We start from the raw sequence: 57,671 nt of genomic DNA on the forward strand, positions 1-57,671 counted from the left end.
ATCAATTTTAATATTAATATTTGTAATTAATATGTAAGTTTCAATAATTTAGCATTATATATCAGATAATTCCATTGTTACTCTCCTTGACATATCATCATAAGTATCAATTATTTGCTCCTCATTTATATTATACTTATCAAATATAACACTTATAGTAGTTCCTTGATTTATCTTACTAATTGCTTTTATTTCTCCATTTAACGCATCTACCATTTGTTTTACTATATTTAATCCTAGTCCTGTTCCTTCTTCATGTACTAAATTGTTATTGTCAAATCTTTCAAAACGATTAAATAGCTTGTCTAACTTTTCTTCTGGGATTCCAATTCCAGTATCAGTTACTTTAATAATTACTTTCTCCTCTTTATCCTTGATGTTTACAAATATATTCCCATTATTGCGATTATATTTTATTGCATTTGATAAAATATTAAGTACAATTCTTTCAATAAAATCTATATCAGCTAAAATATATATTTCTTCCTCCTCAGTATCAAAGATAACTTTAATATTCTTATTTTTAGCAAAATTTAAAACAGACATAGTTAAATCTTCTACTAAAGCTACTATATTTATTACTTTTAAATCTAAATTTATTGTATTAGTTTCAAATTGGGTTGAATCTATAAAGTTGTTAATCATTCTAATTAATTTATCACAATTTCTTTTTATTATCATATTATATTCATGTGACTTTTCATAGTTATATTGTGTTTTATCCAAATCTAGTAATTGAACAGTTGAATAAATCACATTGACAGGTGTTTTAAATTCATGCGATAGATTTGATAACATTTCATTTCTACCTAATTCTATTAAACTTTTTTGTTCAAGCATATTTTTTAATTTTTCTATTTGAACTTCTGTATTTAAATCCTGAATTATTATCATATTTAATAAGGAATCTTCTTCATTACCTTGAAGATTAATTTCTTCACCTAAGAACTCTTTATCTTCAAATTTTAATCTTATATCATTTTTAGAAAAATTATTATCATTTTTTTTATTACTTCTACTAATTATTAAATCTTCATAATTAAATCCAATTATATTATTTTCATTTTTCACATTTAGATAAGATTTCATTTTTTTATTAATAAAGATTATTTCATTTTTTTTACATAATATTATCCCTACAGGAATTAACATTAATGACTCGTAAGCCCATGTTTTATATTTTACTATTTCTTCGTTTTTATTTTTCTCATTAACTAAGTTATAATATAAATTTTCATTAGGTTCTTTTATCATATCTCTCATTAAGAGTTTCATAATAGTATAACTATATATTATATTTAAAATTATTATAATAAAAAATAATATATTCTTTATTTGCATCTGATTAAAAATTTCGGATGTAGCAAATATTAGTATTTTTCCTAATCTATTAATTATTATTATTTTTAAATCATCTATAGTATTTACATTTAAATATTTATTCATATTTTTTATATGAAACAAATTTATGCAGTGTATTATTATGCAAAATATAAATACAAATAGTTCTACATTTTTTATTAATCTTTCTAAAACATTTATATTAATGCAATATACTGCTACAGTGTATAAAGCAATTGTACTTACTATCAAAATGTTTACTATTTTCTTAATATTATAATTTGTTTTATATTTATGTATAACTAAATAGAATATAAAAATTTCACTCAATAAAATTATTAAAGCTAAAGATTTTACTCTATAATCAAAGCTATTCTTATGATATATGCTATATATGACATACAATATATTAAGCACCCCTATATATGCTATTGATATAGAAATATCTTTATATCCCCTGTCTTCTCTTATATCTAAACATATTTTACTTATTATATAACTAAATATACATACACTACTTGAAAATGTAATTGCTATATAATATGGAATTAAAATATTAAACTGGTTTATAATAATACAGATTAGTATACATGATAATAAATATATTTTAAAAAACTTTTTCATAACTTTATTAGTTCTTATTAGTTTTCATTCCTTTCTTTATAGATATTATTTATCCAACAAATTAAAACAATCAAATAATTTAAATTATATATACATATTAATTGTTTATTATTCTATTATAAAAAAGTTATATCTACGAGCATTTATGATAGCTTGCTATGTAAAAAAGCTAAACTAATAATTAGTTTAGCTTGTATTCATTAAAATTAGCTAAGGAAGTGGCCTTACTGTTATCTACCCGAAAGGATTTGTTTTATACTCTTGAATGAGCTTAAATTTTAACGTTCATGGAAAGCTCCTTTGAAGAGTTTCACGTGTTAGTTTGAGATATTACCACTACCACTTCCTTAATATAATTGTATTTATATACATATAATTTTGTTCATAATTTTTGATAAATAATAATATTTTATTTTATTTTTAGTAGTTATATTTTATTTATCTCTATCATACATTATTAATTACTATAATTTTATTGTGAATGTTTATTTTCTTCTGATTCTTTATTTTGTATACATTTTTCTGGATTAATGTAAATGACTTCCCATTGATTATCTTTATTTTTCTTGTAATCAGCTATTTTTTTATCTACTCCATTAGTTAATTCATAAAAAAGTACATAATATTCATTATCATCTTTGTCTTTATAGTATGCTCTTTTTGTATATCCATCTTCATTCACAATTACATCTCCATCAATCAATGAACACCAATTTCCATATTCTATTTCTACAAAAGTTTTAGCATCATATGCCCATCCATGATATGGTGCACATAAATAATTTTCACTACTATAATCCATTTTTACTATTTTATAACCATCATTTTCTTTATCTAGGTATATATATCCATAGTAATATGCAAATAAACCTTTGTCCTCTTTGGATCCTTCAATAACTTCTAACTCTACAAAGTATTTTAATAAATTTGGGTTGTCTTCATCTGCCGGAACATTATTCACTTTAATAAGATTAATATGAAGTATATTTTTAAAAGAATCTAAAAAGTCATTGTATGGTAATTCTTTTTGATAAGATTTTGATAAAAAATTATACGCTACTGGATACGGTCCCTTCACTTCTCCTAATGATCCACACCCTGTTTCATTGTCTTCTGTTGGATTTGCAGCTTCTCTAAGTACATTAAAGTAGTTTACCACCGTATCCTTTCCTGATCTAAATGGCTTTGATGGTAAATCCATTTTATATGGATTCTTATTATAAAATTCATTCAAAATATTAAGATTATCATCGTTTAATATTGCCATATCAGACGGTCTAAAAAATCTTTCTAAATCGTAATTTTCTTCTCTACTATCAACAACCTCTAAATCTTCTCCTACAACAGATTCATCAACTAAATTTCCACCTAATATATATTTATTTTCTTTCTCTATTGCATCTATTCTTAGTGTTGTCATCATTATCATTATTAAACATAATAGTAAATATTTTAGATTTTTCATTTTAATCTCCTTTCTAAAAATAAATAAGGTCTTATTTATATCTTTTACATTTTTTTCTAAAATACACTAAAAATGTTTTTAATTTATATAAAAAGTTAAAATTTATATTTCCATTTATTTTTCTAATGACTTTTATATTTCAATAATCTACAATAATTACTGTAACATAAGATAAAATCAAAAGGGGATGATTTCATTGGAAAGAATTGATGAAAGGGATACTATGTTCGCAAGAGCTCATTATAAGAAAAATAGTATAGTTTATAAAGACTACTATGCTAAAAATCCAGAAAAAAAGGATATTGATGATAGTTTTAGAACTAGACCAGAGCTATTAGAAGAAGGTACAACTACATACAATAAACTCAATTCACCAATTGCAGGAAGTGCCTTTGCTTTTTTAAGAGATATTAAAGATCTATGCGAAGGAGATGTATCTCCTATAAAAATAGATGGAGATAGTAAAACATTTACGAAAAAGATAAAAGGAATTGCTTCTTTATACGGTGCTTGTATGGTTGGAATAACCAAGTTAGAAAAAAAACATATTTATACACATAGAGGTAGATCTGAAGAAGACTATGGACAAGAAGTTAATCTTGACCACAAATTTGCCATAGCATTTGCTTGTGAAATGGATTTAGACATGGTTAATAGAGCTCCTATGATTTCTGAAGTTATTGCAACATCTAAAAGTTATGTTGATGTTGCTGTTATAGGTATGATAATTTCATATTATATTAGAAGTTTAGGGTATGAAGCTAGAAATCATGTTGACGCAAACTATCTTGTTATGCCTGCTCTTATATCAGAGGATGCAGGACTAGGTCAGATAGGCAGAAATGCTATTCTTACAAATAAAAATTATGGTTCAAGGTTTAAATTAGGAGTAGTAACTACTAATTTAAACCTTGATATTGATGACAAAATAGATTTTGGATTAGAAGACTTTTGTAAGGTATGTAAAAAATGCGCCCTTACATGTCCTACCCAATCTTTATCTAGAGAAAACAAAATTAATAAAGATAATAATTATAATTGGACTGTAGACGTAGAAACTTGTTATGAAAAGTGGAGATACTTAGGCACTGACTGTGGTATGTGCATATCAGTATGTCCTTTTAGCCAAAACCTTGAAAGTGTTAAAAAATATAGTTCATTTAAAAAAAATGGAGCTGCCATACAAGAAGTCTTAGATGAATATAAAAGAAAATTTGGAGCTAGAGTATTCGCTCCAGGAAATCCTACTTGGCTAAGATAAAAATTTAATTTCATTTGTATTGTTTAAAATTTACTATCCCCTCTATATAACTAGAGGGGATAATTTTTATTTATTTTTCTAACTTTGGAAACTTACCCTCTTCATTGTAACATGAATTACTTTAAACACAATTACACCAACTATTAAGTTAATACCTATAGCTGGAAGTACAACTGCTGCAAATAACATATTTAAATTCATATTTCCAGGAAGACCTACTAATATCTGAGCTGATGTTAAAAATATGAATCCACTTATTGCAGTTCCTAAAGACATTAATACATTGGAAACTATAAAATCTTGATTTTTATCAGCTAATTTTTTCATAAAAGGAACCTTATACATAGCCATCATAACTAGAAAACTTATATTTGTAGTAAGAAACTTATCTATAACATTAGGTACTTGACCTCCAGGAAATGAAGTTGTCATTCCAGAAAATATACCAGCGATTATACCACATATTAAACAAGCTTTATAATCATCTTTATTTATAATCATTATTGTAAATAACATTATTAAAGTCATATCAGGCTTTACACCAAATATAGCAGGTTCTATCTGGTGTAAAACTAAACCAATTCCTAAAAGTACAGCATTTAAAACTAATTTTCTTGTATTCATTTTCATAATAATATCCTCCAAAATATTTTTTAATTATATTTAAATAAATTAATTCCTCTTTTAACCTCTTAAGAGTTTTAGTTCATACCAAGATTTTCACCTACCTTTATTTTTTGACAATAAAAAAACTCCGCCCTAAATAAATAGGACGAAGTTATACTCCGCGTTGCCACCTAATTTGTGTATTATAAATACACCTCTCAATATTGGTACCATCATACCTCATTTGCTATAACGTGCAAACCACGGTAAAGTCTACTTTCACAAAGATTTCGATTTACTCCTCAAAGGCCCATTCATCAAATTTCTTCTTGTCAAGATTCCACCACCCTCAACTCTCTATTTTGAACCTAAATTTGACTACTCTCCCTTATCAAAGGATTTAATTTATTATTAATAATATAGTATGTAATTTATTTAATTTTGTCAACTAATTTTATAATCTTTTTATTTATTAAATTATTTTAAATGGATTTAAATTTATTTCACTGCTTATAGTTTCAATACTTTCAATAGTATCTAAAAATCTTTTCATTGCATCCTTAAATATATCTTCTGTATCAAAATGACCACAGTCCACTATGCACATACCCATGTCCAAAGCATCTTGCGCTTCATGATATTTAACATCTCCTGTAATTATTACATCACAATTTTTAGATTTTGCTAGTCCTACCATATCAGAACCTGCTCCAGTTACAACTGCTACCTTTTTTATTTTTGTATTTAGTTCTCCAACAACTCTTATATAATCCATACTTAATTTTAATTTGATTTTTTCGCATAAACCTTGTAAGTTTATTTCATTATTAAGAGTAGAATATCTTCCAAGACCTACAGCTTTCCCTTTGTTTTCTAATTTATAAACATCATATGCTACCTCCTCATAAGGATGAGCATTAATCATTTTTGATATGGTCTTTTGTAATATACTACCTGGAACTATAGTTTCAATTTTAACTTCTTTTACTTCTTCTATTTTACCTTTTTCACCTATGAAGGGTTTCGAATTATCTTCTGGCCTAAACGTTCCTATTCCAGAACAATTAAAAGTGCAACTGCTATAATTACCTATATATCCTGCCCCACTTTCTCCTAAAGCTTTTCTAACTATTATTTCATGAGTCATAGGTGTATAAACTGCAAGTTTGTATAAAGTTTCACTAGCAGTTACGTCAAGTATTTTGCTATTTTCAAACCCCATAACTTTCATAAAATAATCATTAAGACCATCAAAGGCTATATCAAAATTTGTATGCATGGAATATAGCGCTATATCATTTTTTATTAACTTATGTATAAGTCTTCCCTTCAAATCTTTTGTGTTAATTTTGTTCATTTTTCTAAAAATAAAAGGGTGATGTGTAACTATTAAATCCACATTTTTTTCTATAGCTTCTTCGATAACCTTTTCATTTGCCTCAAGTGAAACTAAGACTTCTTTTATTTCACTATCAAAATCCCCTACTAATAATCCTACGTTATCCCAGTCATAAGCTAAATTAAGAGGATATTTATTTTCAATTTTTTTAATTAAATCATCTAACTTCATTTTTTCAACCCCTTGTTAAATTAATTCTTTTAATTTTTCTATTCTTTCTTTGGCTAAATTTCTTTTAAATATAACTGCCTCAGTATCTTTATCACCTAATTTATTTATGATATTATTGTATTTTTTTATTTTATTATCAATAAATTCTGTTAATAATTTATCTTTTTTTTCTATTAATTTTTTTCCTACTTCATAATATATATTATCTTCAACTATTGTATTTTTGCCAGTATATTTTGCTATTATTATTTCATAAAGTCTAAAATCTTCTCTCTCTAAACATTCATCTAAAATTTCATATCCATTGTTTAATAAGTATTGTCTTAATTCTTCTTGAGCTTGCATAGGTTGTAAAATTAACTTTTCTACGCTATGAGCTACTTCTTTATTAGCTTCAAGCAGTTCACCTATTAATATCCCTCCCATACCTGCAATTATTACTTCGTCTACTTCATCTTTTTTTAATACTTCTATTCCAGAACCGAGTCTTAAGTCTACCTTATTTTCTAATTTATTTCTTTTCACTTCACTTCTTGCATTTTCTAAAGGTCCTTTATTAATATCAGCTAAGATAGCAAAATCTATTTTATTTTCATTTAAAAGATATATAGGAATATATCCATGGTCTGTTCCTATATCAGCTAATTTTTTCTTTTCACTTACTAAAGATGCTATTTTTAATAATCTATTCGTTAATTTCACTTTATTTCTTCCTCTCATATTCACTTTTTATATTGTCTTATTATATGTATTAACAACTTTTTAAAATTTTATTTCCGCATAATTAAAAATTCGCCAAAGTTGGCGAATTTTTAATTTATCTATATTAATCTAAATAGTCTCTAAGTTTTTTTGATCTACTTGGATGTCTTAATTTTCTTAAAGCTTTTGCTTCTATCTGTCTTATTCTTTCACGTGTAACATCAAACTCTTTGCCAACTTCTTCAAGAGTTCTTGCTCTTCCATCTTCAAGACCAAATCTTAATTTTAATACTTTTTGTTCTCTTTCATTTAATGAACCTAGAACATCTTCTATTTGATCTTTAAGTAGAGAATATGCTGCTGCTTCTGCCGGAGCTAAAGCATCTTCATCTGGTATAAAGTCTCCTAAATGAGAATCTTCCTCTTCACCTATTGGAGTTTCTAAAGATACTGGGTCTTGAGCTATTTTCATTATTTCTCTAACTTTTTCCTCAGACATCTCCATTTCTTTAGCTATTTCTTCTGGTTTAGGATCTCTTCCTAATTCTTGTAATAATTGTCTTGAAACTCTTATTAATTTATTGATTGTTTCTACCATATGAACTGGTATTCTTATAGTTCTTGCTTGGTCTGCTATGGCACGAGTAATTGCTTGTCTAATCCACCATGTTGCGTAAGTCGAGAATTTAAATCCTCTAACATAGTCAAACTTTTCAACAGCTTTTATTAGCCCAAGGTTTCCTTCTTGTATTAAGTCTAGGAATAACATACCTCTACCAACATATCTTTTTGCTATACTTACAACTAATCTTAAGTTGGCTTCAACTAATCTTTGTTTAGCTATTTCGTCTCCTTCTAGCATTCTTTTTGCTAGTTCAACTTCTTCATGAGGTTTAAGCAAAGGAATTTTACCTATTTCCTTTAAATACATTCTTACTGGATCATCTATACTTATCCCCTTTGGAAGAGATAAATCTAGTTTATCCATTTCGATGTCATCTTCTTTTTTGATTTTTTCATCAACATCATCATCTATGTTTTCCATATCTAAAGTTAAGTCGTCATCATCTGCTGAAAAATCAATTGTAACTTTTTCTGTTTTAGCCTCTAATATCTCAATCCCTAAATTACCTAAAGTTTCATAAAGATTTTCAACTTTATCTTTATCTAATTCTGTATCTGAAAAGGCTCCCATTATTTCATCTAATGTAAGAGATCCTTGTTTTTTACCTTTTTCAATAAGACTTTTCGCTGCTACTCTATTCGCTTCTTTGTTATTTGCCACACTCAAACCTCCTTTCGTGAATTATAAGCTTTTTAAGCTCTTTTGTATATCTAATATTTTTAAAGTTATATTCATAATTTCTAATTCTACCTCTTTCATGGTGTCTTTATCTATTCTATTGTCACTTAAGCTTAATTCTAAATTTTTCTGCTTTTGAAGTAATTCATCAATTTCTTTGTGACGCTTATTTTTTTTCACATTTTTAATTATTTCATCAACATTTTTAGAATTGTAAGTGCTTATGCTATTTAATGATATATTATCCAAATCCTTCAAATATTCTTCAGATATGTTTAAACTTTTGATTTTGTCAATAGTTATTTTGTCCAATTCTTTATTTTTAATTATTAGATTAAAAATTTCTTTGCTGTCATTAATTAAGAAATCATTCTCACTAATTTTTAACAATGCAATAAGACGAAGTTCTTTATTTTCCATTAATAGTTTAATAAAGGTTTCTTCTACAAATTTTTCACCGTTTTCGATATTTTTAATCTTTTCTATTGGTTTTTGTTCAGTTTTTTCAAAATTTTTATAATTTTTTTTACTTTTATTAAAGTTTTTTCCAAAAACTTCTTCTTTCATTGCATCCAAACTAATATTAAATTCTTTACTTACATACTTAATGTAATAATCTTTTTCAACTGGAGATGATAAAGTTTTAATTATTAATGCTGCTTCTTTTGCAAATTTTATCAAATGTTCATCCTTATTAAAATCAAATTTTCTTTTTAAGATGTTAATTTGAAATACAATATGAGAAACTGAATTTTCTATAGCTTTCAAGAAACCTTCTTTTTTGTACTTTTTGACAAAGTCATCCGGATCTTTGCAGTCTTTTAAATTTAAGATTTTAACATTAATATTTTGTCCTCTTAATATTTCTATAGCTCTAAGTGTTGCTTTAACTCCTGCATCATCTGAATCATAGGATATTATAGCAGTAGATGCATATCTCTTGATTAGTTTGCCTTGTTCATTTGTTAAGGCTGTTCCGAGTGTTGCTACTACATTTTCTATTCCATGTTCATATAATGATATTAAGTCCATATATCCTTCTACTAATATTAAGGTATCATTACTTATACTTTTTTTTGCATAGTTTAGTCCATATAAGTTAAATCTTTTATTAAATAGTAAAGAGTCAGGTGAATTAAGATATTTGGGCAATGAGTTATCAAGAACTCTTCCTCCAAAACCTATAACATTCCCCCTATAATCAAAAATTGGAAACATTACTCTATTTCTAAATCTGTCGTAATATTTATTACCATTTTCTTTATGCGTAACTAGTCCACTTTTAACTAAATCTTTTTTTTCATAACCTATTGATAATAAATAATCCATCAGACTATTCCATGAGTCTAGAGAATATCCTAGTCCAAACTTTTTTATTATTTTATCACTAAGTCCTCTTCTTCTAAGATAATCATACCCTGGATTTTTAGAGTTAATCAAATTTGCAAAATAGAATCTAGCAGCTTTTAGATGAATATCTTGCATAAGTTTAATGCTTTCCATCTTTGCCTTATCTGCTTCACTTAAATTTGTTTTAAATTCTATTCCATTTTTTTCTGCTAATAATTTCACAGCTTCTATAAAATCCAAATTTTCTATTTTCATAATAAAATTTATTACATCTCCACCTTCACCACATCCAAAACATTTATAAATTTGTTTTTTTTGATTTACATGAAAGGATCCTGTTTTTTCATTATGAAATGGACATAGACCACTATAATTACTTCCTGAATTTTTTAAGTTTATGTACTGAGATATTACATTTACAATATCACATCTGTTTTTAACTTCATCTATTAAATCTCTCATATTATTCATATTTTCACCCTCTGGTGTATTATTCGTAACATTTCTATTTTACATTAAATTTTTCATTTGTCAAATACTATTATACATAATTCGACTTTTTTTGTTAATACCCTTCTTTTTTTTATTACTTTTTATAACTTTTTTCAAGAATAAATATTTTTATTTTCACACCTTAATTTCTTTCATTTGTCGAATTTCACTATAAAATATGTTTTTTTCAAATATTTCAATTCCTATTTTATAATATTTAATTTATTTGAAATAAATTTATACTATTTCTCCTTGACAATCTTAATTATTTTAATACGCGATATTTATAGTATTAAAATAAATCTAAAAATTATGTGATTTTATTAAAAATAAAAGCATTTGATTTGTAATCAAATGCTTTTATTTTTAATATTCAGTTCTAAAATGCATAATTTTCGAATTCCTCAAAGTTGTTTAATATTTTTCCTTCTTCATTAATAAATATATGTGTAGAATTAAAATTCATTTCTTTATTTACAGCACACTTTATTACCTTCATATTTCCTTTTAAATAATCTTTAAAATCTTTATATAAATCATCATCAATATAACAAACATATACATTTTTAAATTTTTCAAACTTTTCTAATATATACTTATAATTTCTATATTCAAATGCTGTAAGTATGATATTCCCATCATAAGACAAGGCCTTTGGTATATCCATTAACCCCGTAGTTACTATATTAACCTCTACTCCTTTTTTTAAAGCAAAATTTACTATTTTATCTAAATCTTCATAGAAAAACGGATCTCCACCTGTAAAAAATACTTTTTTTATACCTACGTTAAACAATGAGTCTATTATACCTAGCCAGCTACTACAAATCAGCTCTTTTCCTATATTATTATATGGTGTACATAAACATAAAGATTTTAAATATTTTCCACAATTTGTACATCCTCCACTACAAATATTATTCAACTTAATATGAGCTGTTAAAGTATCTCTCTCATTTAAATTATTATTTAAATATAAATACATATAACCTCCTATTTAATCACATGTCTATTTTATTCTCCTGAAAGTACAATTTGTGGTCTAACTAAGTAGTTATCTTTTTGCTCTAAAATTTGAGAATTTATAATATACTCTGGCCCATCACTTGTATTAAATGAAAAATAATTTTCACCTATATTAACTTCATCCATTATATAAGTTGGTGCATATCTAATAATTATTCTAGTTATATATGATGGAGGACAGTGCAGGGTATCCTTAAATCCGCTCTCATAAATTTTAGGTAATGCTACAGAACCTTCACATACTTCATCTATATTAATAGATTTTAATACTTTATTTTTTTCATATATTTCTTTACATTTATCTTTATTAATTTTTTGTCTTTCTACAATTTGAAAATTAGCTAGATGTATGTGCAAACACACATCATCATCACACAGATTTATAAATTCCCATAAAAAAGTTGAACCAACTTTCATAATAATATCTGGAGGATTTAGATATGTCTCATTATTTATAAAATATCCATCTTTACATTCTCCCTTTTTTCGTTCATAAAGAAAAGTAGAAAGTTTATTGGTGTTAATTTTCATAGGAGGATATTTTATAAAATTTCTAGGTAAATGATACTCTATCTTTTTACTAATTTTTTTAACTGTAAATTCCATAATATCCTGACACTCGTCTGAAGAAAATAGATTTTTCATTATAATCTTATCATTTTCTTTATATTTAGAAAAATCTATAAGTAAGTCAATTCTTTCTCCTGGATATAGTACAAAATATAACAATTCTTGAGGTTTATCAATATATCCACCATCACTACCTATTTGAATCATATTACTGTTATCAGACAAAGCTATCTTATACGGTCTACTGTTAGAACTATTAAGTATATTAAATCTATACAATTGATTTTTTACATTTAAATTAGGCCATACTTTGCCATTAACTAAAATAGTATCACCATAAAACTTATTTATCCAGTAAGGATGATTTGAATTAGTTTTTTCATTATCATAAAAAAGAGATCCATCTTCATAAAAGGACTTATCCTGAATGGTTAAAGGAATATGATACTCATCCTTTGGTAAATTATACTTTTCGTCTTTTATAAAATATAAGCCACATAGCCCTGAGTAGACTGAATACCTAGATACCCCTGGACTTTGTTCATAGTACCAAAGCATAGCACTTCTTTGCTCATTTGTATATTTATAATAATTAGTAGAATAAGTTGGCCCCTTAAGACCTGTTGCTGTATACCAAGCTTTAGGGTGACCATCGTAAATTGGAGGTACACATATTCCATGAATATGCATAACTAAAGTAGGAGGCCACTGACCTTCTTTAGAATCACCATCTATATCATTAGACACTATATTATTAGGATTAGGCCAAGTAAGTGTCTTGTCAATTTTAAACATGTATTCTCCTAATATTTTATTATTCCATTGTATGTTTGTATTAACATTTTCATCCACTTCAAACGTAGGTCCTGGAGAATGTTTTACATATTTAATACCTTTATTGTTTTCATCTTTACATAGTCCCCCAAACCCCCATACCTTCGTTTTATTAAAACCTTCCGGTAATATTTGTTGATAAAATTCACAGGCATCTATGCTATAATGATGATTTATTTTATCTTCTCTTTTATAAAAAGATGGTACAAAAACAGGTAGTTTATCTAATTTATTTTTAAATTTAGGAATAAATGATGGATTTAATTTTTTCATAAATATACTAACTTTCACCTACCTTTTAATGTTCTATATAAAAGTATTATTCTAATTAAATATATGTTTTTTATTTTTTTTAATTCCTCATATAGACATAAGAAAAACTCTCATGAGAGTGTTTATTTACTATCATGAGAGTGCCTATTAGTTACTGTATAAATTAAATTTCAAAAATTTTCAAGTACTTAAGTGACTCTATATTATTTACATTTACAACATTTATTCTTATTAAGGCAATTATTGTTACAAGTTTTTTTCTTATTACAAATGTCATTTACAAAAGTAGCATTAAATTTAATTGTATTTTTCTTATCTAAGCAACAACACTCTCTTTCACAGCAACAATTACCCTTAAGATCGCATATACATTCAAAACAGTGTCCACATTCACATTCAAAAACAAATCTACAGCCTCTCTTGCTTTTTTGGAAATGAATCATATTACAAAAGCATCCACATTTGCAACATCGTCTACATTTACAACAACGTCTACATTTACATGATTTTTCACATATATGATCACAATGATGGTTTTCATGATGACATTTTTTTTCACAGCAGCAATGTTTTTTATAACTTTTATCTTTACAATAACATTTACGCTTGTCCTTATACATATATTTCACCCCTCATTAAGGATATTTTTTAGCTATCCTTGATATACTATATGTTAAATTTAAAAAATTTGTTACTATATGTAATATAATTAATTATTTTTATATTTAAAGTCAAAAAAAGGAGCTAAATGCTCCTTTTCAATATTTTTATTTTATTTTGTTGATAATTTTCTCTATTTAATTTTTCTTCTCTGTATTTAATTAATTCATTTATTTTTGTGATATAAGCAATATTTTCACTTAATCTAATAAGACTTGTAAGGTAATATAAGTCAGTACTTCTTGGTACCTTTTTTCTTATAACTAAGTCAATGGCAGTTTTAGCGCTTTCAAAACATCTAAGATGAGTATGACCATCCTTAAATATTTTTTTAGTATTATAAGCAATATAGCCATTTTTCACTTGGAAAATGATAAACTCTTTTTTTTCATAAACTTTATTATACATTTAACCAAATCCTTTTAGTCATTGTAATTCAATCTCATTAAATTTTATTTACTAATTAATTCTGATACAGTAACAAATTTGTATCCTTTTTTCATCATCTCAGGTATTATTGTATCTAATGCTTTTACAGTGTTTTCTGTTGCATAATCATGAAGCAAAATTATGTCTCCATTTTGAGCTTTATTTATTATAATATCAGAAATTTGTGATGAAGGTGGATTTTTCCAATCTTTAGCATCTATAGTAGTCCAAAGTATTATTTTATACCCACATTCTTTTGCAATTTCCCCCAGCTTATCCTTACTATAACTTCCATATGGAGGCCTAAATAAAGTTGGTTTTTTTCCTGTTAGTTTAACTAACGTATCTTCACATTCTTTTATTTCTTTCTTTATATCTTCACTACTTAAGTTGCTAATGTCAGGATGAGTAAATGTATGATTACCTATTTCATGTCCTTCTTTAGCTGCTCTTATTAATGGTTCGCTATACCAATTAGCATGCTTTCCTACCACAAAGAAAGTTCCTTTAACATTATATTTATTTAGCACATCTAAAACTTCATGGGTTTCTTTTGGATGCGGCCCATCATCAAAGGTTAATGCTATTATTTTTTCTTCTCGTGAACCATTTTTAAAAAATATATCGTTATTTTGTACTAATGAAGATACCTCATAATAATTAGGAATTATAATAAACAAGGTTATCATAAATAATAAAATGCTTTTAACTTTAGATGTCATTATAGTCTTACTTCCTTCCTTGTATTAACCAAAAAAGTTTTCTGTGTAGTAAGTTTTATATTTCCCTCCAAATACAACTCCTACACCGATATATTTATAATTCCCCAAAATATTTTTTCTATGACCCTCTGAATTCATCCATCCATTATGAACAAATATAGCACTTGTTTGGCCAACTGCAATATTTTCTCCTGCGCTTAAATAATTAATGCCTTCTTTTTCCATTCTATCAAATGGAGTTTCATTTTTTAAATTTACATGATCAAAAAAATCGTTATTTTTCATATCTTCACTATGTTTTCTAGCACATATAGTTGCTTTTTCATCATAAGATAATTTATTTAAATTATCTTTATATCGTGTACTATTTACTAAGTCTATTATTTGATACATAAAACTTTTTTCTATATCCTTATCTTGTGGAGCATATATATTTTTTATTTCATCTTCACAAGATTTTTCAATTATTTGATAAGCACAAATTTTATTTTTATTAAACTTATCATAGAACACTGTAATATACTTTTTATTTTTATATATGATGCTATACTCGTCATTAGAGGATATTTCATATTTTATATTTCCTTTATTTCTATACTTTAATGCTTTATAATTTTCTTTTATATCTTTTATATCTTTGTTGATATAAATCCCTTCGTTTTCACAAGAATCAATATTATTTGTAAATAAAGCTACTACTTTATTATTCTTTATTCCTACCATAACAAAATTTTCTTTATAAGCATTGTACACATACCAATTAAAGTTATACTCACTTTTGTCTATTCTATTCGGTTGATTTATTCTTTTTATAACAGAATCTTTTGAATCACCTATTTTAATTTTTTTAAAGTTATATACTTTTTTTGTATTAGTTTCTTTATTATCATCTTTTTCAATTCTTATTTCTGAATCTTTTTTCAAAAATTTTTCTTCTATTGCATTTCTAATTTCCATAAAATAACCTGCATTATAAAAAAACACCAGAAATATCACCAGAAATATAGATATTATTTTCTTCAAAAAATCACCCTTTCAAATTAAAGTGAAATAAAAAACAACTTCACTAGTATTAAAAAAGCTTTATCATAAGATAAAGCTATAATTTAACACAAAATAATTCGTCTAAACTTCTTCCAAAAACAGATGGCTTATCAAATTTCCATGTTCCTTCATAAATTAATTCTCCATTTAAATAAAAAGTACCTTGTCCATGTTTTTTGCCATGCATGAACTCTCCCTCATATCTTTTATCTTCACTCCAAATATAAGTTCCAAATCCATGTATTAGATTATTTTTCCACTGTCCCTCATAAATAATGTTTCCATTACAATCAAAACATTGACCTTCTCCATCCATCTTTCCTTCTTTAAACTCTCCATTGTATTTTACGTTATCACTCCACGTAAATATTCCGGTTCCATGTTTTTTACCATCTTTCCATTCACCTATGTATTCATCTCCATTAGAATAACTCATTTGGCCTATTCCATTCATTAAGTCACCCTTGAATTTTCCTAAATAAAGGTTGCCATTTTCAAATTTGCATTCACCAATACCCTCTCTTAAGTTATTTTCAAATTCACCCAGATATTCCATGATAACTTTACCATCATTATACATTGCATAATAGCCCCTACCATGTAATTCATTTTTCTCTATTTTTCCTATATATTTATCTCCGTTTGAAAAATAGTAAATCTTATCCTTGCTACATGAAAATTCGTCTTCTTCATTTAATTCTTCTTTTTCTACTAAAGACATTTCTTCCTCAGTTGCTACAGCTTGTTTTTTTTCTGCTTTTCTTTTCATACTTTCAACTGATTTAATCGTTTTTTTATAGATATTAACCTCACTTAAGTAATCTTTATATATATTAACAAAATCTTTTGATATACTCATCTTCATCCCCCATTTTCTCTATGGTATTTCTTATATATTATTATAAAGTAATAGAAATTTTTTTTCCATACTTACTTAGTTTTATAATTGTATATATACGTATTTTATTAATTCTTATAGATATTATAATATAAACTGTATATAAAAGTTTCTATCTTTATTTTAAATTAATAAAAGCCAGAACATAGTCTGGCTTTACTTTATAAGAATTTTTCTTTAAATCCTTTACCCTTAACTTCATTTATATCATTAACTGAAATAAAAGCTCTATCATCATATTTTAATGCTATCTCTTTTATTTTTGGAATTTCCCTAGATAAAACTACACAATAAATAATTTTTTTCTTTTCATGAGTATATCCACCTTCTGCATTTAAAAATGTTACTCCTCTAACTAAATTATCCATAATCTCAGCTGCTATTGGTTCTGAATTATTAGAAAATACCATAACTGCTTTTTCATCATTTAATGCATCCTTTATATAACTCATAACTTGAGCATTTATAAACATTGAAATCAAAGTATATAAAGCTAAATTTGCTCCAAATAATAAAGAACTTACAGATACAATGGCTAAATTTGTTCCGAAACTAGTAGTTTTCATCGCAATATTTAATTTATTCTTTAGGATTGCGCCTAGTATATCTGTGCCTCCAAGAGATGATTTTGTTCTAAATACGAGCCCATTACCTATTCCGCATAATATTCCACCATACACACTTTGCAGTAGTATATCATCAATTGGAATAATATTTCCTATGTCTTGCGTTATACCAATAATTACAGAAAAAAGTATCATATTTATTAGACTTGTAATTAAAAAATCTTTCTCTAAAAATATAAATCCTAGAATAAAAATAGGTACATTAATAAGAAACGTAATTAATCCAACATTTATATTAGATAAGTAATTAATTGCTGTTGATACACCAGCTACTCCTCCACTTAACAAATGTGCCTGTCTTAAGAAACCATTTACACCAATGGACATAATTGTAATACCCACTATTATTATTGAGTACCTTACATAAATATTGTCATGCTCCATTGTATTAACCTTACTCATAAAACACCCTCCAAATAAATAAAACGAATTGTAACAAACATATTTCTTGTTTTTTACATTACTATATTATCATATTTCTTCCAACTATGCATGATTTATTTCATTTTTTTTTCAAAGGGAAATTTTGCATTCAATACATTTTTAATACAAAGTCTCTATTTTCATATTTATTTCATAGATCCACCTATAATGAATTTTCCACTTTTATCAATGTAGTTATTTTTACTTTCATTAATTTGAGCATACCCTTCTAGAAAATCAGATGCAGATTTAAACACGGGTTTGATTACCATTTGTCCCTCTTTATTAATAAAACCCCAATGCCCTTGTGAAAAATGACTTTTTTTTACATTCACCCTGGCTAATCCTTCATTAAAGCTACATGCATAATCAAATTTTGTATCAATAACTAATTTGCCTAATTTATCTATATATCCCCATTTATTATTAATACATACTGGAGCCAAATCTTCTTTGAAGCTCTTTGCTTTATCATATAAATAGTCAATAACTAGTTTTCCATTTTTATCTATATATCCCCACTTATTATCTTTTCTAACACTAGCTAAATTTTGTGAAAAGTCAGATCCCATAATAAAATCTCCATCTATAATTATGTTTCCACTTTTATCTATATAACCATATCTATTTTTAATTTCTACTAAAGCTCTTTCGTCATAAAAGTTATTTACATAAGAAAAAATAGGATCTATAACCATATCTCCTTGCTTATTTATAAATCCCCACTTTTTATTTAACCTAACTCCACAAAGGCCTTCATTAAAGTTTAAAGCTGCTCTATACTGAGGTTTTATCTCCTGTTCTAAGTTCCCATTAAAAAATCCATATTTACCATCTATTCGAATTTTTGATAGCCCTTCACAAAACTGATTTGCGCTTTCAAGCTGCAAAAATAAATTTGTAATGCCCTTATTGTCTATATATCCAAAAACCCACTTTGTATTATTCCTTATTTTTTTTATATAAGTAACAATGCAGTAGCCTTCTTTAAACCTACTAGAAACATAGTTATATTTAGGTTTAATAGCCATATTATACCCACTATCAATAAACCCATACTTACCATCTCTTAGTATTGGCAAAATCAACTCCCTACTCATCTAATCTCTCCTAAAAATAATAATCTTTCTATATCTTATTATTTTTTTAACTTACATATACTAAAATAAAATTTCTGCGCCAATAAAAAAAGATATAGCTTAAAATTTTAACCTATATCTTTCTACATCTTATTATTTTTTTAAAATATTTTTTACTTTTTCAGTCACAAGATAACTACTATCTGGATCTTCATATCTTAAGGAATAGAAACAATCTTTTGCTTTTTTCAATTGATTATTTTCATAGTATAACATTCCCATTCTATAATAAGAATCATCGAAATATTCATAAGATTTAGTAAATGTATTAACATATCTTTGATAATAAGAGATGGCTTCATTATCTTTATTTAATTTTTCATAGCATAAACCTGATTGATAAATAGATGCTGATTTAAAAGTACCATTTTTACTGTTTTCAATTGCCAATTTAAAATATTTTAAAGCTTTTTCATAATCTCCAGCTTTTTCATATGAAATACCCTTCATAAATAAAGCTTCTTCACCTTGCTTTATTAATTTAGCATCTTCTGCCTTTTGTTTTGCATCATCTAATTCATTATTTGTTTTATCTAAATCTTCTTCTTTTTTAGATATTTCATTTTCTTTCTTTTCTAACTCATTATCTTTAACACTTAACTCATTTTCTTTTTCAGAAATTGCTTCCTGCTTTTTACTTAGCTCGTCATGAAGCTTGTCTAATTTGTTCTTGCTATATATTGCTGTAGCTCCAATAACTACAATTAATAATCCAACTATAATGTAAGCCATATTTTTCTTTTTACTCAGTATATTTTTATGTTCTTTTAACTTTTCAATTTGTTTATTTTCTTTTTTAGTTACTGCCACAGAAAATTCTTCTTCATTTATAGGGTCATGATCTTTATCAAATAGATAATTATCTGCATCTACAAATCTAAGTCTATCTAATAATTCTTCCTTTTCTTTAGTTTTACCCATCTTCTCATATAATAATATTAATATTACATATGGTTCAATAAGTTCAGGATCTTCTAATATTAAAGAGTCAAATATTTCCATAGACTCTTCATTCATTTCTTCATTAATAAACCTAATAGAGTGATTATATCTTTCTAAGAACACTTTAAATTTCCTTGAAGATAATTTGTCTACATATTTCCTTGATAATTCATTATTTCCATAACACTGAGCTGTGTAAAAACTTTCAAAAGCTTTTGCAAAGTCACATTTTAGTAATTTTAAAAGACCTCTTAAATTTAAAATATCTTCATCTTTAGGATTAAGTTGTAATGCCTCATCTACCAATTTAATGGCTGTTGTTATGTAACTCTTTTGTGCTAACTCCAATGCATTATTATACTTATTATAAGACTCTAGTTTTATTTCCTTTGGCAACACATTAGTATGTGCTTTTAACTCCTGCTGTAAATTAAGTATTGTTTCATCTTTATAGTTTGATGTAACATAAGACTGTTTTAATGCCTTTAAAGTTTCATTATTTTCATCTTCATCTATCTCAAAGAAAGTAAAGTCACTATTTTTTTCTTCAATTAAATCTATATTTAGAATTTTTCTAGGCATATTATCTATGTCTATTCTAATCTCTTCTCCTAAAATTTTAATCTCCTCCCTTACATTGTGTATACTTTAAGATATCATATTTGTTATATTAAGTCAAAAAATTATATATCTACAGATATTTTGTATAATTTTATTTTTAAATATATTGTATATTTTAAAAATAAAAAGACCTAGATTAAACTAGGTCTATAATTTACTCTTTTTCTACAGGTATATCTTCTTCCTTTTGAGTATTATTATTGTTGTTATCCTTATCATTGTTGCTCTTATTGTTTTCTTCACTATTATCTTCATTTTTATTAGAATTGTTATTAGAGTTATCCGTAGTAGAAGAATTATTTTCTTCTTTTTTTGATGGTTTTTCTTCTTTTTTCGTTCCTATCGCCACAACTTTTTGTTTAGATGGATAGAAAGATGATGCTATTTTTTCTTTTTTTACTTCTTTTCCATTTTCATCATAATAAATTCTATAAGTTGATACACTATAAGAATCTCTTCCATATTCTAGTATTTTTTCGTTTCCTTTTTCTAGTGTTGGATCTTTTTCTTCTTTAGTTGGAGCTTTAGTTACTTTATCTATACTTGTATTAATTTTTATATTTTGTTTTTCTTTATTACTTCCATAAACCTGGCAAGTGATTACTCCATTATTGTAGTAATTTTTAATATATACTGGTTGATCATAATCATTCTTAAACACAAAATCTAATCCACTATCAGATACAACAGCATCTCTGCCCTTATCTACGTAGCTTGATGGTATAGAATGATTAGATACTTTCACTATATCGAGACCTGCATATAAAACTGCATTATACAAAGTTGTAGAAACTTGACATACTCCACCACCTACACCCTGTACAGCTTCTCCACTAACAATTACCGTTGCATTTTTATATCCATTTTTAACTGTTCTTAATCCTGTATGTTTATTATAAGAGAATTCTTCTCCTGGCATTAATAATACACCACTAGTCCTCTCTGTTGCTATTTGAATATTTTCTATTCTACCAGGGCTTACATCTGATAAAACTGTTTGAAAACTTCCAAGTAAAGTATTTATATCTTTTAAATCTTCTTTTCTAATCTTAGGTTCTACTTTTGTAACAACTAAACTTTCTTCAAATAGTCCTTCTTGTAAAGATTTTTTTAAATTAGCTATTGTGGCACTAATATCAACTTGTAAACCAGCTTTATCTTGACTAATTTCAATATTATTATCTGATACATTTAACTTTGCATCTTTCATACTTACATTAACTTCTTCTGATATTTTTTCAAGTTCTGAAGTTACTTTATCTTCATCACAATCAACCACTACATTTATATAGTTTTTAATACCAAAAGTAGATTTTAGTGTATCTACTATATTTGAAAAAATATTTTTATTTCTATTAACCTTATAAGCATTATCTATTGTTTTATCTATATCGTAATTTGTATCTATATCATTAGGATTAATATTCCATGCTTTATCATTATATTTAAATGTTATTGTATCTATTTTGTATTCACTTAATATTTTCTTTTTTGCATCTTCCTTACTTAAATTTCCTACATCAATATCTTTCACATAGGTATTTTTAGCTATTTTGTCATTGTTAATTTGCATATAACCAAATCCGAAAGTCAAAATTAAGATACCACTTAATATAACAATAGCTAAATTTATTCCTTTTAAATTCTTCATTATGTGTCTCCTTGTTGTATTACTTATGTTTAAACATGTTGTACTTTGTCATTCTCTAAATTATAAATAGTTTTGTCATAAATATTAATCATATATATTTCTTTAGGTTTAAACCAACCTGTTTTAACCATAAAATAGTAGTATATATTACCATTTTCATTTATCATATTTTTTACTTCATCATTACTATATTTTTCTTGCTTATCTTCATCTAGTAATTCTATACTATTATATTTTTTACCATTTTCTTTTAATTTGTCCTCTAATATTGATTTAGCCTCGTCTTTATTTATAGAAAAAATAATCTGTCCACTATCATCATCTATTTTAAAGTATGCATCACTGTAGTCACAGTTATAATCTTTTTTGTCTGATTTATATGAATAAAGTTTTTTAGTCTCGGTGTCAATCAATACCTCATTAATAACTTTATCGTTCTTTGCTACTTCACCGTAGTAATATCTTTTTCCATTTACAGTTTGTAAGTAAGACACTACAGATAAATCATCTTTATTTTCATTACTTCTTCTTGATATTAAATTTATAATATCACTACTTGTCATAGTATAATTAGAAACATATTTATTATACTGCTCTATTAAATCATTTATTTCCTCTTCATCATAGTATGGACTTAAGTAGCTTAAATATTTTAATGCATCCTCATACTTTCCTTCACTTGCTAAGCTTTTAGCTTGATTAATATAATAATCATGCATAACCTTTATACATTCTTTCTTTGCATTTTGTGCCAAAGAATAATATTTTTCATCTTCTTTAATCACTTTATCATACAATTCTATGGCTTCATGGTACTTTTTTATAGACTGACTTTTAGTTCCTTCTTTATATATTTGTCTAGATTCAAAAAGAGATTCTATATGTTGTTTAAATTCATCTAATCCTTCATTAACACCATTTAAAGAAGATGTGATTTGTAAAAATGAAGATGCCGATTCGTAAGTAATATTTTCTTCTTTATACATTTCATCTACTCTTTTTCCTAAGTCTATTAAATTTTCTGGGGCAATACTTATGGGGTTTAGTGCATTAACTGTGTTTACAAGCCCCATATACTGTTCTTTTGTTACTTGTCCATTAATATACATATCTGCACTATTAATAAGCAATGCAGACAACTTCTTAGATACTTTTTTATTAAATTTACTCATTTTAGAATCAGAAAATTCTTTTTCTATATCATCATAGTAATTTTCAGCCATAGTATACTGTCTCTCTTCTATATATGTAATTAAAGTATTGACTTCATTATTTATGTTGAAATTATCACTACTAAAATAAATAACTATGAGTAAAAGTAATAGCGCCAGAGCCGAGAATGAAATTCTTACTATATTTCGTCTATTATCATATATTAGATTAACTACTTTATCATAAAATGCCTTAAAATTCATTATTTTTTCCTTTCTTAAATTAATTTTTCCATAAACAAACTTTTATTAATTATAACATAAATATGCATATTTTTCATTTTTTCATTCATATTACTAAAAGGTCAACATATATCAACAATAGACTAAATTTACATGTTTACAGTGAAACATTCACAAAAATAATACTTATATCATCTAAACTTCCATTTTTACTTAAGTTACTTAATTCCTTATCATAATTTTTCTCTAACTTCATTTTAGAAAATATATTCTTATTGTACTTTATCAATGTATTATCTATTTCATTTACCATACTTTTATATGAACCAAAGCTATTTTCAAAGCCATCTGAATAAATTATTATGTTGCTTATATTCATGTCATATCTTATGACTTTATAAATCATTTTATCATAAGCCATTTCCTCTGCTAAACAATCCACTATATTTTTGTTGTATGAAGGCAATACTTTTTTAATATTATTATCTTGTTTAATTAAAATATCTCCATCACCAAGTTTTAAATAGATTATATAATCATTTTTTATCATAACTCCCAGCAGAGTAGTACCATATACAAAATAGTTATATTTAAATACTGCTGGAAGACTTTTTTTCATATCTTGTTCAACTAGCACTCTCCATCCATTGCAAATTTCTTTTTGTAATGTTTCATTATCTAATAACTCTTCAATTTTGCTTATATCTTCATCTGCATATTTTTTTAATATCTCAATTGTCACTTCACATGCAAACTTTGATCCTAAGTCACTATTAGTAAAAAATTCACCACTATGGCCATCTGCTACAGCACATATTAATCCATCTTCTATATTTTCAAATTTTAAATAATCCTGTGATGATTTGTTTTTAATTATATTTTTATATCCTACCACACTTTTGCTAAAAACCGAAAATTTCATATTAACCTCCTTATTCAATTTACTCTTATAAAATAATATGTTTTAAATATAAAAAAACCGCAAATTTATTAAAATAAATTGCGGTTTTTTTATATTTAAAGCCCCTTGACTATGATATTCTTTTTCTCTTTCTGTGAATTGCTCTTTGTGTTTTTCTATCAGTTTTAGCAGGAACAGTTTTCTTAGACACCGTAATAGGTTTTGCAATAATTTGTTCCCATTTAAACGCACATAATATTAGAGATGAACATACTGTGACGAATACAGCTAACATTAAGTAATAACTAAACCTTATATTTACACCTAGCAAAGCATTAACTATTACTAGTGTTAATACTACAGGACAACAAACAACTGCCGACTGTACTGTAATCTTTAACATTCTTTCCCCTATTTTTCTTATGTGGTTAAACATATTTATGCCTTTTCCTATTAACCTCTTAAATGTTTTCTTCATGCCCCTCACCTCAACTTTATAAATATTTATAAAAATAACATTATATCTATAATAATAACAAACTTATACAATTTTGGCAATGTTTATAAATTATATTGTAGAAAAAAAAGTTATTTTACAATCTAATAAAAGCTGATTATTTAAACATAACCTTTTAATAGTAAATATCTTAAATTTGTAACATTAAATCTCAATAATTAATAAAATAAATAGATATATAATTTTTTTAAACGAGGTGATTTTATGACATGTCTTCCAAACTTAGGAGAAAAGGCCCCAAACTTTAAAGCGAATACTACCTTTGGTCCCATAGAACTTTCTGATTATGCGGGTAGTTGGTTAGTACTATTTTCTCATCCAGGAGATTTTACTCCTGTATGTACTACTGAATTTATAGCATTTACAAACTTAGCTCCAGAGTTTGAAAAAAGAAATACTAAGTTATTAGGTCTTAGCGTTGATAGCAATGCTTCTCATTTAGCTTGGGTATATAATATTTTGCAAATTACAGGAATAACTATACCTTTTCCAATCATAGAAGATCGAGATATGAAAATAGCAAAACAATACGGAATGATTTCCGAAGAAATGAGTTCTACTTCAACTGTAAGAACTGTATTTATAATAGATGATAAGCAGATTCTAAGAACAATACTTTATTATCCACTAACCACTGGAAGAAATATTCCTGAAATACTTAGAATTGTAGATGCTTTACAAACTTCTGATAAATGTAAGGTGCTTACTCCTGCTAACTGGTTACCAGGTACTCCTGTTATGCTTCCACCACCAAAAACTTTTAAAGAGTTGCAAGAAAGAGTTAATAGCTGTAACAAAGAATATAAATGCTTAGATTGGTATATTTGTTTTATTGAAGATGAGTGTAATAAATGTAAAAAAAGAATAAAATCTTCAAAAAAAGCAATTGAGAAAAATTCAATATTCATGAGACCTCCAATAGATGTAGAATTAAAACCTGACACATTAAACCCTAAATGCCCTGATTTAGCACCTATAGTTGGAGAATATGTTCTTGGTAATCCTAAAAATATAGATCCTAACTTTTTAGATTTTATAATTTATGCCTTTGTACAAATTAGCTCTAATGGCGAGTTAGTTGTTCCAACTCCAACTTATTTGAAATCTTTAGTAAAATTAAGAGATATAAATCCAGATCTTCAAGTAATAGCTGCCATCGGGGGATGGGGAGCAGAGGGATTTTCTGATGCAGCTTCAACACCAGCATCTAGATATGCTTTTGCTAGAAATGTACAAAAGCTTATAAATGATTATAAATTAGATGGAATAGATATTGACTGGGAATATCCTGGAAGTGGTGCTGCTGGAATTAAATCAAGACCTGAAGATAGAGAAAACTTCACACTTTTATTAACAGCCCTAAGAGATGTACTTGGACCTGAGACTTGGATAAGTGTTGCTGGAACTGGTGATTATGGATATATTAACAGAAGTGCTGAAATAGATAAAATAGCTCCTTTAATCACTCATTTCAATCTAATGAGTTATGACTTTACTGCAGGGGAAACTGGCAAAAATGCAATGAATCATCAATCTAACTTATTTGCTTCTGATTTCTCTTTACCTGGATATAGTGTAGATAATATGGTGAATAATTTAATTGATGCCGGTATGCCATCTGAAAAAATTCTACTTGGTATACCATTTTACGGACGACTTGGTGCCACTATAACTAGATCTTATGATGAACTTAGAAAATCTTATATAAATAAAAATGGGTTTGAATACAGATTTGATAATGATGCAAAGGTTCCTTATTTAGTTAAAGATGGTGAATTTGCCATGTCTTTCGATAACGAAGTATCAATTTTCATAAAATCACAATATATACGTCAAAATTGTTTAGGTGGAATATTCGCTTGGCAATCAACATTTGATCAAGCTAACATTCTCCTAAGGGCTATGTATGAATCAATAAATAATCCTACAGTTTTTGAAAAAGAACTTCAAGATACTTTTGGGCAAATACCTTCTTTGTAAATGAATAACAAAAAGCTATGAACTAGATTATTCTAGCTCATAGCTTTTTAAGTTAACAATATGTAAACTAACACAGGTATTGTTACTACACTACATAACGTTGTGATAAAAATAGTTTTAGATGCCAGATTTATATTTCCTTCATACTCATTACAAAACATTATAGTTATAGTTGCTACAGGCATTGCTGAAACAATTATTATAATTCCAAGTATTAGTTCATTTGTAACAAAATGTTTTAATATTAAGAAAAAAATTATAGGTATAATTATTTGTTTTATAAAGGTATATGGATATAATCTTTTTTCTAAAAATACTTCTTTTATTGGTATTTGCGCTAAAGAAGATCCTATCAGCATCATTGCAAGAGGCGTAGTAATTCCACCTATCATGGAAGTTGTTTCTTTTATTATTAATGGTACTTCCATATTTGTTATATATATAATAATAGCAATTATTGATACTACAATTCCTGGATTAATTAAAGTTTTAATATCAAAAGATAATTTGTTACTTTCAGATATTAAATAAATACCATAACTGTAACAAAAAACATTAAATACTAAATTAATAATTGCCGCAAAAAACACTGCTTCACTTCCGAATATTGATTCTATAACTGGAAAGCCCATAAATCCAATATTTGCGAATATAGTCATAAATTGATATAATTTTTCATCTTCTTTTGGTACTTTTAAAAATTTAGCCAAAAACATACCTATAAAAGGTAAGATTGCATATAAAATTATGGCAATAATAGCAATATCTAAAACTAGCTTTGGATCTCCTTCTTTACCTCGATTTACTACTGATGATAAAATCAAAGCTGGTGCTGTAATATTTAAAAGCAGTGAAGATATTTTTTTATTCACATTAACATCTAAAATATTCTTCTTATTAGCAATATAACCTATTACCATTATTATAAATAAAACTAACATTTGATTAATAATTACTCCAATATCCATTCATTTCCCCCAATAATAATAAAAATTTATTGTCTATATATTATAAAAATAAAATAAGCAATATATAGTAAATTAATAATCATACCCTCTACTTTACTTATCTTTCTATTTGAAATAGCAAGAAGATATACTATTAATGTAGATACTATCATTACTAACATATCTGTAAAAGCTTCAACTTGTACAGGTACATTACTAATATAAGACGACACACCTAGAACAAATAATATATTAAATATATTTGATCCTACTGCATTTCCAATAGCAATATCACTTTCACCTTTTTTCGCTGCAATTATACTTGTAGCTAGCTCTGGTAGAGAAGTTCCAACAGCAACTATAGTAAGCCCCACTAAGTTTTCACTCATTCCCCAAGCTATGGCAATATTTGAAGCGCTATTTACTACAAAATCACCTCCTATTATAATACCTAAAAGTCCGCCTATACTCAATAAAATACTTTTTGGAAGTGACATTATTTTATAATTTTCTTCATTCGTTTCATCATTACTATTTATAGCCATATCAATTAAATAATATATGAAGATAATAAATAAAACTATAAATATTAATCCATCTGCTCTTGTTAATATATTTTCATTATAACCTTGGAATTTTACATCATAAGCTAAAATAACCAACACTATAGATGACAATAGTAAAAATGGAAATTCTTTAAGAATTGTTGATTTTTGTACATATATGGGTCTTATCATTGCCGTTACTCCAACAACAAATAATATATTAAAAATGTTAGATCCAACCACATTTGCTATAGCCATTTCATTTTGTCCACGCATGGCAGCCGTTATACTTACAGCTGCCTCTGGCGCACTAGTTCCAAATGCAACTATTGTAAGACCTATTATAAGGCTTGGTATATTAAATCTTTTAGCTATGGAAGAAGCTCCTTCTACAAAAAAATCTGCTCCTTTAATTAAAAATAAAAATCCGATTAATAAAATTATGTATGTCATTTTTGCCCTCCTAAAAGTCTTTTTTATTAGTTTGTATTAATACTTTTATGTTATGCAAAGTATATTTTTTTAAGTAAAAATAGATAATATTTGTATAAATATTTAGGAGATGTGAAATGAGGAAAAAATTTATAGTTTTATTTTTATTATTTAATATTTTACTATGTTTTGGTTGTGAAATGAACGACTTAAATGATAGCAAAATTCAAACAAAATTAACTACTTCTGATATAAAGCAATTGGTTGGTGTTACATACGGAGATGTAGAAAAAATTTATGGTTCTCCGGAAAAGTCTACTTACTATCTAGACATAAAAGACTTATCTTCTGTTCATCATAATTATATTAGTCTTAGAGATTTTAATCATTATGCCATTATAAAAGCTTATTATGATATAAATGATGACGACTCTTATGTTATACTTTGGTACAAAGATAATAAAGTTGTAAAATCTTCATTTAATGAAACTGACATAATTAATGAAGATTATTTTGGGACAAGTATAAATAATATGGATATAAAAATAGATTATAATAAAAATTTTTCAACTTTAAATGAAAATTTTATTACAGATAGATATAGAAATTATATAGGCAATAATATTAAAGAATTTAATACAACATATAACTTGATTTGTCCAAGAATAGCTGTTAATTTATTAAATGAAAATAAAGTACTTTATTTTTATGACATTAAGAGCAAGGAGCATTTGAATAAACATTCTTTGTTTATAATTTGTAATAATAGTATAATAACTGAAATCAGCATTATTAATTCTTCTAATATATGTGAAACTATTATAAATTATATGAAATAAAATTTACCTAATAAAAAAGTACATGAATAATTCATGTACTTTTTATAGCGTCTACTTTTTATCAATATTATCTTTATTGATTAAATATTTTAAGTCAAAATACTTTAGTAAGTAGTTTTTTTCATCTTTTATTTTAATCTTTGCATTTATTGATCTGTTGTTTATCTCTTCATTAAAATATTCTTCAATCTTCATTTTACTATCCATATTTTTAACTATTTCACTATCACTAATATCATTTATTAAATCTCTTATTACTTCTTTTCTACATAGAGTTAAATGATGATTCACAATACGCGGAAGATTAAAGTAAGTAGTATTTATTATATCACAATGATGTAAATCTTTTTTTAACCTATATAAATTTTCTTTTCTTCCCATATCAAATATAAGAAAACATCCATAATCGTACTTACTTCTAAGTATTCTTCCCATGGCTTGTTTTAATTTAATTATCATTTGAGGTTGGTTTACATCATAATAAGTTTTATTAAATTTATTCATTATAGTTGAGTAAAGAGGGTCTTTAGGATTTAAGTTAGGAATTTTGTCTAAAGTTACACACGTCAACCCATCTCCTGGTACATCCACACCTTCAAAACAACCTTTTGAACCTAAGATGACACATTTTTTATTAAAATCTTTTAATAATTTTATATACTTTTTGTTCATGTAAATTTCTATATTTTTTTCATGGAGAAATTCTTTTAAAATCTCATAAGTCTTTTCTTGTCTATCTTTTGAGTTAAACAAAGATAACATGTGACCATTGGTATAAGGTGATAAGTTTCCTATTACTCTGCTCATATCTTCTATAAATTCTTTATTTTTGTAAGAAGATATATCATCTAATGTAATAATTTTTATTCTTCTTTTATAATCAAATAAAGGTTCAATTACCTTTTCCTTATGAATAAATCTGTCTATCCCTAAAGTATTAGCAAAATGTTTCATATTATTATTTACTGTTAAAGTGGCTGATAGGAATATGCCTGAATTTAAAGAAGATAATATTTTTTCTTCAAATAAATCAGCTATATTTAAAGGAACAACTTGAAATAAGAAATTGCTAAAATCCTTATGCAAGGTCACAATTCTTGCATATAAATCAGCTTCGTTGTACTCTAAAAACACTTCTATTGTATTTTTTAAAGCTTCCAAGTCTTTAACCTTACTTTCACCTTGTTTATAAGTGTCATTTTCTTTATCCAAATTATCATCATCCATTTGTCTATCCAAAATGTATAAAATAGATTTTAAATTGGAAAGGATTTTATCTAGTGAGGTTTTTATACAATCGCCGTATTTGCTATATGTTACATCCACCAATCTTTTGTCTTTATATAAAGAACCGGCTTTTTCTTCACTTTGAAGATTTATCTCCCAACTTAAGTTATAGTTAGAGAAAGTTAAGTAATTATTCACTTTTCCGTATTCTAAAATGTATTCAGCTTCTTCAATTATAAGATTTATTTCTCTACTTACTTTAGACTTATTGTTTGCTTCCATTTTTATATAATTATAAAATCTGTCAAAAGGTTTTAGAGACTTTTTCTTTCTACTAGTATAAGTAAAAGTACTGTTATGTACTAATTCAAATGGATAAATCTCTTGTAAAAAATACTTCAAACTTCTAAATTCAACTTCTGAAGCAAAAAACTCATAGCCTTTTTCCACTAAATTATGTGCTTCATCTACTATTAAGTTTTCTATAGGCTTTTCATCTTTGTAAGGCCATCTAGCAAGAAGAGAGTGATTAACTACAGTTATATCTTCTTCTTTTAATTCCTCTACTCTTTTTTTGTAAAGACATTCCTTGTAACATTTCTTTGGTTTACAAAGATTAGGGTCACAGAAAACTTGTCTTAAATGAGTGATTATATCTGGAAAATGATTTAAAATAAAGTAATTAATCTCTTCAATATCTCCATAAATTCCTTCTTTCACAAGTCTTTCCAATATGATTAAAGATAATATTTCATTATCACTACATTTATTCTTATCATACTCATTAATATATTTTTCTAATTTTTCCACACAAATATAATTACTTTTTCCTTTAATATATCCAAAGGAAATTTTGCCCTCTAAACCAAGAGATTGTATTACATTTGGAATATCTTTTTTTATAAGTTGCGTTTGAAGTTCCTTTGTATCTGTTGAAATTATTATCCTTTTATGATTTAGATAACTTTCCATTATACTTGGTAACAAATATCCCACACTTTTTCCTAAACCTGTGGGAGCTTCAATACAAGCAATATTTTCTCCTCTTGTGTTCATAGTTTCTCTTATCATTTTGCTTAATTCAAATTGGCCTGGTCTAAATTCATAGTTAAAACCTTTTTTACTTTGCCAGATTTCACTTTTCTTTAATAAATACTCATAACAAAATCTATTATCTATAAGAGTGTTTTTCATATCTTTTTTATTTTCATTAATAGTTTCATCATCTTCATAAATCACATCTAAGTCTTCTAGATTGTAATTTCCATCATCAATAATGTTACTCCAAACCCATTTGTTTAATCCAAATCCATTTAAAGTTGAATTTATTTTAAAAGTTAAATTTTCCAAAGTCATGCTTTTACTTTCTTCATTTTTCAGTCTCAAAAGCAAGGCATTTACAACTTTTATTGTATCTATAACATCATCTAAAGCTCTGTGTTTTTCACAAGATAAATCCTTTGTTAAAGTATTTTTTAAATACTCCAAATTATATTCTTTATGATAAGGCTCTAATATAACAGCAAGTTCCATAGAGTCTAAAATTTCATTTTTTATTTCTGGAATATAATGAGATAAAAATTTATTTTCAAATTCACCATTGTGGCAAATTATTTTTTTATCACCTAAAAATTCCTTTAAATTTTTTTTTATATCCCCTAAATTAGGAGCATTATTTAAATCTCCTTTATTTAAATTGGTACAAAGAGAAAAAATTTCAAGAGGTATTTCTTTTTTATTTTTAATTAAAGTATGAAAAGAAGTTGCTTTATTATTTTCTATTTTAATAGCTCCAATTTCTAATATTTCAGCTGTAAAAGGATTTAGTCCACTAGTTTCTAAATCAAGAAAAACTACATCTTGTACTATACTTTTAATTTCATTTATATTCATGACTCATCCTTTCATAGTTTATTGAAGAATTTTTTTACTTAACCTTATTATATTACCACTAAAGTAATTTAGTTTAATCATAAATTTATTATATTCCTTTTGGCAATAATATGTATAGCTAAATTTCAATAAGACAGAAATGGAGGTTTAGATTTGAAAAAAAACAGCATAAATAAATTAATAATTATAGGTGCATTTTTATTAGTTTTTGCATTTGTGATTGCTAATAACAATTCAATATTCACCAAGATAAAAACTCAAATTTATTCCAAAGATATTAGTACCGAGGAATATAACTGGTATTTCAATCCCAGGGAAGATGGTAAACAACCTTTACCCATAAAGGAAGCCGATTTTTTCAGAAACTACAACACTTATTATGTTGGAAATCCCAATGAAAAAGTAATATATTTAACTTTTGACTCAGGTTATGAAAATGGATTTACTAACCATATGTTAGATGTATTAAAAAAACACAATGCTCCAGGTAATTTTTTTGTAGTTGAAAGTTATATCAAAAACAATCCAGATATAATAAAAAGAATGGAAAAAGAAGGTCATTTAGTATGTAATCACTCAGTAAGTCATGTTTCCATGGCATCGATTCATGATCAGGAAAAGTTTAAAAAGGAACTTTTAGATGTGGCTAAGACATATAAAGAGGTAATAGGAAAAGAAATGCCTAAATATTTTAGACCACCAATGGGAAAATTTAGCGAAGAATCATTAAAAATGACTAGCGATTTAGGTTATTCCTCAATTTTTTGGAGTTTTGCTTATGTTGATTGGTACAACAACCAGCAACCTACTCACGAGTTTGCCAAAAACAAAATATATTCTAGAACTCATCCTGGTGCCATAGTTTTACTTCACTCAAATTCAAAAACTAATAGCGAAATATTAGATGAAGTAATCACTCATTGGGAAGAAGAAGGATATACTTTGAAATCTTTAGATTACCTAAATAATAAAAAATAAAAGTTTAAAAGCTGTAAGATTTTTACTTACAGCTTTTTCTATGCATCCACAAAAACTTCTTTACCATTATAATCCCCTATCCAATAAGGTTTATATATACTGCTAACTTCTATAAGTCTAATATTTTTTATTATATGTTTATCTATGGAATTATTCTTAATCTTACTATCAAAATAATTTAAAATTTCATTTTTTACTTTTTCAATTATATAATCTTCTTTAATATTAGATTTTTTTATAGAACTTCTAGCAATATACCTTTTAACAGTTTGTGGCACACACTCAATTGACTTAGAATGCCCATTATAAGTATTGACCATCATAATTATGTTATTGTTTATATCATCGTTTCTAAAGTTATTCTTATTTTTTCTTCTACTAATAATCTCATATTTTAGTATTTTATATTCCACATATTCTAAATGTATATTTTCTACTTTTCTATTAAATTGATCAATTTTACTTATTAATGGTGTCTTTCTAAATATATGTTTCATTGCATCTTTTTTTCTTACTTTTATCTCTATAGAATCTGCTAACATATTTATCCTCCTTAATAAGAAGATGATTAATTAAAAATTAAAAATCCTTCTATATTATATTAATTAATCTTGTCCTCTTATGTTTGTACAAATTAAATAAATGCCTAAATATACTTAATTTTCCTTCGCTGAATAAAAAATAATTCTTTGTTAAAACTAAATTCGTCATATAAATAGATTTGGGAGGAAAATATGAAAAAAATAACTACTATTACTTTAATATTTTTTATTTTTTTTACATTCTATATAGAAACTGATGGAAATATTTATATTGAAAGTAATGCTGATGAAGATAGGCCTATAACTATTGATACTTTAATTCCTAAAAGAGGTGAACAAAATATAATTTCTACTCCAGAAATCAAAATAAACTACAATAGTAAATTTATTTTAGATAATTATAAACTCTATCTAAACTATAAAGAGGTAACTAATAACACTATACTTACATCTAGATATATTTACTATAAATGTGATAAAAAATTAAAAAGAGGGGTACAGGTTGTAAAACTTGAAATCCCAACTGAAAACAATAAAGTAGAAGAAATAGAATGGTATTTTACAGTTGGAACACCTTTTTATAATAATTATAGGGGAATTTTCTTTAATAACACTAAAGAACTAAATATGCTTACTTCTTACGATGATTTAAATAATATATGCAAAAACACAAATCATTTAGATTATATTTTCATTACAGAAAAAATAAATAGCAAGGAAAATAATAAACTAGATACTCATATAGACAGTAAGAAGTATAAAAAATTAATTGATTGTTGTAATAAATATACTAATAACAATGATTTTATTTCCATACCAGGTTTTGAATTAAGTACAAAACTAAAGGGTGAAAAAAATACAACTCAAATTAACACTTTTAACTGTGAAAATCCTTTTTTATTTAAAGACAATATAAGTCTTGAATTACTTTATAAAAAATTATTTTACTATGAATATAACTTAATCTGTCAATTTAAAGCTGATGATAATTTAAGCAATATTGATTATTTCAAATATTCACCCTATGGGGACGAGGTTATCACTTTACTTGAATTAAAAAAAGAACGAGATACAAAAGAAAATAGAGATATATTAAATTTGGGCGCATATAAAGAAGCCTTGAATAATGGTTGGCATGTAAGTCCTATAACATGTGAATACAATGAGTATCCCAATACGAATATTGGAAAAGATCTTAGAACTACCGTACTGTGCGAAGATTTAAGCAGAAGTAAGGTTATCGATGCCATAAAAAACAGAAGAATATATGTTAGTGAAGATAATAATGTGGATATATATTTTTCATTAAATAAAATGCCTATGGGCAGTATAGTAAAATCTCCTTCTTACGTTAGGATTATTGCAAGTGCCATTAATAATGATGAATATGATAAAATAAAAAAAATAGAAATTTTTAGCAATAATAATGAAATAATATATACAAAAGAATTTAATTCAAATTATGCAAAAGTAGATTTCACTTTAAAACCACCGAAGGAAAATACCTACTACTTTGTATTAATAACTGATGAAAGCAATAAAAAATCTGTAACTTCTCCAGTTTGGATTGAACCATAGAGTTATATTTTTTATGCAGTATATCTCAAATATCTAAGACATGGCACCATTACATTTAAAGGCTATTTCTATTCTCCATTATTGAATGCTTTGTGTATAACCTTTCAGTAAAATCCTCCTGCATTATATAATAAAAATCCACTGACTTATTAAAACTAATAAATCAGTGGATTTTATATTTTAAAAACTATATCACAAGTTTTCCATAAACTTCTAATTAAGACACAAAAAAATCATCTAAAGTAGTATTTTCTTTTCCGTTGTTTCTGATTATACTTAAACGAGTATTTTTATTCATGTTGGAGCCAGGAGATGTATATATTATATAATTACCTTCCAAAGTAGCTCCATAAATAGAAGACTTAGAAGTAATCAAAGATTTCTTATTTGTAGACATGTTTTTCTTGTATATATAACTCTTAGTCCAGTTAGAATTTGTATAACTATAGTATATACAATTATCGCTAGTAGCAAATCCATAACCATTGCTCACTACTTTAGTTATTTTTTTGCTAGATAAATTATATTTATATACATTGTTTACTTGTTTGTTATAATCATATTTATTATAATAAATATTTCCTTTATAAATAGAAATTATCTCTTTCCCTTCAGAGCTTAATAGTCTTGTATTATTCTTACCACTAGTGCTTATACGATATATATTTTTTGAAGTTTGGTAGTATATATTAGATTTATAAATCTCAAAATCATAAATAGTGGAACCAGATTTAATAGATTTTTTACTACTTCCATCTAAATTCATTCTATATATGCCATATTTTTTTAATGTTCCGTAAAAGTTAGACTCTTTAAAATTATACTTGCTATAATATATTTTCCCATTATCTAACTTTAGATTATCACCCTTATCTAATATTTTACCATTTGTACCATCAGTTTTTACTCTGTAGATATAAGGATAAGTCTCTCCAGTTCCTGAACAAGTATCTACTACTGTGTATATGTAACCCTTATACACAACTATATCGTCAAAACTCCACCAATTCTTCTTGTAATGTATAAGTTTCTTTTGCTTATTTTTTGTATTCACTCTATAGATTTTATTGTAGACTGAGTAGTAAACATAGTCACCTGACTTTGCAGATAAAGTAGATGTTGTTGATTTACTACTAGATTCCGCCTCAGAAACTGATGATAGCACTGGTGATAATAAAAGCATTAAACTTAAAAACACTGGCATATATTTTTTAAATAATTTTCTTGTTTTCCCCATATTCCCTCCTTAAATCATATACTCTTTGCAAATATTATACCATATTTTTACATATAGTACAGTACGATAAGGTAGTAACATTTTTGTTGCTATCTTAGAACATGTCATTTTAACAAAAAAAGATGATGTTTTTCTTTTAACATCATCTTTAACATTTAATAGGTATTTGAATTTCAGTGATAAACTCATTTTTATTTTCCGTTTCATGTATGTCTATCTTGTATATTTCCATTGGATTACCTGTAATTATTAATTTGTTTTCCTCAATAAAGTCAAACATATTTTGTATATGCTCTTTGTTATTTGCATAGTCTCCACTATAAGTTAAAGTTACATAATAACCTTCTTCGAATACTATATTGTAGTCTTTGGCATTATCTTTTAGTAAACAAAATACAGATTCAAAATCTGTAGTTATCCCATTTTTAAGTGAATCTACCTTAAATACAGATCCAACATTGTTATTTCCTAGAATACCAAATTTATTATTATGATCTTTTTGAAGCTTTTGTATTAATAAATCAAAATCCTCATCTCTTTTAATTTGACCATTTAATATTAGACCTTTTCGTCTTTTTAAATAAGATAATTCTACACTATTTAAGTTTGGATTATTAGCAGTATTTTCTATAGATTCCATTCTCTTTCTCATATTTTCTTTTTGTTTTAATAATTTTAGAATTTGATCATCTAGTAAAGTTATGCCATTTTGAAGTAATTTATTGGTAGAATTCAAATCTCTATTTTCTAAATACTCTTTAATCATTTTAAAAGAGAAGCCTAAACCTTTTAATTCTTTTATTAAATTCAGTCTCCAAATATCAGAAACGCTATAAAGTCTATATCCATTGTCGTCTCTAGTAGGTTTTATTATTCCTATCTTTTCATAATACATAAGTGAATCTCTACTCATGTCATACATTTCAGATATTTCTCCAATTTTATAATAATCTTTCATTTTTGCTCCTTTTTTAACATATACTGAAATATATTATTTCACAAAGAAAAATATTTTTCAATAAAATTAAAAAATATTTACTGATTTTTATTGACCTTGGTATTATACCAAGGATTAAGATATAAGCATAAGGAGTGATACAATGACAAAAAATTTATTTAAACAATTTCTAAGGTACTTGGGACCTTCTGTTGTTGCCATGTGGGTTTTCTCACTATACACAATAGTTGATGGTATATTCGTTAGTAAGGCCGTTGGAGAATTGGCCCTTGCTTCAGTAAATATTTCTATGCCTTTTATTAATTTGGTATTTGCCATATCTGTGTTATTTTCTACAGGTGCTTCTACAGTTATAGCCATGTATCTTGGGAAAAAAAATTTAGAAAAAGCAAATGAAGCTTTTTCACTTAATTTAGTTACTATTACAGTTCTTGCAATTATCATAACAGTTACATCTATTTTAGGTCTTGATTATTTAGCTAAAATTCTAGGTGCAACTCCAGATACCATAGCTTATGTTAAGGATTACTTATTTATAATCTCATTATTTAACATATTTTTTATTGTTTCTTATTCTTTAGAGGTTATTGTCAAAACTGATGGATTTCCATTCTTAGCAACTATTGGTGTGATAATTTCAGCTATAGCAAATATAGTTTTAGATTATATCTTTGTTATAGAACTTGGATACGGTGTAAAAGGTGCTGCCTTTGCCACTGGTATAGCGCAAGTACTTTCAACTGTATTTTTCTTAAGCCATTTCTTAAGAAAAAAATCCACTTTAAGATTTGTAAAATTCAAATTTGACTTTGATACTATTAAGAGAATAATTTGCTTAGGTTTCCCTGATTGTACTACAGAATTAAGCGTGGGAATAGTTACAATTTTATTTAATCAAACATTACTAAGATTAATAGGTCAAGATGCATTAATATCTTATAGTGTAATTTGCTATGTTAATACACTTATATTAATGACTATGATTGGAATAACTCAAGGCACTCAGCCTTTAATAAGTTTCTACTTTGGTTCAGGAGAAATAGACAAAGTGAATTATTTATTAAAAATGGGACTTAAAACTGTTTTAATAACTTCTATAGCAGTATTCGCCTCATCTATTTTATTTGCAGGCAATATTACAAGTTTATTTATTAATCCTGAGGAAACTCAGTTATTTAATTCAACAGTTTCTGTATTTAAGTTATATTCAATTTCTTTCTTATTCGTAGGATTTAACTTAATTATTTCTGGATTCTTTGTAGCCATAGAAAAGCCTATATATTCTTCTATAATTTCTCTTGGAAGAAGTTTAGTATTGGTAACAATAAGTTTATTCTTATTGACTACAATATTTGGAGGTAATGCCATATGGATTACAACTGCAGTATCTGAATTTGTTTGTTTAGTTATTGCTTTATCATTATTATTTAACTTTTTTAGGAAGAAAAAGTTAAATTCTGAAAGTGAGCCATCGCCCAAAATTATGAAAGATTCCATAGTTTTATAAATCTATACTCCAATATAGATAAAAGGCATGTTATTAAATTTAATAACATGCCTTTTTTATTTAGTCATCAATATCTATTGCATCAACTGGACAACTATCACAAGCTTCTTTTGCATTTCCTAATACATCTTCTGGTATATCAGTATTTATTGCATGAGCTATATCATCATCAGTCATATGAAAAACTTCAGGACATACTTCTGGGCATGTTCCACATCCTATACATAAATCATCATCAACGTAAGCTTTCATAACTACACCTCCATATTTTTCTATAATATGGTTTTATAATTCCCAATTATAATTAATATATTACATTTTTTACAATCATTTCTTAATAGTAGCCTTTATAAATTCTTTAATTATTAGATTTGCTACCAGCCTCATAGATCCTCCAAGTGGAATATTTCCATATTGATCTATCATTAAATCTATAACTGGATATTTAGTAAATTTATCAAATTCTGTAGAAGTTGCATTATCTATTGTTTTATTTTCAATTACACAATCTTTTTTAACATTACAAAATAGTGAGATTTTTTGTTTGATAGACTCATCGATAGGTTGTTCTGGCCGTGTTACTATTATACTAGGTATAATTCCAATAGATTGGGCTGTTTCACAGAGTTTTGAGTTAGTTTAGATTTGTGCTCACCTGAGCTTTTAAGATATATGGTACTAAAGTTACATGTATAAATAGATAGTTATTTCTTCCTAATTCTATAGACTCTTGCCTTATGGCTTCCATAAAGAGTTGACTTTCTATATCTCCTACTCTTCCCCATATTTCTATAATTACAACGTCTGATTCACTTTTTTCCCTACAATGTAAATAAGTTTTTTATTTCGTTAGTTATATGAGGTATGACTTGAACAGTTTGTCCTAGGTACTCTCCTTTCCTTTCTTCGTTAAGTACGTTCCAATATACTTTTACTGTAGTTAAGTTAGAGTATTTGTTTAAATTTTCGTCAATAAATGTCTCTTAATAACCTAAATCTAAGTCAGTTTCAGTTCCATCTTATATTACGAAAACTTCACCATGTTGATAAGGACTCACAGTCACTGGATACACATTTATATAAGGATCTAGTTTTTGTGCTATAACCTTAAGGTTTCCTGCTTTTAATAAAGAGATGCGGTAGTTATCCCCTTACCAATACCTGATGCTACTCCACCTATTACAAATATAAATTTAGTCATATTATTACTTACCCCTCTACATATGTTTTAATATTCATAAATTTTTAAAATATTTTTAGCAACTTCAACCTTTGCAATTCTTAAATCCATTGCTTGCTTTTCAATATATTTATGAGATTCTTCTTCGCTCATTTTTAAATATTGAATCAAAGTTAATTTAGCTCTGTCAATTAGCTTTATATCATTTATTTTTTTCTTTAGCTTTTCGTTTTCATTAATAATAGAATTAAATCGTCTTCTATGAATAATATAAGAATTAATCATATTAATAAGCATAAGTTTATTTAATGGTTTTTCCATTATATAAATTCCTTTACTCTCAATACTATCTATATTCTCTTTAGGTGAATTATTTTTAACTATTAGTATTATAGAACTATTAGTATTTTCATTTGCAAATACTGCTAAGTTCTCTCCATAATCATCACTTAGAGGTGAGTTAATTATTATTAAATCAAAGTTCATTTTTTTTATTATTTCTCTACACCTAAAACTATTTTCCACATCTAGAACGTTATAATCACCACTTTCCTTTGCAATATTAGTTAATAGTTCTTTACTTTTATTAGAACTAGATACAATTAGAATATTTTCCATAAGAGTCACCCTTTAAATTAAAAATAACCTATTAAAATTTTATTTGAAACATCACAAATATGCAAGTTTACAACAATAAATTTCATTTTTCTTAAATCAAAAAAGAGTCACTCACAAAAGAATGAAAGTACTCTTGCTTAACATACGTTTATAAATACTCTTACTTTCACATAGAATTTAAAGTTATTTTTTGTACTAATTTATGAATTTTCATTTTATTTAGTAAGATTCTACATCTTATCAAAATATATGTCAAATATTTTTTATGAATTTTATCTTCTAATAAAAATTCTATAATAAAAGAATAATTTTTTTAATTTTTAGTTGACATTTTTTCAAAATATGCATACAATAGATTCTATAATTATTAAACAGCAAAGGCGCTGTAGGTACTTTTACCTACTGCGCCTTTTTTTATTTCGAAATATTTTTATATTATTATTCAATATTCTGACAATACTAAAGGAGGATACATTATGGAAAGATTATCTAAAATTTTTGGGAGCTTAGTATTCAATGACAATGTAATGGAGGAAAGATTGCCAAGGGATATATATTTAGTTTTAAAAAATACTATACATCAAGGTAAACCACTTGATATTAAAATTGCAAATGTGGTTGCAAATACTATGAAAGATTGGGCAATAGAAAATGGGGCAACGCACTTTACTCATTGGTTCCAACCTATGACAGGAATTACTGCTGAAAAACACGATAGCTTCATTTCACCTACTAGTGACGGTAATGTTATAATGGAGTTTTCTGGCAAAGAATTAATAAAAGGAGAACCAGATGGATCATCATTTCCATCTGGAGGACTTAGAAGTACTTTTGAAGCAAGAGGATATACCGTATGGGATCCAACATCTTATGCTTTTATAAGAGATACAACTTTATGTATACCAACTGCTTTTTGTTCTTATTCAGGTCAATCTTTAGACAAAAAGACACCTTTGTTAAAATCTATGGAAGCTCTTGATAAAACTGCAGTAAGATTATTAAATCTTTTAGGTTACGATGACGTAACTAGAGTAATAACTACTGTTGGTCCAGAACAAGAATATTTTTTAATAGATAAAAAATTATTTAAAAAAAGAATGGATCTAAAATTTTGCCAAAGAACTTTATTTGGAGCAAAGCCTCCAAAAGGTCAAGAAATGGAAGATCATTACTTTGGTTCAATCAAACCTAGAGTGGCTGAATTTATGAAAGAACTAGATCTGGAACTTTGGAAACTTGGTGTTTTGTCAAAAACTAAGCATAACGAAGGTGCTCCATCTCAACACGAATTAGCTCCCATTTTTACAGTTACTAATGTAGCAACAGATCACAATCAAATTACAATGGACTTAATGAAAAGAATTGCGGATAAACATGGTCTTGTTTGTCTATTACACGAAAAGCCTTTTGCTGGTGTAAATGGTAGTGGTAAACACAACAACTGGTCACTTTCTACTAACAAAGGAAAAAATTTATTGGAACCAGGTAAAAAGCCTTATGAAAATAAAACCTTCTTATTATTCTTCTCTGCAATTATTAAAGCAGTAGATGAATACCAAGACCTGCTTCGATTATCAGTAGCAAGCGCAGGAAATGATCATAGATTAGGTGGTAACGAAGCTCCTCCAGCTATAATTTCCATGTTTATAGGTTCGGATTTGAAGAAAATACTAAGATGTATTGAAAATGATTTACCTTACAGCGAAGAATTGTTAAACAGAATGGATATTGATGTTGATGTTCTTCCATCTTTTATGAAAGATACAACAGATAGAAACCGTACTTCTCCTTTCGCTTTTACAGGCAACAAATTTGAATTTAGAATGCTTGGCTCTACTTGTAATATTGCATGCCCTAATACTATTCTAAATACTATTGCGGCAAATAGTTTATGTGAATATGCAGATATATTAGAAAAAAGCACTAATATAGACGATACAATTTTTGAGATAATTAAAGATACAATGAAAAAACATTCAAGAATAATATTTAACGGAAATAACTATGCACAAGAGTGGGTTATTGAAGCTGAAAGAAGAGGCCTTTCTAATTTTAAAACTGCTGTAGATGTTCTTCCTCACTATGTAGACGAACAAAATATTAAGTTATTTGAAAAATTTAATATTTATACAAAAGAAGAAGTTCAATCAAGATGCGATATCTTACTAGAACAATATTCTAAGACTTTAAATATTGAGGCTTTAACAATGATAGATATGGCTAAAAAAGATATAATACCATCAGTATGTGCTTACTCTAAATCTTTAACTGACACTGCTTTAAATAAAAAATCACTAAGTTCTGATATTGATTGTAGTTTAGAGATTTCTTTAGTTAAAAAACTTTCTTCCTTAAATGCTTGTTTGGATATCAAAATTGAAAAATTAAATACATCATTATTAGAAAGTAAGAACTACCCTAACCCTAAAGAAAATGCTGAATTTTATAGAGACAATATTAAAGTACAAATGCAGGAACTTCGTGCTATAGCAGACGAATTAGAGTCAATAGTTGGCAAGGAATTTTGGCCTTTCCCTACTTATGCAGACTTATTATTTAGTATATAATTAAAGTATTTTAATAAAGACATGTGTATTAACTTAAAATAATTTTAATTGCAGTCTGTTATATGATATCAACAATAGGAACATTTTTTATAAAACTTATAACTGGATTAGTAGTAATACTTGCTATAGATTTTATAGACAAAAATTTGAAAACAGATGATCCTGTAAATATTTAATCTTATAAAGAAGAAAGTATCACTACAAGTTTTTATATTAGACTTTCTTCTTTATATGTTTCAAACTTAATAATTTTTTCTGGTATTTTTACATACTTTTAAAATAATTCAATTTCTATCGGAGAGCCCAAATATTTAGGCACGGATTTTAATTCATTTGTATATTTAATGTGGATATTTACTTCTAATTTAGTGTCAAAATTTATAAACATAACAATTGTTTATGAATACTTTATTTTCCTCTTTATTTATAGCAGTGAATTTCTCTTCTTCATTTTGTTCAAATTTGCCAAGGTGTATATTTCTCAAGTTCACATTATAATACTCATCATTTATTAATCCTAATTCTATATAATGCTTCATAAGTAGTTTATCTTCTATGCTATCTAATTATAACAGCCTATACAGAATCCTTAAAAAGTAGTTACCTTGTATTGTGTATTGTCATTTTTTTAATAAAAATATTCAGACTTTTTCTAAACTCTCTAAACTTCATATATCTTTCCCAATTTTTAATTAGTTCATATTTTTACTTTGTTACTAATACTATCAATTCCAATATATGCATACTAATTTTTCTATCCATTTTTTTTAATAAATCAAAGCAAACTTTTAATTCTTCATACTTTTCATCTAAACTTATATCGTTATTGCTTACCTCTTCAATAAAGTTAATTGTTTCTTCTAAATCACCTTTATATTTTACATCGTTCTCTTTAATAAACTTTCTAAAACCTTTCAATTTTTTGTCAATATTTTTTGATTTTTCTTCTTGAATCATTTCTTTTCTGTATTCAAGTAAACATATTTTAATTTTTTCTAAATCTTTTTTACTATAATTCCAAACAACATTATTTTCATTTTCACTTATATTATTAATCATGTTTTTATATTTATCTTGCAGTTCTTCTATGGCTATTACTATTTCCATATAATCATTTTCTTTTAATACTTCTTCACATCTGTTCAAATCAAATTCTATTTCTTCAATACTCAACAATTTTTTATCTCCTTTTGTTATTTTTCTATATTATATCATTCTCTTGTACCAATGCATAAAAATAAGATTGCTCAATGAACAACCTTATTGTATATTTTCTATTCAGTCGTATTATTTTCCTTAAATAAGAAAAGTGCAATACTTATAAATATAGTACTTAAAGCTAGAAAAACAAGTAATTGACTAAATGGTAAGTAGGTAACTGTAGGCGTTTCAAGGCTCTCTAGCATCTTTGAAGAAATATGGCTTACAACAACTGCAAATCCATTATTTATAAAATGCATAAACATACTTACACCAATGGAATTTGTTTTACAAACTGCGTATGCAAAAGACATACCTAAAATTGATGTAGGTATAATTCTGATAAAATCCATATGCATCATGCCAAATAAGATTCCAGAAGCAATTATAGCTCCTCTATATGATTTATTATTTTGTTTAAAAGATGTTAGTATGAAACCTCTAAAAAATAATTCTTCGCAGATTGCTGGCATCAATGCCACCAAACAAAGATTTAAAAGCAAGTTATCTTTCATAAACAAAGCATTATTTAATCCTTCCACAATATCTTGGTTTTGTGGAAAATAGTATAAAATTATATTAGTTATTACAAATACAATTAAATAGGTTCCAATCCATAGACTAAATGCTCCAACTAAATGCTTAAACTTAGGCAGTTTTAAAGAAAATACCTTTCTGAAATCACTTTTTATATAACAAGCAAATAAAAGTGGTAAGGCTAAAATCATAAGTTGCGTCAAAGCTATTCCAGTCATTCCAAATTTCAACTGAACATAACTTCCTATATAAATTAAAAGCACCAATCCAACAGCATATAAAACAACTCCATCGCTTACACTTGGCATAGTACCTTTTTGTATATCACTTCTTTTTTCTAAGAATGAAAAACTCTTTCCACTTCCAAATAATATTTCTTCAGAATTAAACATTTTTGAAAGTAAAATAACAGCCAAAATTACAAAGGCAAAGTTTGATATAAATACCAATGCAATTAATCCTAAGTTAGCTTGGAAACTAAGTACACTTTTTATTAATAAAGATATGTTTACAACAGGTATTACAGCAGTAGTTCTATCCAGATTCATGTTTGGTATCATAGATGCATAAGAAGGTATTAGCACTAAAAACATAACTGGCGTAATATAGTTTTGTGCATCTTTAAAGTTCTTTGCCAAAGAACAAACACACATACTTACTGCTGATACTACCATGGCAAATAAACAAACACAAATTATTGTAATAAACAATGGCGCAGCCAAGATGGAAATACTTAAACTATGAGAAAATAGCTCACCTGTCATATTTCCCGTTGTTAAAATATACATTAATGTCAATAATATGGAGGCAACATTTAGTATAGCAGTTACAATTGCACAAATAGATACTGCCATATATTTACCCATCACAAGTTCTAAGTTAGTAATAGGTAATGTAAATAAAGTTTCTAATGTCCCTCTTTCTTTTTCTCCAGCCATAGAATCAATAGCTGGATAGATTGCCCCTAGAAGTACTCCCATAATCAAAATAAATGGCAGTATTTGACCCAGTACAAACCCTGCCAGTTCTTCACTTTTAGCCACATCAACAGTTTCATATACTACTGGCTCAAGAGTTTCTTTAACATCTAAATTTGACTGTTCTATTTTATTTTCAATTTTCCTGTCTTTGTACAATGAAAAAATACCCTCTAGTTTACTATTTACACTTGATGAGTTATCTTTTGATGAATTTATGTATATTTTATAATCTTCTATTTTATTTTCACCTTCTACACCTATGTATGCATCAATATATCCTTCTTCCAAATCTTTTTTATAATTGTTAGTATTCACTATATTAATATGTCCACTACTTTCATCTGTATAATTTTTAATTATTAATATCAACTCTTTGTTTGGATTTTTTTCAAAGGCGATATTAATATCTTCATTCTCTATACTATTCATAGACATAGTCATGATTTGAGACATAATTAACATAAGAACAGGATATAAAATTAAGGGAAGTATAATTCCCATAAATAATGTTCTCTTATCTCTAAGAATATCTATCATTTCTTTCTTAAAAATAGCTTTTACCATTTTAGTCCTCATTTAAGTCCCCCCTTTCACTTGCTAAGTTTATAAATATATCTCTAAGACTATTTGTATTATATTTAGATTTAAGTTCTTCACAACTCCCCTCAGCTATAAATTCTCCTTTATGCATCATATAAATTTTATCACATAGAATTTCAGCTTCCTCCATATAATGAGTTGAATACAATACAGTTTTTCCTCTATCTCTTTCTCTTTTCATAAAATCTATAATAGATTTACTACTAATTACATCTAAGCCTAATGTTGGCTCATCAAATATGTATATATTGGGATTGTGTATGAGACATCTTGCAATAGACGTTCTTTGTGTTTGGCCTGTAGACAAGTTTTCTATTCTATTATCAATAAAGCTTTCCATATCCATAATTTCAATTATATTATCTATAGATTTTTCTATTTCTTCTTTTGACATCTCATATAGACTTCCAAATGTAGTTAAAAGTTCTCTAGGAGAAAGTCTATTATATAGCTTTGTATTTCCTGATAAATATCCAATTTCTTTTTTAGCTGCATTTTTATCTTCTTCATAATCATAATTTCCTATTTTAATATATCCAGAAGATGGAGTTAAGATTCCGCCAAGCATTCTAAGTAGTGTAGTTTTTCCTGCTCCATTTGGTCCTAGTATTCCAATAATCTCTCCTTCTCCTACTTTAAAGGATAAATTATTTACTGCTAAAAATTCTTCCTTTTTTGTTTTAAACTTTTTCTTATTACTATTATCTTTCACTTGTCTAGAAAAAGATTTACACAAATTTTCTACCTTAATCATTAATAAACCCCATTTCTTCTTCTCCTTAATAATTACTTTTTATATAATTATATCATTTCCATTTATTGTAAATCTATATTAAATAATACAAGACTGCCTTCAAAATCAATTTTCCGGCAGCCTTTACTTTCTAATTTATATACTTACAATTTTATTTTAAAATATTCTTAGGATTCATAAATAAAAATCCATTACCTTGAATTGTTCTTAATATTGGTAGTGTCTCAGTATTTTTTATTAACTGACCATATAACTCAGTTTCACTTAATTTTCTTCCAAATTCTTTTTTAGACCATTCTATTAAAAGAGCTAGAAATCCTGTTACATGAGGTGTTGCCATACTAGTTCCTGATAAACTTTCATATTTTCCATTTAAAAAAGTTGATATTATGTTTACACCAGGTGCCACCAAATCTACTTCTTTATTAGAATCACTAAATCTTGCAGCAGATTTAGAAAAGTCAACAGCTCCAACGCTAATTACTTCATTATATCCTGCTGGATAAGAAAACTCATCTGTACTTCCACCACCGTCTCCTTCATTGCCTGCTGCACATACTACTAATATATTGCTTTCTATTGCTTTTTTTATGGCTTGATGTAATTGTGAAACGTCTGTAGATGTTCCCAAAGACATGGATATTATATCTACTTTTTGACTCATTGCAAAATTTATGGCATCTATAATACTATTCATACTTCCTAAACCATTTTTATCCAAGGCTTTTAAAATTAACAATTGTGCATCTGGAGCCACCCCTGTCACTCCATAATTATTATTTGATGCTGATATTGTTCCACATACATGAGTTCCATGTCCATTGTAATCTTGATATTTATTTATATCACTGTTGTCCTCAGTAGTGAAATTTCTACCACCTATTATCCTGTTTTGTAAGTCTTTATGAGTTATATCACACCCAGAATCAATCACTGCAATTTTAACATTTTTTCCTGTAATTCCTTTACTCCACATAAATGGTGCATTTATCATATTTACACCATCTGGAATATAATCTTTATCAGAAGTTATTGATATATTTGATTTTTGGACCATATCTTTATTATTAATAATTGGAATTTGTTTTACAATTATATTTCCTAAATTTTCCAAAACTTTCACCACCACAATATTATTTAATATAGAAATTTAGACATTTTTCTACATTAAATAATATTCTGATTTATGTAAAAATGTTCTTTGCAAATAAAAATAGCCTCAACATAAGTTGAGGCTACTTTATTTAAAAGTATATATTTACTTATTATGCGTTTAAAGCTTCATCTTCGTCTTCGTCTTCAACAAGAGTACTTAACTTCTTATCCATTGACCAAAGAACTACACCACAAGCTATAACTATTGCAGCAACTACACCATAAGCTGGAGCAAATGAATATCCTGCTAAGAATTCATATAAGTATCCATAAGATTTTCCAGCTATGAATATTGCAAATGGCCAAACACCCATCATAAGTCCTAAAACTTTAGTTGGAGAGAATTTAGATATGAATGAGTTTCCAAGTGGTGAGAATACCATTTCACCAACTGACATTAACACACCTACCATTACTATCCACATTAAGTTAGCTTGTCCATCTCCTCTTACTAATTCAGCAACAACCATAACTACGAATGCTAATCCTAGTAATATCATACCTAAAGCAGTTTTCTTAAACATACTTAAGTCACCTTTTGGTGAATTAGCACGTTTAGTCCAGTAAGCTGCAAGAACTGGTCCAAGAGCTATACACATAAATGCATTTAATGAATCGAACCAAGCTGATGGAACTGCAAAGTTTCCTATCATCCAGTTAGCTCTATTCGCTGTATCAAAGTCTGGTCCCCAGTGATATAATACTGGCATGTAAGTTAAGTACCAAACTACCCAGAATATTATTGAGAATATAGTTACAAGAACTATAGCTCCAACTCTTTTCTTCTCTAATATAGTAAGAGGTGCATTATCTTCTTTCTTAGCTGAAGTTTCTTTAGCTTCACCAGCTTTGAAAGGTTTTTTACCTACATCTCCCCAAGCAGCATTACCACCGAACATTAACCATAAAGCATCTAAGAATAATAATCCTGCACATGCTAAGAAAGTAAATCCATATCCATATGCTGCAGCTATAAATGCAACAATAGTTGTTCCTATGAATGAACCTATGTTAACAAATGAATATTGAACTGAGAATGCAGAGTCAAGTTGATCTGGATCATCAAATAACTTACCATTTATTGCAGAAATATTTCCTTTAAAGAACCCTGTTCCTACAGATACAAGAGCTATCATTCCCCAAACTAGAGCAGGAGATCCTTGAGTAGCTGCTTGCCATCCACAAACATATCCAAGACCCATTAATATTGCCCCTAATACAACACATAATCTAGGACTAATCCATCTATCTGCTATATATCCACCTAATATTGGTGTTAAATATGTGAATGCAACTAAGTTTGCACTCATTTTTGCTCCTTCTGTAGCATCTAATCCTAATCCCCCAGAAGCTACTGAAGCAACTATAAATACCGCTATTAGCCATTTTGATGAATAGAATGCCATTCTTTCAAGAGTGAAAGATAAAGCACATACATAAAAGCCGAAAGGATATTTCTTTTTAGTTTTTACTGTGTTTTCCATGTACTACCTCCAATATAGTTTATGTTTTTTATTAGAAATTTCCCAATGCCTAGTCACTATTAATCTTATGCCTTAAATAATAGGTCTCTTTATTTACTTATCTGCATGATTCCATTTTTTTGACTGGTGCATTTGGAAACTTCTAAATGTGTAATGTTTATTTACCATACATAAATCTCATGATAGCGCTTGTTGTCAAATATGGTTTAAACATATTCTAGGAATCTAAAAACTAATTTTACTCCCTATACAAAATGTACCAGAAATCGTTATCGTAGTCAATTTAAAAAATGTATTTTTTTGTCATAATTATTTTATTAATATAAAAATCATTTAAAACATTCCGACTATTTCAAATTTTACCATATTTTTATATTAATTGTCTTAATTAAGAAAGCTATGGCGAAAAATGTCAATCATTTTTCACCATAGCTTTTAATTATATTATTATAAATATTTTTATTATTTCAATTACTAATTCTAAAACTGTAACTAAAACCATAAATGGATAAACTAATAAAGACATAGGTGTTGTACTAGTCAACATCCAAATTAATAAAATACAACATAAAATACTTATTATAAAATCTAATAAAATATGAGTTTTTTTCTTTTTAAATATATAATAAGCCAATGCTATAAGTAATAAAATCATTACTATTCCAATAATTACTTTGAAAGTAAGAAGATTAACTGTTGTGAAAATTTCATTATTATATTTTGATTTATAAAACCTTAGATGATGGTTTACTCCTGCTTTTTTACTAGACAAATCATGAACTACTTTTAGTCCAACTACCATTGCTATTTGAACAAAAGTAAATATATAATAAAATACTTTTTTAACTGTTTTACTCATATTATTTTGTAGGATCTCCTGTTACATATGGATTTCCTTCATTACTCCATCCAATCCATCCATCTGAATATAAAGATGTATTATCAAGTCCCATTACCATAGCGTCCCAGTAAGTCTCAGCAGCTCTCCATCCACTTCCACACATGAATGCTAAGTGATTATTTAAATCTATTTTACAATCATCTTTCCACATAGATAATATTTCATATCCATTTCTCATTGTTTTATTTCCATTTCTATAATAATCCATTGAACTTGAGTCAGTTTTTCCTGCATATCCATATACAGCACCTTCTATACGGCCTTTAATTTTATGATAGCTATATCCACTTTCTTTTCCTATATATTCATCCCAAGTACGATTATCTACAAGTGTATAATCGTCTTTTTTTAAGAATTTTTTTGTTTCTTTTATTGTATCTATCATATCTGGATTTGCTGGTGCATCTACTCCAAAATCCTTTTCAGCTTTTGATTTTACACTTTCTTTTTCTAGTTCATATCCCTTTCCATTCCATACATCAAATCCACCACTCATTACACGAACATCTTGTACACCTAAATATTTAAGTATAACAGCATATCTACAAGCTGCAAGTGGTTCTGGACTTGTCACTATTACACAATCCTTAGAAGTAATTCCATTTTTTAAAGCTAAGTCTAATAAGCTTTTATCATCATTTAATCTCCACTCTTCTATATTATTCACATATACTTTTGGAGTCTCAAAATCATCTGTATTTATATGTACTGCAGTTGGTATATGACCTTCTAAATAACCTGATTCTTCATCATTTCCCCATCTAACATCTACAATTTTTATATTTTTGCTATCTGTAAAGTTTTCTGGAGTTTTTCCATCTACAATTTCTTTTACCACATCTGCTGGAACATACATATCATAATTTTTATATGATTCTAATTCTAAAGATTTATCTTTAATCCATTCATTAGCATCATAAGTTGATACATTATTTATTCCATTAGAAGATAAATAATTTGCAACTTTACTTGCATCTTCTCCATTTGTATCATATACAATTACATTTTCATAAGACTTTAATTTTTTATTTTCTAAAGCATCTGCTAAATAGTCATCTTTATTATCTGCTTTAGATTCTAACCAATCTGCAGAAAAATCTGTGGCTCCCGGTATATGACCACCCCTTGATGCACCTTCACTAGCCCAACCGCTATATACATCATTTCCTCTTGCATCTACAATAATCGTCTTTTCATCTTTTAATGATTTTTTTACATCCTCTGTTGCTACTGATTTTGTATTGTTTTCTTCACTAGTTTTATCTTTTTCATTACTGGCACAACCTACAAAAATCATTGCTGATAAAGTTGCACAACAAACTAGACTTAATAATTTTTTTTGCATGTTTTCTTCCTCCATTATTCTGATATGTAGCACTTGTATTATATCTTTCCCAATAATATATGGTCAAATTAATATTTTCTATAATAAGTACATCTATATAGAAAAAATTTATAAGTGACTATTCTACAACAATAAAAACCATATACTTACTTGTTAAGCATATGGTTTTGCATAATCATTAATTTAATTAGAGTATTTTTATCCTAACGCTGCTAATTGTTTTAAAATATCTTCTTTAGGAGATTCGTTACATATTACGCTTTCTTCGATTATTAAACCTCCACTCCCATAGACGGACAACCTAAAAATAATATGTCTGCTTCTTTTACATTATCTAATGTGGCTTTATCAGCATTTAATAATTTTGAATTTCCATTATTTTTGCTACCTTCAAATATAGCTTGCGCCATAGATTCTGTATTTCCTGTTCCGCTCCAAAATATTATATTTATTTTATTATTTATAATTATTCCTCCTTGAGATTTATTTAATATAATAATATCATCATTATATCATTTGATAAATGAAGATAATTATTATTATCACATTTTTATCATTACTAAATATAAAAAAGTCTGAACTAAAATAATTTTATGTCCAGACTTTTTATTTATTAACTTACATGCAATTTACTATAAACTCCACCACTATTAATCAACTCATTATGAGTTCCTCTTTCAACTATACCACTATCTGATAGTACTACAATTTCATCAGCATTTTTTATTGTAGATAGTCTATGCGCTACAACTAAATTAGTTCTGTCTTTGCTTAACTCTTCTAAAGATTTTTGAATTTCTCTTTCTGTTACATTATCAAGGGCCGATGTAGCTTCATCAAGAATTATTATTGGAGGATTTTTTAAAAATACTCTACATATAGATATTCTTTGTTTTTGTCCTCCTGAAAGCTTAACCCCACGCTCTCCTATATAAGTGTCATAACCTTCTGGTAAACTTTCAATAAAATCATGTATTCTTGCTTTTTTAGCCGCAGCTATTACATCTTCTTCACGGGCATCTGGTTTTGCACATAATATATTTTCTTTTATAGTTCCTGTAAATAAAAATACATCTTGTTGAACCACACCAATATTTTTTCTTAATGATTTTAAGCTGACATTTTTTATGCTTTTTCCATCTATTCTTATGTCACCTTCTTCAAAATCATAAAATCTAGGTATAAGATTACAAAGAGTGGTCTTCCCTCCTCCAGATGGTCCAACTAATGCTACCGTTCTACCAGCTTCAATTGATAAATCTAAGTTTTTTAATACTTGTTTTTTATCTTCATAAGTAAATGAAACATTATCTATTTCAATATTTCCTTTAATATTTTTTAACTCCATAGGATTCTTTACTTCTTTTTCCACATCTTCTTTAATTATTTCCATAAATCTTTCAAATCCAGTCATACCATTTTGATATTGTTCTGTAAAGTTTATTAGTTTTTTAATTGGCTCTATAAACATCTTTACATATAATATATAAGCTGCGAAGTCACCTAAATTAATTTCACCTAAGTAAGTAAAATATCCTCCAGCAACTAATGCAACTAATTCTAATAAATCCATAAATAAATTCATTCCTGAGAAATAGTCAGCCATAACTCTATAAGCTGTTTGTCTAGCTGATTTAAAAATATTATTTCTATCATTAAATTTATTTAGTTCTTCTTCTTCATTACAAAAAGATTTTGTTACCTTCATTCCAGCTATAGAGTTTTCTAGTGTAGCATTTACTTCACCTGTAGTTACTCTTGTTTCCATAAAAGCATTTTGCATTCTTTTTCTTTGCCTTGCTGCAAATATTATTACGAAAGGTAGTATAGCAAAAATTATTATGGTAAGTGGTATGTTTATATTTAATAAAATAATAAATGAGCCTATAAACATAACTATTGATATAAATAGATCCTCTGGTCCATGGTGAGCAAGTTCAGAAATATCCATTAAATCGTTAATTATTCTAGACATGGTTACTCCGGTCTTATGATTATCAAAGTATGAGTTAGGCAATTTTTGAAGATGAGTAAATACTTCACTTCTCATATCAGCTTGCATCCTAACACCTACCACATGCCCCCAATATTGCATAAAGTGATTTAAAAATGCCTTTATTATAAATATAAATAATAAGGTAAATCCAAAAATTACGAGCATTCTTAAATCCTTATTTGGCACAACCTCATTCATTATATCCCTTGTAATCATTGGATACACCAAGTTACATATAGCAAATAATAATGCTGCTAATAAGTCCATAAAGAAAAGTTTCTTATATGGTTTATAATATTTTACAAATTCTTTTATCATGTATTCCTCCTAAATTTAATAGTAATATAAAGTTTACTATATATTTATATACATTGCACATAATATTCAATCAAAAAAATCATTCCAAAAGGAATGATTTTTTCTAAAATCTAAGTTCATACTAAATTTATTCTGATTCTTCCAATATATCTGCAATATTTTGCATAGCATTCAAAGATATTTCTGCAAACTCATCAAAACCTATTCCCGCAAGTTCTATGGCTCTCATGGCATCTCTATTAGCATTAGCTGCAAATCTCTTTTCCTTCATTCTTTTTATAACAGACTTTGTTTTTACGCTAGTAAGTTTTTTATCTGGATAGCTTTTAGCTATGGCTGTTATAAAACCTGTTATGGGATCTACTGCATATATGGCTTTTTCCATTAAACTTTCCCTAACTACTCCCTTATTGTCATGATGCCCAAGTATGGCTCTATATAATTTTTCATCTCCAAATTTTTCTTCTTTTAATAATTCAACACTTTTAAAAGCATGAGCATCATTTACAACACCAGGCACTCTTCCTGTAATATCAGAATCTAAATCATGTAAAAGACCTGCCACTGCCCACTCTTCTTCCTTTTCTGGCTCTAATTTTTTAGCCAGTTCTTTCATTACAGCTTCTACTGCATAACTATGTTTTAACATATAATCAGTTTTTAAATACTTAAATAATATTTCCAATGCTTCTTCTCTCATTTTTATGCTCCTTTTTCTATAGATTTCCACATACTTATATTCTACAGCTTACATTATTTACCTCTTATTGTTACTTTAAAAATTTATTTTTTTATTGTATATTTTTTATTTTCAAATTTATTTCCAATATTTCAAAAATAATATAAATTTTTTTACAAAAATGTTAAACACTATATAAGAACAAATTATTTATTAAAAAAATAGAAAGGAAGATGACATAATGAGTAACAAATTACCTAAAGAGGCCTATGGAGGTGTGTCAGGAAAGGATTATGTACCTTATATAACTGATAAATCTAAAAAAGGCGCAAACATTCCAGTATTAATAATAGGAATAGTACTTTCTACTGTGTTTGCAGCATCTACTGCATATTCTGGTATGAAGTCAGGTTTAACAGTAGCAGCAGGAATTCCTGGAGCAATTATTGGTTCCATGTTCGTAGGAGTTTTTGCAAAAGATAAAGGAATACTTGGCAAAAATATTATACAGGGTATGTCTAGTGGTGGTGAATCTGTAGCTAGTGGTCTAATTTTTGTATTGCCTGCAATTATTTTAATAGGAAGCGATCTTACTTTTTTGGAAGGTTTAACAACAGGTGTTGCAGGAAGTTTATTTGGTATAGGCTGTTCTTCTCTAGTTTACAATTACCTAATAATAGAGGAACATGGAAAACTTATGTATCCTGAATCTATGGCCATTTCTGAAACATTAGTAGCTTCACAAGGTGGCGGAGATGCTATAAAATATATGGGTATTGGCTTTGGAATAAGTGGTATAATAAACGTTCTAACTGGATCATTTTTAAATGTGATCAATAATGTTATGACTTATTTAGGGACTCCATTTTATAAGTGGAAGTTTTCTTTAGAAGTAAATCCACTTTTACTAGGTATAGGATTTATAGTTGGATTAGAGGTTTCATTAACTATGTTTGCTGGTTCTATATTATCCAACTTCGCAGTTGCCCCATTAATAGGATACTTCTCAGATATGGCTCGTGAGGGAATGTTCATATGGAATGACCCTGCCGTTGCCATAAATACTATGGATGTAAATGCTATATCAGGAAGTTATGTAAAATATATTGGTGCTGGTATGATGCTTTGTGGTGGTATAATTGGTGCTATAAAACTTATTCCAACTATAGTAGTTTCTATAAGAGAAACTTTAAGTGCTAAAAAAGGAAATAATGAAGATGATAAAGGTAGTTCTTCTGAAATTTTAATATTAACAGGCGGTATAATTGTAGGTTTAATTGCCGCTTATTTAGTATCTCAAAGTATTACAA

49 protein-coding genes, 2 pseudogenes and 1 other annotated feature (1 of these 52 only partly in view) are annotated in these 57,671 nt (G+C 26.8%); of the genes and pseudogenes, 8 read left to right on the forward strand and 43 right to left on the reverse strand.

Annotation, left to right across the window (positions count from 1 at the left end):
• Positions 1-54: 54 nt before the first annotated feature.
• Both K0039_RS02320 and K0039_RS02325 read right to left on the reverse strand, forming a co-directional pair.
• Positions 55-1,446 (reverse strand): sensor histidine kinase, encoded by a 1,392-nt coding sequence (locus K0039_RS02320; RefSeq protein ID WP_228103441.1) that lies wholly within the window; start codon positions 1,444-1,446, stop codon positions 55-57.
• Between the two features lie 991 nt (positions 1,447-2,437).
• Positions 2,438-3,430, reverse strand: coding sequence for a hypothetical protein (locus K0039_RS02325; protein ID WP_228103442.1), 993 nt, complete (start codon positions 3,428-3,430; stop codon positions 2,438-2,440).
• A gap of 187 nt (positions 3,431-3,617) precedes the next feature.
• Here K0039_RS02325 and K0039_RS02330 point away from each other — a divergent pair, with 187 nt between their 5' ends.
• On the forward strand, positions 3,618-4,691 hold the full coding sequence (locus K0039_RS02330; protein WP_228103443.1) for a 4Fe-4S dicluster domain-containing protein: 1,074 nt from the start codon (positions 3,618-3,620) through the stop codon (positions 4,689-4,691).
• Between the two features lie 78 nt (positions 4,692-4,769).
• Here K0039_RS02330 and K0039_RS02335 read toward each other — a convergent pair whose 3' ends face one another.
• The 19 genes from K0039_RS02335 to K0039_RS02425 all read right to left on the reverse strand — a co-directional run bounded on the left by K0039_RS02335 (position 4,770) and on the right by K0039_RS02425 (position 25,345).
• The gene (locus K0039_RS02335; protein WP_228103444.1) at positions 4,770-5,321 is read right to left on the reverse strand and encodes a tryptophan transporter; all 552 of its coding nucleotides are present in this window, start codon (positions 5,319-5,321) and stop codon (positions 4,770-4,772) included.
• A gap of 135 nt (positions 5,322-5,456) precedes the next feature.
• Positions 5,457-5,701, reverse strand: a binding site (T-box leader).
• A 68-nt stretch (positions 5,702-5,769) separates the two neighbouring features.
• The gene (locus tag K0039_RS02340) at positions 5,770-6,867 is read right to left on the reverse strand and encodes a Nif3-like dinuclear metal center hexameric protein (RefSeq protein ID WP_228103445.1); all 1,098 of its coding nucleotides are present in this window, start codon (positions 6,865-6,867) and stop codon (positions 5,770-5,772) included.
• Between the two features lie 15 nt (positions 6,868-6,882).
• The gene (locus K0039_RS02345) at positions 6,883-7,569 is read right to left on the reverse strand and encodes a tRNA (adenine(22)-N(1))-methyltransferase (RefSeq protein WP_228103446.1); all 687 of its coding nucleotides are present in this window, start codon (positions 7,567-7,569) and stop codon (positions 6,883-6,885) included.
• 124 nt (positions 7,570-7,693) lie between these two features.
• Positions 7,694-8,854, reverse strand: a complete 1,161-nt coding sequence (rpoD, locus tag K0039_RS02350) for an RNA polymerase sigma factor RpoD (RefSeq protein ID WP_228103447.1) — start codon at positions 8,852-8,854, stop codon at positions 7,694-7,696.
• Positions 8,855-8,875: 21 nt separating this feature from the next.
• Positions 8,876-10,693, reverse strand: coding sequence for a DNA primase (gene dnaG / locus K0039_RS02355; protein WP_228103448.1), 1,818 nt, complete (start codon positions 10,691-10,693; stop codon positions 8,876-8,878).
• 400 nt (positions 10,694-11,093) lie between these two features.
• Complete coding sequence (locus K0039_RS02360; protein WP_228103449.1) at positions 11,094-11,699, reverse strand: radical SAM protein; 606 nt, start codon at positions 11,697-11,699, stop codon at positions 11,094-11,096.
• Positions 11,700-11,728: 29 nt separating this feature from the next.
• Entirely contained in the window at positions 11,729-13,417 is a 1,689-nt protein-coding gene (locus K0039_RS02365; RefSeq protein ID WP_228103450.1) for a multicopper oxidase family protein, read from the reverse strand.
• A gap of 203 nt (positions 13,418-13,620) precedes the next feature.
• Positions 13,621-13,860: a hypothetical protein gene (locus K0039_RS02370; RefSeq protein WP_228103451.1), complete on the reverse strand. Its 240-nt coding sequence runs from the start codon at positions 13,858-13,860 to the stop codon at positions 13,621-13,623.
• A 301-nt stretch (positions 13,861-14,161) separates the two neighbouring features.
• Positions 14,162-14,485 carry a hypothetical protein gene (locus tag K0039_RS02375; RefSeq protein ID WP_228103452.1) on the reverse strand — a complete coding sequence of 108 codons (324 nt, stop codon included), beginning with the start codon at positions 14,483-14,485 and terminating at the stop codon, positions 14,162-14,164.
• A 44-nt stretch (positions 14,486-14,529) separates the two neighbouring features.
• Complete coding sequence (locus K0039_RS02380) at positions 14,530-15,228, reverse strand: polysaccharide deacetylase family protein (RefSeq protein WP_228103453.1); 699 nt, start codon at positions 15,226-15,228, stop codon at positions 14,530-14,532.
• Between the two features lie 24 nt (positions 15,229-15,252).
• Entirely contained in the window at positions 15,253-16,185 is a 933-nt protein-coding gene (locus K0039_RS02385; RefSeq protein ID WP_228103454.1) for a CAP domain-containing protein, read from the reverse strand.
• Between the two features lie 142 nt (positions 16,186-16,327).
• The gene (locus tag K0039_RS02390) at positions 16,328-17,131 is read right to left on the reverse strand and encodes an MORN repeat-containing protein (RefSeq protein WP_228103455.1); all 804 of its coding nucleotides are present in this window, start codon (positions 17,129-17,131) and stop codon (positions 16,328-16,330) included.
• A 200-nt stretch (positions 17,132-17,331) separates the two neighbouring features.
• Positions 17,332-18,198, reverse strand: a complete 867-nt coding sequence (locus tag K0039_RS02395; protein ID WP_228103456.1) for a YitT family protein — start codon at positions 18,196-18,198, stop codon at positions 17,332-17,334.
• 167 nt (positions 18,199-18,365) lie between these two features.
• Entirely contained in the window at positions 18,366-19,319 is a 954-nt protein-coding gene (locus K0039_RS02400) for a WG repeat-containing protein (protein ID WP_228103457.1), read from the reverse strand.
• Positions 19,320-19,451: 132 nt separating this feature from the next.
• On the reverse strand, positions 19,452-20,882 hold the full coding sequence (locus K0039_RS02405) for a tetratricopeptide repeat protein (protein WP_228103458.1): 1,431 nt from the start codon (positions 20,880-20,882) through the stop codon (positions 19,452-19,454).
• 193 nt (positions 20,883-21,075) lie between these two features.
• A complete protein-coding gene (locus K0039_RS02410; protein WP_228103459.1) occupies positions 21,076-22,572 on the reverse strand; it encodes a VanW family protein in 1,497 nt (498 codons plus the stop codon).
• A 29-nt stretch (positions 22,573-22,601) separates the two neighbouring features.
• The gene (locus tag K0039_RS02415) at positions 22,602-23,987 is read right to left on the reverse strand and encodes a UbiD family decarboxylase (protein ID WP_228103460.1); all 1,386 of its coding nucleotides are present in this window, start codon (positions 23,985-23,987) and stop codon (positions 22,602-22,604) included.
• A gap of 136 nt (positions 23,988-24,123) precedes the next feature.
• The gene (locus tag K0039_RS02420) at positions 24,124-24,888 is read right to left on the reverse strand and encodes a protein phosphatase 2C domain-containing protein (protein ID WP_228103461.1); all 765 of its coding nucleotides are present in this window, start codon (positions 24,886-24,888) and stop codon (positions 24,124-24,126) included.
• Positions 24,889-24,997: 109 nt separating this feature from the next.
• A complete protein-coding gene (locus K0039_RS02425; protein ID WP_228103462.1) occupies positions 24,998-25,345 on the reverse strand; it encodes a hypothetical protein in 348 nt (115 codons plus the stop codon).
• Between the two features lie 243 nt (positions 25,346-25,588).
• On the opposite strand from K0039_RS02425, the gene K0039_RS22400 reads away from it, so the two are divergent.
• On the forward strand, positions 25,589-27,364 hold the full coding sequence (locus K0039_RS22400; protein ID WP_228103463.1) for a peroxiredoxin: 1,776 nt from the start codon (positions 25,589-25,591) through the stop codon (positions 27,362-27,364).
• 47 nt (positions 27,365-27,411) lie between these two features.
• Here K0039_RS22400 and K0039_RS02435 read toward each other — a convergent pair whose 3' ends face one another.
• Both K0039_RS02435 and K0039_RS02440 read right to left on the reverse strand, forming a co-directional pair.
• Entirely contained in the window at positions 27,412-28,332 is a 921-nt protein-coding gene (locus K0039_RS02435; protein WP_228103464.1) for an AEC family transporter, read from the reverse strand.
• 26 nt (positions 28,333-28,358) lie between these two features.
• Positions 28,359-29,309, reverse strand: a complete 951-nt coding sequence (locus K0039_RS02440; RefSeq protein WP_228103465.1) for a calcium/sodium antiporter — start codon at positions 29,307-29,309, stop codon at positions 28,359-28,361.
• A 116-nt stretch (positions 29,310-29,425) separates the two neighbouring features.
• Between K0039_RS02440 and K0039_RS02445 the strand changes: the two genes are divergently transcribed.
• On the forward strand, positions 29,426-30,127 hold the full coding sequence (locus tag K0039_RS02445; RefSeq protein ID WP_228103466.1) for a hypothetical protein: 702 nt from the start codon (positions 29,426-29,428) through the stop codon (positions 30,125-30,127).
• Positions 30,128-30,178: 51 nt separating this feature from the next.
• Here K0039_RS02445 and K0039_RS02450 read toward each other — a convergent pair whose 3' ends face one another.
• On the reverse strand, positions 30,179-33,247 hold the full coding sequence (locus K0039_RS02450) for a helicase C-terminal domain-containing protein (RefSeq protein WP_228103467.1): 3,069 nt from the start codon (positions 33,245-33,247) through the stop codon (positions 30,179-30,181).
• A 153-nt stretch (positions 33,248-33,400) separates the two neighbouring features.
• Between K0039_RS02450 and pdaA the strand changes: the two genes are divergently transcribed.
• A complete protein-coding gene (gene pdaA / locus K0039_RS02455) occupies positions 33,401-34,225 on the forward strand; it encodes a delta-lactam-biosynthetic de-N-acetylase (RefSeq protein WP_228103468.1) in 825 nt (274 codons plus the stop codon).
• Between the two features lie 38 nt (positions 34,226-34,263).
• Here pdaA and K0039_RS02460 read toward each other — a convergent pair whose 3' ends face one another.
• Complete coding sequence (locus K0039_RS02460) at positions 34,264-34,767, reverse strand: hypothetical protein (RefSeq protein ID WP_228103469.1); 504 nt, start codon at positions 34,765-34,767, stop codon at positions 34,264-34,266.
• A 192-nt stretch (positions 34,768-34,959) separates the two neighbouring features.
• Here K0039_RS02460 and K0039_RS02465 point away from each other — a divergent pair, with 192 nt between their 5' ends.
• On the forward strand, positions 34,960-36,345 hold the full coding sequence (locus K0039_RS02465; protein ID WP_228103470.1) for a CehA/McbA family metallohydrolase domain-containing protein: 1,386 nt from the start codon (positions 34,960-34,962) through the stop codon (positions 36,343-36,345).
• 217 nt (positions 36,346-36,562) lie between these two features.
• On the opposite strand, the gene K0039_RS02470 is transcribed toward K0039_RS02465, so the two are convergent.
• Positions 36,563-37,582 (reverse strand): DUF5050 domain-containing protein, encoded by a 1,020-nt coding sequence (locus tag K0039_RS02470; RefSeq protein WP_228103471.1) that lies wholly within the window; start codon positions 37,580-37,582, stop codon positions 36,563-36,565.
• 148 nt (positions 37,583-37,730) lie between these two features.
• Positions 37,731-38,540: a MerR family transcriptional regulator gene (locus K0039_RS02475; RefSeq protein ID WP_228103472.1), complete on the reverse strand. Its 810-nt coding sequence runs from the start codon at positions 38,538-38,540 to the stop codon at positions 37,731-37,733.
• Between the two features lie 142 nt (positions 38,541-38,682).
• On the opposite strand from K0039_RS02475, the gene K0039_RS02480 reads away from it, so the two are divergent.
• Complete coding sequence (locus tag K0039_RS02480; protein ID WP_228103473.1) at positions 38,683-40,047, forward strand: MATE family efflux transporter; 1,365 nt, start codon at positions 38,683-38,685, stop codon at positions 40,045-40,047.
• 60 nt (positions 40,048-40,107) lie between these two features.
• On the opposite strand, the gene K0039_RS02485 is transcribed toward K0039_RS02480, so the two are convergent.
• The 5 genes and pseudogenes from K0039_RS02485 to K0039_RS02495 form a co-directional block, all read right to left on the reverse strand.
• Positions 40,108-40,299: a ferredoxin gene (locus K0039_RS02485; RefSeq protein ID WP_228103474.1), complete on the reverse strand. Its 192-nt coding sequence runs from the start codon at positions 40,297-40,299 to the stop codon at positions 40,108-40,110.
• A 282-nt stretch (positions 40,300-40,581) separates the two neighbouring features.
• Positions 40,582-40,653: pseudogene (locus tag K0039_RS22770) on the reverse strand (hypothetical protein); the annotation flags it as partial.
• Between the two features lie 28 nt (positions 40,654-40,681).
• On the reverse strand, positions 40,682-40,843 hold the full coding sequence (locus tag K0039_RS22775; RefSeq protein WP_334302528.1) for a hypothetical protein: 162 nt from the start codon (positions 40,841-40,843) through the stop codon (positions 40,682-40,684).
• Positions 40,844-40,868: 25 nt separating this feature from the next.
• A pseudogene (locus tag K0039_RS22780) lies at positions 40,869-41,120 on the reverse strand (hypothetical protein).
• A gap of 155 nt (positions 41,121-41,275) precedes the next feature.
• Complete coding sequence (locus K0039_RS02495) at positions 41,276-41,845, reverse strand: ANTAR domain-containing response regulator (protein WP_228103475.1); 570 nt, start codon at positions 41,843-41,845, stop codon at positions 41,276-41,278.
• Between the two features lie 476 nt (positions 41,846-42,321).
• Between K0039_RS02495 and K0039_RS02500 the strand changes: the two genes are divergently transcribed.
• Positions 42,322-44,412 carry a glutamine synthetase III family protein gene (locus K0039_RS02500; protein ID WP_228103476.1) on the forward strand — a complete coding sequence of 697 codons (2,091 nt, stop codon included), beginning with the start codon at positions 42,322-42,324 and terminating at the stop codon, positions 44,410-44,412.
• A 371-nt stretch (positions 44,413-44,783) separates the two neighbouring features.
• Here the strand turns inward: K0039_RS02500 and K0039_RS02505 are convergent, their stop codons facing one another.
• From K0039_RS02505 to K0039_RS02555, 11 genes are all read right to left on the reverse strand, one after another.
• Positions 44,784-44,951 (reverse strand): hypothetical protein, encoded by a 168-nt coding sequence (locus K0039_RS02505; RefSeq protein ID WP_228103477.1) that lies wholly within the window; start codon positions 44,949-44,951, stop codon positions 44,784-44,786.
• 166 nt (positions 44,952-45,117) lie between these two features.
• Positions 45,118-45,588, reverse strand: coding sequence for a hypothetical protein (locus tag K0039_RS02510; protein WP_228103478.1), 471 nt, complete (start codon positions 45,586-45,588; stop codon positions 45,118-45,120).
• 98 nt (positions 45,589-45,686) lie between these two features.
• Entirely contained in the window at positions 45,687-47,705 is a 2,019-nt protein-coding gene (locus K0039_RS02515) for an ABC transporter permease subunit/CPBP intramembrane protease (RefSeq protein WP_228103479.1), read from the reverse strand.
• Entirely contained in the window at positions 47,695-48,483 is a 789-nt protein-coding gene (locus K0039_RS02520) for an ABC transporter ATP-binding protein (protein WP_228103480.1), read from the reverse strand. The genes K0039_RS02515 and K0039_RS02520 overlap by 11 nt, the downstream gene beginning before the upstream one ends.
• A 151-nt stretch (positions 48,484-48,634) precedes the next feature.
• A complete protein-coding gene (locus K0039_RS02525; protein ID WP_272491541.1) occupies positions 48,635-49,597 on the reverse strand; it encodes a S8 family peptidase in 963 nt (320 codons plus the stop codon).
• A gap of 151 nt (positions 49,598-49,748) precedes the next feature.
• Positions 49,749-51,122, reverse strand: coding sequence for a peptide MFS transporter (locus K0039_RS02530; RefSeq protein WP_228103481.1), 1,374 nt, complete (start codon positions 51,120-51,122; stop codon positions 49,749-49,751).
• A gap of 439 nt (positions 51,123-51,561) precedes the next feature.
• Positions 51,562-51,981: a hypothetical protein gene (locus K0039_RS02535; RefSeq protein ID WP_228103482.1), complete on the reverse strand. Its 420-nt coding sequence runs from the start codon at positions 51,979-51,981 to the stop codon at positions 51,562-51,564.
• A 1-nt stretch (position 51,982) separates the two neighbouring features.
• Complete coding sequence (locus K0039_RS02540) at positions 51,983-53,368, reverse strand: rhodanese-like domain-containing protein (protein ID WP_228103483.1); 1,386 nt, start codon at positions 53,366-53,368, stop codon at positions 51,983-51,985.
• Positions 53,369-53,640: 272 nt separating this feature from the next.
• Positions 53,641-53,778 carry an NADPH-dependent FMN reductase family protein gene (locus K0039_RS22785; RefSeq protein ID WP_265589392.1) on the reverse strand — a complete coding sequence of 46 codons (138 nt, stop codon included), beginning with the start codon at positions 53,776-53,778 and terminating at the stop codon, positions 53,641-53,643.
• A 203-nt stretch (positions 53,779-53,981) separates the two neighbouring features.
• Positions 53,982-55,682, reverse strand: coding sequence for an ABC transporter ATP-binding protein (locus K0039_RS02550; RefSeq protein WP_228103484.1), 1,701 nt, complete (start codon positions 55,680-55,682; stop codon positions 53,982-53,984).
• Positions 55,683-55,809: 127 nt separating this feature from the next.
• Entirely contained in the window at positions 55,810-56,382 is a 573-nt protein-coding gene (locus K0039_RS02555; protein ID WP_228103485.1) for an HD domain-containing protein, read from the reverse strand.
• A gap of 220 nt (positions 56,383-56,602) precedes the next feature.
• Here K0039_RS02555 and K0039_RS02560 point away from each other — a divergent pair, with 220 nt between their 5' ends.
• Positions 56,603-57,671, forward strand: the 5' portion of a protein-coding gene (locus tag K0039_RS02560; RefSeq protein WP_228103486.1) for an OPT family oligopeptide transporter. Its footprint extends 857 nt past the window's final position; 1,069 of the gene's 1,926 nt are visible here — the first part of the coding sequence; the start codon lies at positions 56,603-56,605; its stop codon lies beyond the right edge, outside the window.

Source organism: Terrisporobacter mayombei, assembly GCF_020748465.1.
GTDB lineage: Bacteria > Bacillota > Clostridia > Peptostreptococcales > Peptostreptococcaceae > Terrisporobacter > Terrisporobacter mayombei.

Coding starts and splice junctions, on each gene's coding strand:
- K0039_RS02320 (WP_228103441.1), bottom strand. CDS start 1,446: ATGAATAAATATTTAAATGTAAATACTATAGATGATTTAAAAATAATA.
- K0039_RS02325 (WP_228103442.1), bottom strand. CDS start 3,430: ATGAAAAATCTAAAATATTTACTATTATGTTTAATAATGATAATGATG.
- K0039_RS02330 (WP_228103443.1), top strand. CDS start 3,618: ATGATTTCATTGGAAAGAATTGATGAAAGGGATACTATGTTCGCAAGA.
- K0039_RS02335 (WP_228103444.1), bottom strand. CDS start 5,321: ATGAAAATGAATACAAGAAAATTAGTTTTAAATGCTGTACTTTTAGGA.
- K0039_RS02340 (WP_228103445.1), bottom strand. CDS start 6,867: ATGAAGTTAGATGATTTAATTAAAAAAATTGAAAATAAATATCCTCTT.
- dnaG (WP_228103448.1), bottom strand. CDS start 10,693: ATGAATAATATGAGAGATTTAATAGATGAAGTTAAAAACAGATGTGAT.
- K0039_RS02360 (WP_228103449.1), bottom strand. CDS start 11,699: ATGTATTTATATTTAAATAATAATTTAAATGAGAGAGATACTTTAACA.
- K0039_RS02365 (WP_228103450.1), bottom strand. CDS start 13,417: ATGAAAAAATTAAATCCATCATTTATTCCTAAATTTAAAAATAAATTA.
- K0039_RS02370 (WP_228103451.1), bottom strand. CDS start 13,860: ATGATTCATTTCCAAAAAAGCAAGAGAGGCTGTAGATTTGTTTTTGAA.
- K0039_RS02375 (WP_228103452.1), bottom strand. CDS start 14,485: ATGTATAATAAAGTTTATGAAAAAAAAGAGTTTATCATTTTCCAAGTG.
- K0039_RS02380 (WP_228103453.1), bottom strand. CDS start 15,228: ATGACATCTAAAGTTAAAAGCATTTTATTATTTATGATAACCTTGTTT.
- K0039_RS02385 (WP_228103454.1), bottom strand. CDS start 16,185: ATGGAAATTAGAAATGCAATAGAAGAAAAATTTTTGAAAAAAGATTCA.
- K0039_RS02390 (WP_228103455.1), bottom strand. CDS start 17,131: ATGAGTATATCAAAAGATTTTGTTAATATATATAAAGATTACTTAAGT.
- K0039_RS02395 (WP_228103456.1), bottom strand. CDS start 18,198: ATGAGTAAGGTTAATACAATGGAGCATGACAATATTTATGTAAGGTAC.
- K0039_RS02400 (WP_228103457.1), bottom strand. CDS start 19,319: ATGAGTAGGGAGTTGATTTTGCCAATACTAAGAGATGGTAAGTATGGG.
- K0039_RS02405 (WP_228103458.1), bottom strand. CDS start 20,882: ATGCCTAGAAAAATTCTAAATATAGATTTAATTGAAGAAAAAAATAGT.
- K0039_RS02410 (WP_228103459.1), bottom strand. CDS start 22,572: ATGAAGAATTTAAAAGGAATAAATTTAGCTATTGTTATATTAAGTGGT.
- K0039_RS02415 (WP_228103460.1), bottom strand. CDS start 23,987: ATGAATTTTAAGGCATTTTATGATAAAGTAGTTAATCTAATATATGAT.
- K0039_RS02420 (WP_228103461.1), bottom strand. CDS start 24,888: ATGAAATTTTCGGTTTTTAGCAAAAGTGTGGTAGGATATAAAAATATA.
- K0039_RS02425 (WP_228103462.1), bottom strand. CDS start 25,345: ATGAAGAAAACATTTAAGAGGTTAATAGGAAAAGGCATAAATATGTTT.
- K0039_RS22400 (WP_228103463.1), top strand. CDS start 25,589: ATGACATGTCTTCCAAACTTAGGAGAAAAGGCCCCAAACTTTAAAGCG.
- K0039_RS02435 (WP_228103464.1), bottom strand. CDS start 28,332: ATGGATATTGGAGTAATTATTAATCAAATGTTAGTTTTATTTATAATA.
- K0039_RS02440 (WP_228103465.1), bottom strand. CDS start 29,309: ATGACATACATAATTTTATTAATCGGATTTTTATTTTTAATTAAAGGA.
- K0039_RS02445 (WP_228103466.1), top strand. CDS start 29,426: ATGAGGAAAAAATTTATAGTTTTATTTTTATTATTTAATATTTTACTA.
- K0039_RS02450 (WP_228103467.1), bottom strand. CDS start 33,247: ATGAATATAAATGAAATTAAAAGTATAGTACAAGATGTAGTTTTTCTT.
- K0039_RS02460 (WP_228103469.1), bottom strand. CDS start 34,767: ATGTTAGCAGATTCTATAGAGATAAAAGTAAGAAAAAAAGATGCAATG.
- K0039_RS02465 (WP_228103470.1), top strand. CDS start 34,960: ATGAAAAAAATAACTACTATTACTTTAATATTTTTTATTTTTTTTACA.
- K0039_RS02470 (WP_228103471.1), bottom strand. CDS start 37,582: ATGGGGAAAACAAGAAAATTATTTAAAAAATATATGCCAGTGTTTTTA.
- K0039_RS02475 (WP_228103472.1), bottom strand. CDS start 38,540: ATGAAAGATTATTATAAAATTGGAGAAATATCTGAAATGTATGACATG.
- K0039_RS02480 (WP_228103473.1), top strand. CDS start 38,683: ATGACAAAAAATTTATTTAAACAATTTCTAAGGTACTTGGGACCTTCT.
- K0039_RS02485 (WP_228103474.1), bottom strand. CDS start 40,299: ATGAAAGCTTACGTTGATGATGATTTATGTATAGGATGTGGAACATGC.
- K0039_RS02495 (WP_228103475.1), bottom strand. CDS start 41,845: ATGGAAAATATTCTAATTGTATCTAGTTCTAATAAAAGTAAAGAACTA.
- K0039_RS02500 (WP_228103476.1), top strand. CDS start 42,322: ATGGAAAGATTATCTAAAATTTTTGGGAGCTTAGTATTCAATGACAAT.
- K0039_RS02505 (WP_228103477.1), bottom strand. CDS start 44,951: ATGAAGCATTATATAGAATTAGGATTAATAAATGATGAGTATTATAAT.
- K0039_RS02515 (WP_228103479.1), bottom strand. CDS start 47,705: ATGAGGACTAAAATGGTAAAAGCTATTTTTAAGAAAGAAATGATAGAT.
- K0039_RS02520 (WP_228103480.1), bottom strand. CDS start 48,483: ATGATTAAGGTAGAAAATTTGTGTAAATCTTTTTCTAGACAAGTGAAA.
- K0039_RS02530 (WP_228103481.1), bottom strand. CDS start 51,122: ATGGAAAACACAGTAAAAACTAAAAAGAAATATCCTTTCGGCTTTTAT.
- K0039_RS02535 (WP_228103482.1), bottom strand. CDS start 51,981: ATGAGTAAAACAGTTAAAAAAGTATTTTATTATATATTTACTTTTGTT.
- K0039_RS02540 (WP_228103483.1), bottom strand. CDS start 53,368: ATGCAAAAAAAATTATTAAGTCTAGTTTGTTGTGCAACTTTATCAGCA.
- K0039_RS22785 (WP_265589392.1), bottom strand. CDS start 53,778: ATGGCGCAAGCTATATTTGAAGGTAGCAAAAATAATGGAAATTCAAAA.
- K0039_RS02550 (WP_228103484.1), bottom strand. CDS start 55,682: ATGATAAAAGAATTTGTAAAATATTATAAACCATATAAGAAACTTTTC.
- K0039_RS02555 (WP_228103485.1), bottom strand. CDS start 56,382: ATGAGAGAAGAAGCATTGGAAATATTATTTAAGTATTTAAAAACTGAT.